Source organism: Paraburkholderia sp. Cpub6 (assembly GCF_014201065.1).
Classification (GTDB): domain Bacteria; phylum Pseudomonadota; class Gammaproteobacteria; order Burkholderiales; family Burkholderiaceae; genus Paraburkholderia; species Paraburkholderia tuberum.
The window spans coordinates 1-57,671 of sequence record NZ_JACHDM010000018.1 but is presented as its reverse complement, the minus strand read 5'-3'; the positions used below and the strand labels follow the sequence as shown (position 1 = coordinate 57,671).

Annotated in this window: 50 protein-coding genes and 4 pseudogenes (1 of these 54 running past the window's edge); 26 read left to right on the top strand and 28 right to left on the bottom strand. The window is 64.0% G+C overall.

What is annotated here, in order from left to right; translation table 11 throughout:
• Positions 1-404 carry the 3' portion of a bacterioferritin gene (locus HDG33_RS25485; RefSeq protein ID WP_018425186.1) on the top strand. The gene continues 55 nt to the left of window position 1, outside the view, so only the last 404 of its 459 coding nucleotides appear in the window; its start codon lies beyond the left edge, outside the window; its stop codon occupies positions 402-404.
• On the opposite strand, the gene HDG33_RS25480 is transcribed toward HDG33_RS25485, so the two are convergent.
• Entirely contained in the window at positions 401-1,465 is a 1,065-nt protein-coding gene (locus HDG33_RS25480) for a DMT family transporter (RefSeq protein WP_409259067.1), read from the bottom strand. The genes HDG33_RS25485 and HDG33_RS25480 overlap by 4 nt on opposite strands.
• Between HDG33_RS25480 and HDG33_RS37590 the strand changes: the two genes are divergently transcribed.
• Positions 1,386-1,883 (top strand): hypothetical protein, encoded by a 498-nt coding sequence (locus HDG33_RS37590; RefSeq protein WP_260330593.1) that lies wholly within the window; start codon positions 1,386-1,388, stop codon positions 1,881-1,883. The genes HDG33_RS25480 and HDG33_RS37590 overlap by 80 nt on opposite strands.
• 293 nt (positions 1,884-2,176) lie before the next feature.
• On the opposite strand, the gene HDG33_RS25470 is transcribed toward HDG33_RS37590, so the two are convergent.
• Positions 2,177-3,010, bottom strand: a complete 834-nt coding sequence (locus HDG33_RS25470; protein WP_184035288.1) for an oxidoreductase — start codon at positions 3,008-3,010, stop codon at positions 2,177-2,179.
• Between the two features lie 154 nt (positions 3,011-3,164).
• Here HDG33_RS25470 and HDG33_RS25465 point away from each other — a divergent pair, with 154 nt between their 5' ends.
• Both HDG33_RS25465 and HDG33_RS25460 read left to right on the top strand, forming a co-directional pair.
• Entirely contained in the window at positions 3,165-4,076 is a 912-nt protein-coding gene (locus HDG33_RS25465; RefSeq protein ID WP_260330585.1) for an AraC family transcriptional regulator, read from the top strand.
• A 649-nt stretch (positions 4,077-4,725) separates the two neighbouring features.
• Positions 4,726-5,421 (top strand): phosphatase PAP2 family protein, encoded by a 696-nt coding sequence (locus tag HDG33_RS25460; RefSeq protein ID WP_184035282.1) that lies wholly within the window; start codon positions 4,726-4,728, stop codon positions 5,419-5,421.
• A gap of 123 nt (positions 5,422-5,544) precedes the next feature.
• Here the strand turns inward: HDG33_RS25460 and HDG33_RS25455 are convergent.
• Positions 5,545-5,691, bottom strand: a pseudogene (locus HDG33_RS25455) (DUF3079 domain-containing protein); the annotation flags it as partial.
• A gap of 503 nt (positions 5,692-6,194) precedes the next feature.
• Between HDG33_RS25455 and HDG33_RS25450 the strand changes: the two are divergent.
• Positions 6,195-6,611, top strand: coding sequence for a TadE/TadG family type IV pilus assembly protein (locus HDG33_RS25450; RefSeq protein WP_184035275.1), 417 nt, complete (start codon positions 6,195-6,197; stop codon positions 6,609-6,611).
• A gap of 10 nt (positions 6,612-6,621) precedes the next feature.
• Positions 6,622-7,809, top strand: a complete 1,188-nt coding sequence (locus tag HDG33_RS25445) for a pilus assembly protein TadG-related protein (protein ID WP_184035272.1) — start codon at positions 6,622-6,624, stop codon at positions 7,807-7,809.
• Between the two features lie 213 nt (positions 7,810-8,022).
• Here HDG33_RS25445 and HDG33_RS25440 read toward each other — a convergent pair whose 3' ends face one another.
• The 5 genes from HDG33_RS25440 to HDG33_RS25420 form a co-directional block, all read right to left on the bottom strand.
• Positions 8,023-8,310 (bottom strand): hypothetical protein, encoded by a 288-nt coding sequence (locus HDG33_RS25440; RefSeq protein WP_184035269.1) that lies wholly within the window; start codon positions 8,308-8,310, stop codon positions 8,023-8,025.
• A 228-nt stretch (positions 8,311-8,538) separates the two neighbouring features.
• Positions 8,539-8,967, bottom strand: a complete 429-nt coding sequence (locus HDG33_RS25435; RefSeq protein ID WP_184035240.1) for a VOC family protein — start codon at positions 8,965-8,967, stop codon at positions 8,539-8,541.
• Positions 8,968-9,217: 250 nt separating this feature from the next.
• Complete coding sequence (zapE, locus tag HDG33_RS25430; RefSeq protein WP_184035236.1) at positions 9,218-10,318, bottom strand: cell division protein ZapE; 1,101 nt, start codon at positions 10,316-10,318, stop codon at positions 9,218-9,220.
• Between the two features lie 238 nt (positions 10,319-10,556).
• On the bottom strand, positions 10,557-12,392 hold the full coding sequence (locus HDG33_RS25425) for a thiamine pyrophosphate-requiring protein (RefSeq protein ID WP_184035217.1): 1,836 nt from the start codon (positions 12,390-12,392) through the stop codon (positions 10,557-10,559).
• Positions 12,393-12,488: 96 nt separating this feature from the next.
• Positions 12,489-13,391 carry a YihY/virulence factor BrkB family protein gene (locus HDG33_RS25420; protein ID WP_184035215.1) on the bottom strand — a complete coding sequence of 301 codons (903 nt, stop codon included), beginning with the start codon at positions 13,389-13,391 and terminating at the stop codon, positions 12,489-12,491.
• A 159-nt stretch (positions 13,392-13,550) separates the two neighbouring features.
• On the opposite strand from HDG33_RS25420, the gene HDG33_RS25415 reads away from it, so the two are divergent.
• The 6 genes from HDG33_RS25415 to HDG33_RS25390 all read left to right on the top strand — a co-directional run bounded on the left by HDG33_RS25415 (position 13,551) and on the right by HDG33_RS25390 (position 21,250).
• Positions 13,551-14,633 (top strand): ligase-associated DNA damage response exonuclease, encoded by a 1,083-nt coding sequence (locus HDG33_RS25415; RefSeq protein WP_184035212.1) that lies wholly within the window; start codon positions 13,551-13,553, stop codon positions 14,631-14,633.
• Between the two features lie 10 nt (positions 14,634-14,643).
• Positions 14,644-16,317 carry an ATP-dependent DNA ligase gene (locus HDG33_RS25410; protein ID WP_184035209.1) on the top strand — a complete coding sequence of 558 codons (1,674 nt, stop codon included), beginning with the start codon at positions 14,644-14,646 and terminating at the stop codon, positions 16,315-16,317.
• Positions 16,318-16,760: 443 nt separating this feature from the next.
• On the top strand, positions 16,761-17,237 hold the full coding sequence (locus HDG33_RS25405; RefSeq protein ID WP_184035206.1) for a response regulator: 477 nt from the start codon (positions 16,761-16,763) through the stop codon (positions 17,235-17,237).
• Positions 17,238-17,427: 190 nt separating this feature from the next.
• Positions 17,428-17,988, top strand: coding sequence for a (2Fe-2S)-binding protein (locus HDG33_RS25400; protein WP_184035203.1), 561 nt, complete (start codon positions 17,428-17,430; stop codon positions 17,986-17,988).
• Positions 17,985-18,992: a xanthine dehydrogenase family protein subunit M gene (locus HDG33_RS25395; protein ID WP_184035200.1), complete on the top strand. Its 1,008-nt coding sequence runs from the start codon at positions 17,985-17,987 to the stop codon at positions 18,990-18,992. The genes HDG33_RS25400 and HDG33_RS25395 overlap by 4 nt, the downstream gene beginning before the upstream one ends.
• A complete protein-coding gene (locus HDG33_RS25390; RefSeq protein ID WP_184035197.1) occupies positions 18,989-21,250 on the top strand; it encodes a xanthine dehydrogenase family protein molybdopterin-binding subunit in 2,262 nt (753 codons plus the stop codon). Before HDG33_RS25395 ends, HDG33_RS25390 begins: the two co-directional genes overlap by 4 nt.
• Before the next feature lie 71 nt (positions 21,251-21,321).
• Here HDG33_RS25390 and HDG33_RS25385 read toward each other — a convergent pair whose 3' ends face one another.
• On the bottom strand, positions 21,322-21,744 hold the full coding sequence (locus tag HDG33_RS25385) for a PRC-barrel domain-containing protein (protein WP_184035189.1): 423 nt from the start codon (positions 21,742-21,744) through the stop codon (positions 21,322-21,324).
• Between the two features lie 293 nt (positions 21,745-22,037).
• On the opposite strand from HDG33_RS25385, the gene glgX reads away from it, so the two are divergent.
• From glgX to HDG33_RS25370, 3 genes are all read left to right on the top strand, one after another.
• Complete coding sequence (gene glgX / locus HDG33_RS25380; protein WP_184035186.1) at positions 22,038-24,251, top strand: glycogen debranching protein GlgX; 2,214 nt, start codon at positions 22,038-22,040, stop codon at positions 24,249-24,251.
• Positions 24,252-24,402: 151 nt separating this feature from the next.
• Entirely contained in the window at positions 24,403-24,579 is a 177-nt protein-coding gene (locus tag HDG33_RS25375) for a DUF2934 domain-containing protein (RefSeq protein WP_184035182.1), read from the top strand.
• Between the two features lie 202 nt (positions 24,580-24,781).
• A complete protein-coding gene (locus HDG33_RS25370) occupies positions 24,782-24,946 on the top strand; it encodes a hypothetical protein (RefSeq protein ID WP_184035548.1) in 165 nt (54 codons plus the stop codon).
• Here HDG33_RS25370 and HDG33_RS25365 read toward each other — a convergent pair.
• Both HDG33_RS25365 and HDG33_RS25360 read right to left on the bottom strand, forming a co-directional pair.
• The gene (locus tag HDG33_RS25365) at positions 24,940-25,113 is read right to left on the bottom strand and encodes a hypothetical protein (protein ID WP_184035179.1); all 174 of its coding nucleotides are present in this window, start codon (positions 25,111-25,113) and stop codon (positions 24,940-24,942) included. The two genes, HDG33_RS25370 and HDG33_RS25365, sit on opposite strands and share 7 nt — an antisense overlap.
• 63 nt (positions 25,114-25,176) lie before the next feature.
• On the bottom strand, positions 25,177-26,787 hold the full coding sequence (locus HDG33_RS25360) for an FAD-dependent oxidoreductase (protein WP_184035176.1): 1,611 nt from the start codon (positions 26,785-26,787) through the stop codon (positions 25,177-25,179).
• A 266-nt stretch (positions 26,788-27,053) separates the two neighbouring features.
• Between HDG33_RS25360 and HDG33_RS25355 the strand changes: the two genes are divergently transcribed.
• Both HDG33_RS25355 and HDG33_RS25350 read left to right on the top strand, forming a co-directional pair.
• Complete coding sequence (locus HDG33_RS25355) at positions 27,054-29,198, top strand: response regulator (protein ID WP_311548382.1); 2,145 nt, start codon at positions 27,054-27,056, stop codon at positions 29,196-29,198.
• 151 nt (positions 29,199-29,349) lie between these two features.
• Positions 29,350-29,634: a hypothetical protein gene (locus HDG33_RS25350; protein ID WP_184035170.1), complete on the top strand. Its 285-nt coding sequence runs from the start codon at positions 29,350-29,352 to the stop codon at positions 29,632-29,634.
• 121 nt (positions 29,635-29,755) lie between these two features.
• Here the strand turns inward: HDG33_RS25350 and HDG33_RS25345 are convergent, their stop codons facing one another.
• The 3 genes from HDG33_RS25345 to HDG33_RS25335 form a co-directional block, all read right to left on the bottom strand.
• Complete coding sequence (locus HDG33_RS25345; RefSeq protein ID WP_184035168.1) at positions 29,756-30,775, bottom strand: class I fructose-bisphosphate aldolase; 1,020 nt, start codon at positions 30,773-30,775, stop codon at positions 29,756-29,758.
• Between the two features lie 97 nt (positions 30,776-30,872).
• Positions 30,873-31,298, bottom strand: a complete 426-nt coding sequence (locus HDG33_RS25340; RefSeq protein WP_184035165.1) for a secondary thiamine-phosphate synthase enzyme YjbQ — start codon at positions 31,296-31,298, stop codon at positions 30,873-30,875.
• 15 nt (positions 31,299-31,313) lie between these two features.
• The gene (locus tag HDG33_RS25335) at positions 31,314-31,634 is read right to left on the bottom strand and encodes a thioredoxin family protein (RefSeq protein WP_090809954.1); all 321 of its coding nucleotides are present in this window, start codon (positions 31,632-31,634) and stop codon (positions 31,314-31,316) included.
• 172 nt (positions 31,635-31,806) lie between these two features.
• Here HDG33_RS25335 and HDG33_RS25330 point away from each other — a divergent pair, with 172 nt between their 5' ends.
• The 5 genes from HDG33_RS25330 to HDG33_RS25310 all read left to right on the top strand — a co-directional run bounded on the left by HDG33_RS25330 (position 31,807) and on the right by HDG33_RS25310 (position 36,264).
• A complete protein-coding gene (locus HDG33_RS25330; protein WP_184035162.1) occupies positions 31,807-32,103 on the top strand; it encodes a DUF2628 domain-containing protein in 297 nt (98 codons plus the stop codon).
• A gap of 77 nt (positions 32,104-32,180) precedes the next feature.
• Complete coding sequence (locus HDG33_RS25325; RefSeq protein WP_184035160.1) at positions 32,181-32,669, top strand: hypothetical protein; 489 nt, start codon at positions 32,181-32,183, stop codon at positions 32,667-32,669.
• A 235-nt stretch (positions 32,670-32,904) separates the two neighbouring features.
• Complete coding sequence (locus tag HDG33_RS25320) at positions 32,905-34,248, top strand: sugar efflux transporter (protein ID WP_184035158.1); 1,344 nt, start codon at positions 32,905-32,907, stop codon at positions 34,246-34,248.
• 216 nt (positions 34,249-34,464) lie between these two features.
• Entirely contained in the window at positions 34,465-35,499 is a 1,035-nt protein-coding gene (gene gnd / locus HDG33_RS25315; RefSeq protein ID WP_184035155.1) for a phosphogluconate dehydrogenase (NAD(+)-dependent, decarboxylating), read from the top strand.
• Positions 35,500-35,565: 66 nt separating this feature from the next.
• Positions 35,566-36,264, top strand: coding sequence for an HAD family hydrolase (locus HDG33_RS25310; RefSeq protein WP_184035152.1), 699 nt, complete (start codon positions 35,566-35,568; stop codon positions 36,262-36,264).
• Between the two features lie 51 nt (positions 36,265-36,315).
• Here the strand turns inward: HDG33_RS25310 and HDG33_RS25305 are convergent, their stop codons facing one another.
• Positions 36,316-36,846, bottom strand: a complete 531-nt coding sequence (locus HDG33_RS25305; protein ID WP_184035149.1) for an ankyrin repeat domain-containing protein — start codon at positions 36,844-36,846, stop codon at positions 36,316-36,318.
• Positions 36,847-37,309: 463 nt separating this feature from the next.
• Between HDG33_RS25305 and HDG33_RS25300 the strand changes: the two genes are divergently transcribed.
• Positions 37,310-39,703, top strand: coding sequence for a phosphoketolase (locus HDG33_RS25300; RefSeq protein WP_184035146.1), 2,394 nt, complete (start codon positions 37,310-37,312; stop codon positions 39,701-39,703).
• A gap of 13 nt (positions 39,704-39,716) precedes the next feature.
• Positions 39,717-39,911: a hypothetical protein gene (locus HDG33_RS38395; protein WP_409259066.1), complete on the top strand. Its 195-nt coding sequence runs from the start codon at positions 39,717-39,719 to the stop codon at positions 39,909-39,911.
• On the opposite strand, the gene HDG33_RS25290 is transcribed toward HDG33_RS38395, so the two are convergent.
• Positions 39,871-40,125, bottom strand: a complete 255-nt coding sequence (locus HDG33_RS25290) for a BON domain-containing protein (RefSeq protein ID WP_184035143.1) — start codon at positions 40,123-40,125, stop codon at positions 39,871-39,873. The genes HDG33_RS38395 and HDG33_RS25290 overlap by 41 nt on opposite strands.
• A 195-nt stretch (positions 40,126-40,320) precedes the next feature.
• Between HDG33_RS25290 and HDG33_RS25285 the strand changes: the two genes are divergently transcribed.
• Positions 40,321-41,016: a YceH family protein gene (locus tag HDG33_RS25285; protein WP_184035140.1), complete on the top strand. Its 696-nt coding sequence runs from the start codon at positions 40,321-40,323 to the stop codon at positions 41,014-41,016.
• A 49-nt stretch (positions 41,017-41,065) separates the two neighbouring features.
• On the opposite strand, the gene HDG33_RS25280 is transcribed toward HDG33_RS25285, so the two are convergent.
• The 6 genes and pseudogenes from HDG33_RS25280 to HDG33_RS25255 all read right to left on the bottom strand — a co-directional run bounded on the left by HDG33_RS25280 (position 41,066) and on the right by HDG33_RS25255 (position 46,275).
• Positions 41,066-41,584 (bottom strand): SLATT domain-containing protein, encoded by a 519-nt coding sequence (locus tag HDG33_RS25280; protein WP_184035137.1) that lies wholly within the window; start codon positions 41,582-41,584, stop codon positions 41,066-41,068.
• 22 nt (positions 41,585-41,606) lie between these two features.
• On the bottom strand, positions 41,607-42,650 hold the full coding sequence (locus HDG33_RS25275; RefSeq protein ID WP_013091688.1) for a rod shape-determining protein: 1,044 nt from the start codon (positions 42,648-42,650) through the stop codon (positions 41,607-41,609).
• Between the two features lie 146 nt (positions 42,651-42,796).
• Positions 42,797-43,654, bottom strand: coding sequence for an IclR family transcriptional regulator (locus HDG33_RS25270; protein ID WP_184035134.1), 858 nt, complete (start codon positions 43,652-43,654; stop codon positions 42,797-42,799).
• A gap of 85 nt (positions 43,655-43,739) precedes the next feature.
• A pseudogene (locus tag HDG33_RS25265) lies at positions 43,740-44,470 on the bottom strand (SDR family NAD(P)-dependent oxidoreductase).
• Positions 44,471-44,505: 35 nt separating this feature from the next.
• Positions 44,506-45,647, bottom strand: a pseudogene (locus HDG33_RS25260) (MFS transporter); the annotation flags it as partial.
• A gap of 106 nt (positions 45,648-45,753) precedes the next feature.
• The gene (locus HDG33_RS25255) at positions 45,754-46,275 is read right to left on the bottom strand and encodes a 2,4'-dihydroxyacetophenone dioxygenase family protein (protein WP_184035131.1); all 522 of its coding nucleotides are present in this window, start codon (positions 46,273-46,275) and stop codon (positions 45,754-45,756) included.
• 327 nt (positions 46,276-46,602) lie between these two features.
• Between HDG33_RS25255 and HDG33_RS25250 the strand changes: the two genes are divergently transcribed.
• Positions 46,603-48,021 carry a trypsin-like peptidase domain-containing protein gene (locus HDG33_RS25250; RefSeq protein WP_184035128.1) on the top strand — a complete coding sequence of 473 codons (1,419 nt, stop codon included), beginning with the start codon at positions 46,603-46,605 and terminating at the stop codon, positions 48,019-48,021.
• A 63-nt stretch (positions 48,022-48,084) separates the two neighbouring features.
• Here HDG33_RS25250 and HDG33_RS25245 read toward each other — a convergent pair whose 3' ends face one another.
• The 6 genes and pseudogenes from HDG33_RS25245 to HDG33_RS37585 form a co-directional block, all read right to left on the bottom strand.
• Positions 48,085-49,566 carry an efflux transporter outer membrane subunit gene (locus tag HDG33_RS25245; RefSeq protein WP_184035125.1) on the bottom strand — a complete coding sequence of 494 codons (1,482 nt, stop codon included), beginning with the start codon at positions 49,564-49,566 and terminating at the stop codon, positions 48,085-48,087.
• Positions 49,559-52,756, bottom strand: coding sequence for a multidrug efflux RND transporter permease subunit (locus tag HDG33_RS25240; RefSeq protein ID WP_184035122.1), 3,198 nt, complete (start codon positions 52,754-52,756; stop codon positions 49,559-49,561). Before HDG33_RS25240 ends, HDG33_RS25245 begins: the two co-directional genes overlap by 8 nt.
• 11 nt (positions 52,757-52,767) lie before the next feature.
• The gene (locus HDG33_RS25235; RefSeq protein ID WP_184035119.1) at positions 52,768-53,976 is read right to left on the bottom strand and encodes an efflux RND transporter periplasmic adaptor subunit; all 1,209 of its coding nucleotides are present in this window, start codon (positions 53,974-53,976) and stop codon (positions 52,768-52,770) included.
• A gap of 367 nt (positions 53,977-54,343) precedes the next feature.
• Positions 54,344-55,810 carry an amino acid permease gene (locus tag HDG33_RS25230; RefSeq protein ID WP_184035116.1) on the bottom strand — a complete coding sequence of 489 codons (1,467 nt, stop codon included), beginning with the start codon at positions 55,808-55,810 and terminating at the stop codon, positions 54,344-54,346.
• Positions 55,811-56,171: 361 nt separating this feature from the next.
• A complete protein-coding gene (locus HDG33_RS25225) occupies positions 56,172-56,900 on the bottom strand; it encodes a hypothetical protein (RefSeq protein WP_184035113.1) in 729 nt (242 codons plus the stop codon).
• Between the two features lie 690 nt (positions 56,901-57,590).
• Positions 57,591-57,671, bottom strand: a pseudogene (locus HDG33_RS37585) (IS5/IS1182 family transposase); the annotation flags it as partial.

Below are 57,671 nucleotides of genomic sequence, written 5' to 3'. Positions count from 1 at the left end.
CCGAGTTGGCCGGCGTCGTCCGATATACGCACTATTCGTTCCTTGTGTTCGGATTCGGACGCATTCCGATCAGGTCGTGGTTGCGCGCGCAGGCCGATGAATCGTTGTTGCACGCACAGCAGGCCGGCGAATGGATCACGACTCTGGGTGCCTATCCGTCGCTTGCGATCGGTCCTCTGCTCGACTCGCACACCTTCGATATCTCTTCGATCCTCCGCGAGTCGTTGCAAGCCGAGAATCTTGCGTTGCAGTTGTATCGCGACCTGCTGGCGCTCGTCGAGGACCGCTCGGTTGCACTCGAGGAGTTCGCCCGTCAGATGATCCACGTCGAGGAGATGCACGCGGGCGAAGTCGACAAGATGCTGCGCCGCCCTGGGGAAATGACGACGTCGGAGGACAGCTAGTGCTGATGCCGATGATGGATATCGGGGAAATGCGCGTGCGAATGTGTAATGGGCAGATGCACGTGGGGGTGCGTGTGCGGCTCCTCACCGGCATAAGGAAACTCATGCGCGTGCTGATGGTGCTCGTCATGGCGGTGCTGGTGCGTGTGTTCAAGAAACTCATGGCTGTGCTCATGCTCATGCCGCTCGCGCACATGTAGCCAGATACCCAGCGCCATCAGGGCGGCGGCAATCCAGAAAGACAGATTGGGTAGCGCGGGCCATATGATCAGCGAAAGCATGACACCGAAAAGCGGCGCAACGGAAAAGTACGCGCCTGTACGCGCCGTACCGAGATGGCGAAGTGCAACGACGAACAGCACGAGGCTGATGCCGTAACCGCCAAGCCCGGTCAGCATCGCTGCCGCCATGGTTCCTGCTGACGGAAGCGAAGCGCCCGCCGCGATCGCAATGCCGAGATTCACGGGACCGGCCACCATCCCTTTGAGACACGCGATCACCATCGCGTCGTTCGCCGAGACCTTGCGCGTCAGGTTGTTGTCGATTGCCCAGCACAGACACGCGCCGACGATCAGTAACGCACCCACCGGCACGCCTGACTGTCCCGGATGCCACGACAGAAGCACGCCGCCCGCAACGATCGCCACCATCCCGAGAAAAACCTGAATGTCGACATTTTCCTGGAAGACCACCCAGGCAATCACTGCGGTCAACACACCCTCAAGGTTGAGCAATAACGAACTCGTTGCCGCTGGTGTGGTGGACAGGCCCAGCATCAGCAATGCGGGGCCGGCGACGCCACCCATCGCTATCGCCCCGATCAGCCAAGGCAACTCGCCTTTGGTGATGCGGTGGTCCGCGGCGGACTGAAGCCCGCGCGATCGGAAGGCACGCCACGCGATGCCGACCCCAAGCCCCAGGCCGCTACCGAGATAAAACAGTCCTGCGAGCATGAAGGGGCTGACTGAGCCGAGCAGCGCCTTGGCCAACGGTGTCGCGGCGCCGAACAGCGCCGCGGCGATTAAGGCGGTGAATATCGCGCCGTATCCTGATCTCACCACTCCAACCTCTTGTCCGCAGCAGAAGGGACAGTTTACAGACCATCGCTGGGGTGACGGACGAAATTCGCCGTTCGGCGCGGCAGCGGTGAACCTGGTCGTCACCGACACGCGGCTCGACTATCGCGGCGGCCACAGCCTGCGCGTCGACAACTACGAGATCAACCAACGGGCGCTACAACTTCACGCCGGCGCTGATCGCGGGAGTCGGCTACATCTTCAGTCCTGTTTTGACGTCTGCGTCGCTTCCCGTCCCAGCTTTGCCTGTCGGTCCAGGCCTTTCATTGAGGATTCGATGGCGCCGATGGTCGGTCGTTTACCGACGCCGTGCTCGGCAGGGACATCCGCCTGTCCATGGATGGCAAAGGCGCCTGGCGCGACAACGTATTCGTCGAACGCTCCACTTATAAATTCGATCTGACTGTCCGAACCAACGGCGCCACTTCTTGACCTCGTTGACACTGTACGTCGCCAATGTATTGCTGCGCACTAACAACAGCGTTGCAGGCGCGATGTTGCTGATCCTCGGGACGTTGGTCATACATCTCCTTCGCCCCTTAATCCATTCGAGCATCGAGCCGCCTTCGATGAGCTTTCGCGTCTGGCTCAACAAATCCTCGCTGCCAACGGACTTTCAGATCGGGCAAGCATCGCTTCGTTCGCACCCGACGCCGCGGGATACGGTTCTCGCCAGCTTCTCAGCCTCGGCGCTCATCAGCCGTCCGTCGAAACGGTGGTAGCCTCCCACGCATCGATTTCCACGTTCAATGCCGACAACTTGTCTCGAACGAGCCCGAGTGCGTCGCTACCGAGCAAAAGACGCGTGGGCGGATGATCCGCTGCCATGGCGGCCAGCATTGCGCGCGCCGCTTTCCTGGGATCTCCCAATTGCTTGCCGCTTTTTTCCTCGCGGGCCTGGCGGATGGGATTGAAAATATCGTCGTAATCGGAAATCGAGCGGGGGGTCCGCGTCATCGAGCGACCCGCCCAGTCCGTGCGAAATGAGCCCGGCGCCACGGCCGTCACGGCAATACTGAAGGGCTTGACCTCTTTGCCAAGCGCCTCGGAGATGCCCTCCAACGCAAACTTGCTCCCGCAGTAATAAGCGATTCCCGGCATCGTGATGTAGCCGCCCATCGATGTGATATTCAGAATGTGGCCGCGGCGGCGCTCACGCATGAACGGCAGGACGGCCTTCATCATGGCGACCGCACCAAATACATTCACATCGAACTGTCGGCGCATATCCGAGAGCGGCGATTCCTCCATGATGCCCTCGTGGCCATAGCCGGCATTGTTGACCAGCACATCGATTGGGCCGACGCCAGCCTCGATTTCCGCCACGACGCCGTCGATCGCGTCGAAGTCGGTCACGTCGAGCACGCGTCCCCAAGCGGCATTCGCGGATACGGACTCGAATTCACGCTTTGCCTGGACACTTCTCACCGTACCGACGACCTTGTGACCCACCGCCAGCGCTTCCTGTGCGAGCGCGCGGCCAAAGCCGCTGCTGACGCCGGTGATGAGTAGAGTTTTGCTGGTTGCCATTGAAGCTTCTCCCGAATGTCGATTGGAGAGTGCATACTAATCTGACCGGCGAGGCAAATTAAGCCAAATTCCGCTGATTTTCTTGCATAAAACTATGAACACGATACGCGCTTCGACCCTGCATCCAGCTCAATCCTCTCGAAGCCAGAAACGCATGATTGTCCTGCTACGCGCGTTGGCGCCCGACGAGGGCTACAACCTGACGGCACTGCCGAGCGTCCGCATCTTGCGGTCGAACCGGGCGCTATCGCGCACGCCCGTTCTGTACGATCCCGGTATCGTGATCGTCTGCCAGGGCCGCAAGCGAGGTTATTTCGGCGACCGGCTCTACCTGTACGACGAGCGTCACTACCTGGCCGTGTCCGTGCCCGTGCCGTTCAGCATGGAGACCGACGCAACCGAGGAGCGCCCACTGCTCGCGCTGTATCTGCACCTCGATTTCGCATTGGCCGCCGAACTTGCGGAGCGGATCGACCGCGAAGGCGTGGGGGAGTGCGCACCAGCACCTCAAAGCATGATGTCGACGCCGATGGATGATGCAATGCAAGCGTCCGTGCTGCGCTTCCTCGAGGCGATGCATCGGCCACTCGAATCTGCTGTGTTGGGCGCCGGGCTGCTGCGTGAACTGTATTTCCGGGTGCTCACCGGAGCCCAGGGAGGCTCGTTGCGCGAGGCTTTGGCGATGCGAGGACAGTTCGGCCAGATAGGCCGCTCACTCCGCCTGATTCATGCAAGCTATGCGCAGCCCCTCGACGTGAGGCAGCTGGCCGACGAAGCGGGTATGAGCATTCCGAGTTTCCACAGCCACTTCAAGGCAATTACGCAGGTGTCGCCGATGCAATATGTGAAGTCGACGCGCCTTCATCAGGCTCGCCTGTTAATGGTGCGCCAGGAGCTAACCGCGGAGGCGGCGGGACACGCTGTGGGTTATGCGAGCCCGTCCCAGTTCAGCAGGGAATTCAGGCGTCTGTTTGGCTTGACGCCTGCCGCAGAGGCTAAGCGTATGCGCGAGAGCTTCGCGATCCCGGCAGTATTCGCTGATACGGCTTATGTCTCGTCGCACTGAATTTGCCGCGGTTCGGTTCGATCGTAGATCAGTGATCGGACATCCACGAGTGTCTGCTAGACGGTGAGTCACAACCGGCACCGGTGAGCGCGAACGTTCGATATCGCACCGATTGTCCGAAAGTTAGGGGGGATATTGGGACGGCGGCCGTTTCCAAGCGGCGATGCAAACCACCGAGCCAATGGATCAACTGACTGCATGAAGGACTCAATCAACAACACACCGCTGGTCGCTCGGCTGCGCGACGTAGAAACCAGATGGAAACGATCCCATGCCCAAGATCTTTTTCGAGCGGCCTGGTAAAGGCTCCGTGTTGACCGCTTCTCTTGACGACGAATACACAATCGCGGTCACGAGCCCAGATTGCTGTGCGTGTGTGGATGACGAAGCACGAACTCGTCGGGCCATGTGCCTGCGTGAGGGTTCGCGATAACGTCGCAAGGCTAAAGTTCTTGCGCAGCAACGACTCGAAACCCGCGGGCAGATGCGATTGGTGGAATGACTATCGCTCCCATTCGCCGGAGTCTTCTTGAATCGAAGCCTGCGCGATAAACGCAACTCAGCTCAGGTTTCAGATCGCGACACAACCCCGTGCCCGCTCCGGCTGCTCAGAAACTTTGTAACTAAAAAAATTTGGAGAAATTGCAGAATGGACCGTTTCGATACAGCAATCCAAACTTTCCTGACGCACATTGCTTTGAGTTGCGCCATGTTGAACCACGCGATAAGAATCATCGCGGACCTATACACATTCAAAGGTTTGGTGCTCATGCCCGTATTGTGGTGGATATGGTTCAAACCCAGCCAGCGTGGCGAATGGGAGCGTGAAATGGTCGTCGCGACGATCGCGAGCGGCCTTCTTGCGCTCACAATATTCAGGCTCATTGCGCATTATTTGCCATTCCGTATGCGGCCTCTCTTTAATCCTGAGCTGCACTTGAATTTTCCATCGGGTGGTCTGGAAGCGGCCGTGCTGCCAGCCTGGAGCTCCTTTCCGAGTGACCACGCAATGCTGTGGATTTCGGTCGCAACTGGGATCTTTCTGGTTTGGCGCGGCGTCGGCATGCTCGCACTGTTATACACCGCGATCTTCATTTGTCTGCCGCGCGTTTATCTCGGCTGGCACTATCCGACCGACATACTTGCGGGGGCGGCGATTGGAGCGACCATCACCTGGATAATGACTCGGGACGCCGTTAGAACGCGTTTTTCAGTGCCGATTCTGGGGTGGATGCACAAATTTCCCGGGCCCTTTTATACCCTCTTGTTTGCCTTGTGTTTTGAACTGGTAACCCAGTTCAACGAGTTACTGGTTCTGGGGCGATCGGTATTACAAGGCCAATGATCACGCGGGGAAAACGCGCGCGCCAGGCTGAGATCGACCAAGCGTATCTGATCGATACCGCCAGTCCATTGTCATTTGATGGGGCGCAGCGAGCGCTTGATTGTCGGCAATCGCACAGGCTCGTCATGGCGTGACGGTTTTACCCGACGTGTCGACCTCGATCCTCCAGTCGCCTTGCTCGAGCCAGTCATCACCGGGCAGTTCCGCCGGATGCTGGGTGCGGCTCCGCCCGTTCGCAGCCGTCGTGTCGGACACTGCGACGGCCTGGCAGGAGCTTCACGGGCTTCAGCATCCCGGCGATCAGGCGAGATTGATGACACCCAATCCCATAGAACCGGTCCAGGGACTGCGAGCCGAGCACGTTTTGCCTTTATTGCTGAAGAATTGTCTGGAAGCGCACAGATTCCCCCGATACGCCTCGTATGCTTTAGCGCTATAAGCGAAGCCAAAATGACAACCAGATGGCTTCTCGAGGCCGCTCGCATTCAACAATCACATGCGGAGTGTGGCACTCAACGTCGGGGGACACCATGAGAAATCAAGCGAACAGCACCGTCGCGATTCCGTCATATTTCAAGCGTGCCACGTCATCGGTGTTACCTCGATGGGCGCTGGCTCGTTACTGTTCACGCCCACTTCGATTCCCCGGCGCTAGCCGCGCCTTTGCGAAATTCAGGATCGCGTCCACCTAATCAGCGTCCAGAGCAGAGCGCAAGCTTTAGCTAACAAGGTGCTGTCGGTGACTGTTGCGTGAGCGCATACGGAGTCAAATAATGAGCCTGAAAAAAATGCAAGAGGGCGTGGTGGCCATTGAAACCGCGCTCGTACTTCCGATCCTGCTGCTGATTGTGTTTGGGATCGTCGAGTTCGGCCTGGCGCTGTACGACCAGGCTGTCATCACCAACGCCGCCAGGGAGGGCGCGCGGGCGGGCATCGTGCTAACAAGTCCCAGGCCCACGACGACAAACATCACCAACGTGGTGACCAGCTATACGTCCTCGTACCTGATTTCGTTTGCGACGAAAAACCCCACACCGTCGGTCTCGGTGACCAACGCAGGCGGGTCGTTCGGCACCGCGTTGGCAGTCAAGGTTTCGTACACGTTCACGGGGTTGCTGCTCGGCCCCCTGATGAACCCGTTGACTGGGCCGATCACCTTGAGCTCAACGGCCACGATGAACAACGAATAAGAAGAACATCATGCGTAACATCCATACCATGCGTACTCAGCGCCGCGCAAAATCGATGAAGAAGCAAAAGGGTGCGGTGGCGATCATGGTCGCTCTGCTGCTGCTTATGCTCCTGAGCTTCGCGGCGCTCGCGATCGACATTGGCAACCTGATGCTCGCCCGCACTCAGGCACAGACTGCCGCCGACGCTGCGGCGCTTGCAGGGGCACAGTGCCTATATGCCCAAGCCAACAACCCTGGCTGCAACAACGCGAACGCCGCGAATCCTGATTGGAACGACTCGCAGACCGAGGCTGTTTCGTTCGGACCGAATAACAACGTCCAAGGGAGAGCCGTGCAACTGCATCCGTCGGATGTCACTACCGGCTATGTGAATGTCACCGATGTCGCGGCTGGTGTATCCCAGGCAACCGTGCCGATAGCAAGCGGAAACATCGTGCCGGCGGTCCAGGTGACGGTCCACAAGGACGGGACCGACTCTAACGGGGTCGTCCCGGTGTATCTGGCACAAGTGCTGAACATCGCGTCGCTGAAGACGAGTGCGATAGCGACTGCGGTCGTGGCTAGTCCTGGAACCGCTGAAGTTGGGGCACTGTTCCCGATTGTCATGTCGAAATGCCTCTACGACACCTACTGGAATTCGGCGACCAATTCACCCGATCTTGCTACCAGTACAACCGACCCCCAAGCGGCGAACAACGGCACGCCAATCCCGCAAACGATCGGCCAACCGTACATCTTCGGGATCAGAGCGTCGTATCAGGCCGCCAATTGCAACGCAGGGCAATGGACTTCCCTCTCATCGGCGAACAGCCAGCTTGGTTCCAGCGAGATAGTCGGGTTGATGACGAGCGGAAACGCGAGTCCGATGTCTATCGGCGAACCGATCTATCTTGAAACGGGCCTAAATAGCAATGCGTTCCACAGTGTTGCAACGTGTAGTCAGATCCCGGCGGGTTCGGCGGGTAGTTGTGCCTGGGTGACGGTAGCTGTAGTGAGTAACGTCACGGGGGGACAAGGGAGTACTCCGCCGATAGTCGCATTCGGGTGCCTGCACATCCTGAACGAGACGGGCAGCGGCTCCAACGCAGTCATCACCGTTCAGATGGGCAACGATCCCAACTACTGCAAAAACAACCAAATGGACGGCATCGGGCCCAACTATGGGACGATCATGATGCCCCGGTTGGTTCAGTAGCTTTGCAATCGAGACGTCGTGGCAATCAGGGCCGACCCGTTGGGGCGAACTCGGCCTTCTGGCGCGTTTATGACCGGCCAGTCACACCAACTTTTTTCTACCGTCGCGATCTGTGTTGGCAGTCGCGGCTATTCGGTCACGCTACGCCCGATGAAATTGAACCGCCTGGTCGCTTTGCGCTCATTTGCGCCCGGTTGCCAGCCTTGATTGCTCTCATTGGCCGGCTGGCGACTTTGTGGTTGGGGTCGCAAGCGAGTTGTTAACCCCGTGAGCGGGGGGGCGGGACGTCGAGCTACTGTTCGCGCTATTCGGCTGGCCCGAGGTCGGCGACCCGGCGCCGCTGTCCGTGTTGGTGGCACCAGGCGTGCCGTAGCCACTCGTTGCAGCGGCCGGCGACTGTGTGGTCGGAGTCGCCAGCGAGTTGTTGCTTTGGGCATATACGCCGCCCGACAGCGTGAGTGCGGCGACGGCCGCGATCAATGTGGTGGTTGACTTGTTCATGACACGCTTCTCCTTGGTTGGACTGCGATTTCGACGGAAACGATGCTTCCGCACCGTTTCCGTCGTGCTCGCCTAATGCCAAGTTTAGGAAAGCGGTGGCTGATAGTTACGCGCATTATTCACAATGGTGAATATCGATTTTCGGCGCTAACCGGGTAACCTGACGCGCGCTGGTCCCCAATCTGAGGCTATCAGTCACCGCGCGCAAGACGGCCACTGCGGCCGCCATTATTTCTCTTCCCGCATCGACGGCGTAAACGTGATTCCGACCAGCAATCCTTCCGGCCCGATGAAGCGACTGACCGTCTGGCCCCACGGCTCATTCCGGTTCCTGACCAGCATCCGATACCCTTGCGATTCAAGTTCCGCCGTTGCCGCCTGGACGTCGTCGACATCAAACTCGATCCAGGCTTGCGGGATGGGTACGTCGCGAGGCCACGAATCCGTGCCGAAGCACGACTGGGAAGCGTGGGAGAGCGGCCACAAGGCGAAAGAGTTTGCGCCGTTCAGACCCTCCGTATGGAGATAGCCGCCGTTCTCTTCCTTGAAGGGGATACCGAAGGCCCGACCGTAGAGATCACGGCTTGCCTGGGCTTCAATCACAATCGGGCCAAAACCTGCGATGAACAAGGCCGTGGCTTTTGGGATCTTTTCCATGGCTTCTCCTTTGCCGCGAAAGAGCGGCGCGATGAAGAACGAACAGGTTCGCCCACGCCCATCGAACTGATCTGGCGGCGAGTTTTCCAGTACCGCGGGGCATGGCATGGTTGAGTGTAGGCTTGTTTCGGGTGGCCGGCGATGCATCGCGCGGCGCCGTGGCGCGTGCGTCGACGCGAAACGGCGTTGGCACGCTTTACCGTCGCTTTGCAAGAATTGCAGAAATGCGCGCGGGTCCGATGCCCGGCCATCAAGCCTTGGCGTCGATGCCGTCTTGCGCGTTGTCCTCGCCGCCTCGTTCAAGCGTGCTGCGATATGCACGCGACTGCATCTCGGCAAGCCGGCTCAGCGTACGCGACAGATCATGCGCGCCTTCGAGACCGATCAACGCGGTCTCGATCGGCTGATCGGAGGCGATGAAGAGCGCACGCTTGCGGTCGTAGAAAATGTCGATCAGCCAGACGAGGCGCTGCAGCGTATGCGACTGCCTCAGCGCTTCAGTATGCAGGCGATCGACGATCAAGCCTTGCCATTGCTCGGCGAGATCGAGGTAGTCGAGGTGCGAGCGGCTTGCGACGCACAACTGCTCGAAGTCCGCCCACAGCAGCGCGCGGCCGGCTGCCCGCGCTTCGAGCGGCCGGCCCGCCGCGCTCAGCCTGACCGGCTCGATCGCAGCGTCGCGTTCATGGCTCGTGAAGATATCGCGCAACGCGGTCTCGTTCGACGCATCGAGCGGCGCGAAAAAGCGCGGCACCTCGGCCGCTTCGCCGCCGAAGCGGTAATCGCGCACGCCGTCGAAATGGATCACCGTGAAGCCGCGTTTGATCTGCGCGATGGTCGGCAGAAAGCGCTCGTGAAACTCGGGGTCGGGCAACAGATCGTCCGGTGCGTAGTTCGACGTCAGCACGATACGCGTACCCAGGTTGATCGCGGTGTCGAGAAAGCGGCCCATCAGAAACGCGTCGGCGATATCGTGCACATGGAATTCGTCGAAGCACAGCAGTTCGATACCGTCGAGCCATTGCCGCGACACGTCGCCGAGCCGGTCGTCGCCACGCGGCGCGTGCACGAGCCGGCGGTTCATCTCGCGCAGGAACTCGTGGAAATGCAGGCGCCGTTTGCGGCATGGCGCAAGCTCGAACAGCGTATCGACGACGAGGCTCTTGCCGCGGCCCGGCAGTCCGTGACAGTAGACGCCTTGCGGCCCGAACGCGGCGGTGGACCATGCCTGCCGCGCGCGCTGCTGCGCGCCGACCAACCCGGCGAGCGCGCCGATGGCCTCGCGCTGCCGCGCATCGGCAGAGATGCCGCGCGCGGTCAGTGCGCGCGCGATGCGGGTTTCGTCAAGCATGGGCAAGAGCGTCCATGCCTGATGACGCGCACGACGCGAATGATGCGACTTGCGCGAATGACGCAGTGTGGGCCGCCGCGAAAACGGCGAGGACGTGTGTGAGCATGAGATAACGGCCGACGTGATGGCCTGCGGCGAAGCAGACCCAATGAGCGCGTGCACGGAGCGCGCGCCATTTTACCAGCCACGTTCTGCGTCGAACGTTGGCGCGCACACGCGTCGTCGAGCCGCTACCGCGTCATTTGTCGTGATGCCCCGGCAGCACGGCACCGAGCACCTGCTTCGCCGTTTCGACCACCACGTTGCCCTGATCGGGGTCGCCCTTCATCAACGTCTCGGCGAACGCTTTGGCCTGCGCGAGCGTGACATGCGGCGGCAGCGGCGGCACGTTCGGATCGGCCTTCACCTCGATCACGACCGGACGATTCGACGCAAGCGCGTCGTCCCAGGCGGTGGCCATCTGATCGGGATTGTCGACATAGATGCCCTTCAGACCGATCAGCTCCGCGAAGCGGTGATACGGCACGGACGGAATGCTCTGCGAGGCCTCGAACTTCGGATCGCCTTCCATCACGCGCTGCTCCCATGTGACCTGATTCAGGTCGCCGTTGTTGAGCACCATGCAGATCCAGCGCGGATCGCTCCAGCCTTGCCAGTACTTCGCGACCGTGATCAGCTCCGCCATGTTGTTCATCTGCATCGCGCCGTCACCGACGAGTGCAATCACGGGCCGCTCGGGGTACGCGAACTTCGCCGCGATCGCATAGGGCACGGCCGCGCCCATCGACGCGAGCCCGCCCGACAGCGAGCACATCATGCCGCGCTGCACTTGCAGATCGCGTGCGTACCAGTTCGCGACCGAGCCCGAATCGCTGGTGACGATCGCGTTCGAGGGAATGCGCTTCGACAGCTCCCATACCGAGAGCTGCGGATTCAGGCCATCTTTCGCGGGTTCGTGCGCGCGTTTTTCCAGCGTCTTCCACCAGTCGGACACCCAGCCTTCGATGCGCTCGCGCCACAGCCGATCCTTCTTTTCCTCGAGTAGCGGCAGCAGCGCGCGCAGCGTCTCGGCGCTATCGCCGACGAGGTTCACTTCCATCGGATAACGCAGGCTCAGCATGTCGGCCTTGATGTCGATCTGCACGCCGCGCGCGTCGCCTTCCTTCGGCAGAAATTCCGAGTAGGGGAAGCCCGAGCCGATCATCAGCAACGTATCGCAATGGGTCATCATGTCGTAGCTCGGCTTCGTGCCGAGCAGGCCGATCGAACCGGTTACCCACGGCAGATCGTCGGGCAGCGCGGCCTTGCCGAGCAGCGCCTTGGCGACGCCGGCGCCGAGCTTCTCGGCGATCGCGATCACTTCGTCGGTCGCGTGCAGCGCGCCCGCGCCGACCAGGATAGCGACCTTGCGGCCCGCGTTCAGCACGTCGGCGGCCTGGCGCAATTGCTCGTCGCTCGGCACGACGCGCGGGCGCGCGTAACCGATGCCCGAATGCAGCGTGCCGTGCTTGCGCCCCGGCGGCTCGTAGGAAATGTCCTGCAGATCGTTCGGCAGTATCAGCGCCGTGACCGCGCGCTCGGCGAGCGCGATGCGCACCGCGCGATCGACCAGATGACGGACCTGCGCGGGCAGCGTCGCAAAGCCGACGAACGAGCCGGCCACGTCCTTGAACATCGCGGGCAGATCGAGCTCCTGCTGATAGTGTCCGCCGATCGCCGCGCGCGCCTGCTGACCGGTAATCGCCAGCACCGGCATGTGATCCATGCGCGCGTCGTACAGCCCCGTCAGCAGATGCGATGCGCCCGGCCCCGAGGTGGCGATGCACACGCCCAACTCGCCGGTGAATTTCGCATGCGCGGAGGCCATGAACGCGGCCATTTCTTCGTGACGGACCTGGATGAATTCGATCGGGCCCGGCTGATCCGTGCTTTTGTGGCGTTTCTTCGCTTCGCTCTGCGCGCGGTTCAACGCGCCGAACACGCCGTTGATGCCGTCGCCCGGATAGCCGTAGATTCGCCGCACACCCCATGCATGCAGCCGCCCGATGATGAAATCGCCGACGGTTTCAGCCATGATCCTTGCTCCTCGATAGCCAGTCGATGCCGCCCTGCGAAATGGGCGGCCGTCGTCGGTATCGGCGAGCAAGGGTTGTTCCTTGCGAATGGCTTGCTACCCGGTCTTGATCCTCGGCTGCGGCGCGTCGAGCGGTTCGTGGCCGAAGCGCTCGTATTGCGATATCACCTGCGCGCCGAACAGCAGCAAGGTGGCGAGCCATTCGAAGCTGAGCAGGATCACGATCGCCATCGTCAGCGAACCATAGACGACGCTGACCTGCGACAGCGTGGCGAAATACCAGACCAGCACGTGCCGCGTGATCTCCCACAACGCGCCGGCCACCACGCCGCCGATCAGCGCGTGTTTGAGCGACGGCCGTCCCACCGGCATCACCAGATAAACCGAGGTCAGCACGAAGATTTCGCCGGCGAGCCCGAACAGATACAGCATCACTCGCGAGAAGCCCTGCAACGACACGTGCAGGCCGAACAGTCTGAGTCCTTCGGCGCCGATCGTGTCGAGCGTGCTCGACACGAACGTGACGATCAGCAGCCCCACGCCGAGAAACAGAATGTAGCAGTACGGCAGCAGCGCCGAGATCAGGAAGTGGCGCCGCTTCACGACGACCCGATGCACGAAGATCAGCGACATCGCGTTTTCGAGCACGGTGAACGCGAGCGAGCTGAAGAAGATCATCGTCAGCAGCAGCACCCAGCCGATTACCGCGCGATGCAGCAGGAAGTTCGACAGCTCACGCACGAGCGCGGCCGATTGTCCGGGCACGAGCCAGCGCAGCAGATGCGCAAGCGCGTCGAGCACCAGTTGCTGCGGCACCACGCGCGACAACACGATGACGATCAGGATCAGCAGCGGCACGATGGACAGCAACGCGTAGTACGCGACCGCGCCCGCGAGCAGCAGCCCCTGGTTCGCGCGAAACGCTTTCAGCGTTTGCAGCAGGAAGCGCCAGGGATGTCTGGCGATATACAGCGCTTGCTGGTCGAGCAGGATCGGCATGAGGCCTCGCGGTGCGCGCCGGGCACTGCCGGATGGCAGCCGCTCTCGACACGCCTGTGTGCTTTATATACCGTAAGCAGAAACGGGGCCATCAATGGCGCGGCATATAGTTTGCTTGGCCGCGTTCGCAAGCTCGCGTTCCCTTGCCGAGGACAGCCGATGGATCAGCCGCCGCGTCAGACCGACACCGCACCGCAAGCCAACGATCTGGTGATCGCGCGGCCGGAGGGACTGTATTGCCCGCCCGGCGATTTTTACATCGATCCGTGGCGGCCGGTCGAACGCGCGGTGATCACACATGCGCATTCCGACCACGCGCGTTTCGGTCATCAGCGCTACCTGGCCACGCGCGCGGGCGCGAGCGTGCTGCTGTCGCGGCTGCCCGGCATCGCGCTGCACACGCTCGACTATGGCGAGCCGTTGACAATCGGCGCGGCGCGCGTGTCGCTGCATCCGGCCGGGCACGTGCTCGGCTCGGCGCAGGTGCGCATCGAACACGCGGGCCGCGTGTGGGTGGCGTCGGGCGACTACAAGCTCGAAGCCGATCCGACCTGCGCCGCGTTCGAACCGGTGCGCTGCGATACGTTCATCACCGAATCGACGTTCGGTCTGCCGATCTACCGCTGGGATACGCCGCAAAGCGTGTTCGATTCGATCGATTCATGGTGGCGTCACAACGCCGCCGAAGGGCGCGCGTCGGTGCTGTTCTGCTATTCATTCGGCAAGGCGCAACGCGTGCTCGCGAGTGTCGATGAGGCGATCGGGCCGATCTTCTGCCACGGCGCGCTCGAGCCGCTCAATCGCGCGTATCGCGACGCGGGCGTGCGTCTGCCGGCGGTCGGTCTGGTCGGCGAGATTGCCGCGAAAGACAAGGGCGTATTCAAACAGGCGCTGATCGTCGCGCCGCCGTCCGCGCAGAACAGCGCGTGGCTCAAGCGCTTCGGCGACTACAGCGATGCGTTCGCGTCGGGCTGGATGCGCCTGCGCGGCGCGCGTCGCCGGCGCGGCGTCGATCGTGGCTTCGTGCTGTCGGATCACGCGGACTGGCCGGGTTTGCAAACGGCGATACGCGAGAGCGGCGCCTCCCGCGTGATCGTCACGCATGGCTCGATCGAACCGATGGTGCGCTGGCTCAACGAACAGGGCCTGCACGCCAGCGCGTTCGAAACGCAATACGGCGACGATACCGTCGAAGCCGACGCGGCCGGCGCCGACGAAGCGCCGGCGGCGAGCGAATCATGACGGGCACCGTATGAAACGCTTCGCGGCTCTCTACACCGCGCTCGATGCGACCACGTCGACGCACGACAAGCTCGCGGCGCTGACCAGTTATTTCTCGGTGGCCGACCCCGAAGACGCGGCATGGGCGTCATATTTCCTCGCGGGCGGCAAGCCGCGTCAACTCGTGCCGACGCGTTTGCTGACCGAAATCGCGCGTGAGCGCGCCGGCTTGCCCGAGTGGCTGTTCGAGGAGTCGTATCACGCGGTGGGCGATCTGGCCGAGACCATCGCGCATATCCTGCCGCCCGCGTCGCGCAACTCCGAGCTGGGTCTCACGCAATGGATCGAGCAACGCATGCTGCCGTTGCGCGGCCTGCCGCCCGACGAGTTGCGCAGGCGTCTGCTCGGCTACTGGGACGAACTCGACTGGGGCGGTCGTTTCCTGCTGACCAAGCTGATCGGCGGCGGCTTTCGTGTCGGCGTCGCGCGGCAACTGGTGGTGCGTGCGCTCGCCGAAGTGGCCGGCGTCGATCACAAACGGATCGCGCAACGAATGGTCGGCTGGACCGATTCGCGACAGAAGCCCGATGCGGCGCGCTATCTGCGTCTGATCGCGCCGCAGACCGACGACGATACGCAAGCGCACGCGCCTGAACACGATAGCGACCTCGGCCTGCCGTATCCGTTCTTTCTCGCGCATCCCTTGCAGACCGATCCGGCGACGCTCGGCGATCCCGCGCAATGGCTGATCGAGTGGAAGTGGGACGGCATACGCGCGCAACTGGTCAAACGCGGCGGCCGCGTGTGGTTGTGGTCGCGCGGCGAGGATCTGATTACCGATCGTTTTCCCGAAGTCGCGGCATTGGGCGAGTCATTACCCGATGGCTACGTGATCGATGGCGAGATTCTCGCGTGGGAGCCAGGCGCGGCAGCGCCATTGCCGTTCGCGCGGCTGCAACCGCGCATCGCGCGCAAGACGCTGACGCGCAAGATACTCGCGGATTCGCCCGCCGCGCTGCTCGCATACGATCTGCTCGAAGCAAACGGACAGGACCAGCGCATGAACCCGCTCGTTGACCGGCGCGCACGCCTCGATGCGCTGGCCAGCTCCGTCGATGGCACGCTCGCGCGTGGTCTGCTGCGCATATCGCCGCTGGTCCTTGCAGCGGACTGGACCGCGCTCGCGGCGTTGCGCGACGAGAGCCGCGCGCGCGGCGTCGAAGGTTTGATGCTCAAGGAGCGCGAGTCGATGTACGGCGTCGGTCGTACCAAGGCGCCGGGCACGTGGTGGAAATGGAAGATCGAGCCTTATGCGGTGGACGCTGTACTTGTTTACGCGCAGCGCGGTCATGGCCGTCGCGCGAGTCTTTACACGGACTACACGTTCGCGGTGTGGGACGAGGCCGACGGCGTGCGCACGTTGGTGCCGTTCGCGAAGGCCTATTCAGGGCTCACAGATGAAGAGATGCGTCGGATCGATGCGATCGTGCGCAAGACCACCGTCGATAAATTCGGCCTCGTGCGCAGCGTGACGCCAACGCTCGTGTTCGAGATCGGCTTCGAAGGGATACAGGCGAGTTCGCGTCACAAGTCCGGCGTGGCCGTGCGTTTTCCACGCATGCTGCGCTGGCGCACGGACAAACACATCGACGACGCAGACACGCTCGCGATGCTGAAAGGGTTCATCGATAATCGTGCGGGATAACCCGCAGAGCACAAACCCCTAACATGTCGAGCATTTTTTTATCGGCATCGTCGCTTATTCTTTGTTAAGACCGCGTCATCGATTCGCGCCATCAGTGCGCAAGCGGCATGCCTTGCGTGGCCCCCCAATCCGTTGAAATTACCGATAACCTGCGACGCCCCGGAACGAGGCGGATAGCACAAAGACAGAGCGTCAATCGATGTTGCGCAGCGCGCACATCGTAGGCGCCGTCATTCAAACGCCGTGATGAATGGGCACGCTGAATCCCGCATTCCAGCTGATTGAAACGATGGAATGCGCGACGAGGCGTGCTGGCCGCGGCATCGTCCGCTGCGAAGCGGGAATAACAAAAAGCTGATCGTAGTCCGGCAAAAGCAATGGGATCGAATCTTGCACGTGTGGCGCGGATGCCCTTCAGGGCCAATGTAAAAGGGCGAGAAATAATGACAGTGTTCAACGACAACGTGGACAGCAGCGACGACGTGCTCGTATGGCGACCGATCCGCTATGCGATGGCCGCGCATCGTCGTGTGCTGGTAGTCGACGATTACCGGGAAGCGGCCGATGCGCTGCAAATGCTATTGATGGCCGACGGCTTCGAATGCCGCGCGCTCGACGATCCGTTTGCCGTGTGCGAGACCGCGCGCGAATGGCAGCCGTTCGCGGTGGTGCTCGACATCAAGATGCCGGGACTCGACGGGCTCGAACTCGCGCGGCGGCTGCGCGCGCATCCGCAGACTTCGCACATGCTGCTGGTCGCATGTACCGCGTCTGCGTCGCGCGACGATCGCGCGCTCGCGAAGGCCGCCGGCTTCGACGCGCACTGCGCTAAACCATTGACACCCGAGCGTCTGCTGCGCGTGCTCGAATCGGCGGCGGCGTTGCATGCGGCGGAGCCATCATCTGAATCACGCTGTTAGCGAAAACTTGCTGACAGGTCTGTTATTTCTGCACGGTCGCCGCCAGAAAATCGCACTCGTCGCTCTGCGAATCTGTTTGTCATCAATCTGCCATCTATCTGCCATCTGTCCGGCGCGCAGCAGTTTCCTCTCGCTATTGCACGCAGGCCCACTCGTTGCTGAAAGTCCGATGACGTGAGGAGGAAATCCGATGACTACCCCCGATGCTGAAACCGCCCGGGCCGACGCGCCCGCGTCGCATGCATTGACGTTCGAGATCAACGGCGAGACGCGGCGCTTCGACGTCGAAGCGTGGACCTCGCTGCTCGATCTGCTGCGCGAGCATGCGCACCTGAGCGGCACCAAGAAGGGCTGCGATCACGGTCAATGCGGCGCTTGTACGGCGATCGTCAATGGCCAGCGGATCAATACCTGCCTCGCGCTCGCGGTCGTGTACGACGGCGCAGCGATCACGACGATCGAAGGTCTCGCGAACGGCGACACGTTGCATCCGCTGCAGCAGGCGTTCATCGATCACGACGCGTTCCAGTGCGGCTACTGTACGCCCGGACAAATCTGCTCGGCGCACGCGATGCTCGAAGAAGGACATGCGCGCTGCGCGGACGATGTGCGCGAGCAGATGAGCGGCAATCTGTGCCGCTGCGGCGCGTATCCGAACATCGTCGCGGCGATTCTCGACGCTGCGCATTTCGGTGACGATGACGCAAGGCAAGACAGTGCGGTCGCGAATAAATCTGGAGCGCGGCCATGAACCGCTTCTCGTACACGCGCGCCGATGCGGTGCAGGATGCGCTCGAACGGCATCGTTCGGACAGGGGCGTCGCGTTCATCGCGGGCGGCACGAATCTGGTCGACCTGCTGCGCGAAGACGTGGCGCGGCCGGCTTTGCTCGTCGACATCAACCGTTTGCCGCTCAGGCAGATCGAAGCGTCGGCGCAAGGCGGCCTGAAGATCGGCGCGCTCGTAACCAATAGCGCGCTCGCGTATGACGATACCGTCGCGACACGCTACCCGCTGCTCGCGAAGGCGATCCTGGCGGGCGCGTCGCCGCAGATTCGCAACGTCGCGACGGTCGGCGGCAATCTGCTGCAACGTACGCGCTGCTACTACTTCTACGACATTGGCACGCCGTGCAACAAGCGCGAACCCGGCAGCGGCTGTCCGGCGCTGCACGGCGTGAACCGCATTCACGCGATCCTCGGTGCGAGCGAGCACTGCATCGCCGTGCATCCGTCCGATATGTGCGTCGCGTTGGCGGCGCTCGGCGCCACCGTGCATCTGATCGGCAACGACGGCGCACGCACGCTGCCGTTCGCGGATTTTCACCGGCTGCCCGGCGATACGCCGCAGATCGACACCAACCTGCGCGACGACGAACTCGTGACCGCGATCGAACTGCCGCCGCAAGGGTTTGCCGCGCATCACGCGTACGTGAAGGTGCGCGACCGCGCATCGTATGCGTTCGCGCTGGTGTCGGCCGCGGTCGGTGTCGAACTCGATGACGAGTCGCGCATCGTCGACGCGCGTTGCGCGCTCGGCGGGGTCGCGCACATGCCGTGGCGCGATCCCGCCGCCGAAGCCGCACTGCGCGGCGCAACGCTGAACGCGCGAACGTTGCGCGACTTTGCGGCGACGTTGCTGCGCGGTGCGCGCCCTCAGCGCGACAACGCGTTCAAGATCGAACTCGCGGCGCGCGTGATCGTGCGCGCCTTCGGCGAGGCCATACAACGTTCGTTCGAGGAGGCCGCGCGATGAACCGTGCCGAACCCTTGCCGTCGACAGGCAGCCCGAAGCCTGCCACCGGCGTGCCGCATTCGCGTGTGGACGGGCCCGTCAAAGTGACCGGCGCCGCGCAATATGCCGCCGAGTTCTGCGTCGAAGGGCTCGTGTATGGCGTCGTCGTGTCGGGCACGATCGCGACAGGCAAGATCGTGTCGATCGATACCTCGGCCGCTGAGGCGCTGTCCGGCGTGCTGCTCGTGCTCACGCATCGCAAGCGCCCGGCGCTGCCGTCGGACGTCGACGCGTTCAAGGACATGGTCGCGCCCGACGGCACGCCGTTGAGGCCGCTGTGGGACGAGCGCGTGTGGTACAGCGGGCAGCCGGTCGCGCTGGTGGTCGCGCAATCGCTGGAACTGGCGCGCTACGCGGCGTCGCTGGTGCAGGTGCGTTGCGAGGCCGGCTCGCACCAGACCGATATCGAAGCAGCGTTGATGAGCGCCGTGCCGCCGTCGGCCGAGAAGGGCGGCTTCGATCCGCCTCCGCCCGAGCGTGGCGACCCACGCAAGGCCTTGGCCGATGCAAAGGCGCGCGTGGACGCGTTCTACACGACACCACCGGAGTATCACAATCCGATGGAAATGCACGGATGCACCGTGGTGCCCGATGCGCAAGGACGCTTGACCGTCTACGAAAAGACTCAGGGCGTCGTCAATACGAAGGGCTATCTGACGCGTGTGTTCGGTTTGAAAGACGACGAAGTGCAGGTGGTGTCGCCGTTCGTCGGCGGCGCGTTCGGCTCTGGGTTGAGGCCGCAATATCATCTGGCGCTCGCGGTAATGGCCGCGCGCGAACTGAAGAAACCCGTGCGCGTCACGCTGACCCGGCAGCAGATGTTCACCTTCGCGCATCGTCCGCAAACGGTGCAGCGCGTCGCGCTCGGCGCGTCGGCGGATGGCCGCCTGCAGGCGGTGATCCACGAGGCGGTGTCGGAAACCTCGCGCTACGAGGACTACTGCGACGTGGTGGTCAACTGGGCGGGGCAACTGTATCGATGCGACAACGTGTCGATGGGCTACAGGGTCGCGAAGCTCGACGTGCCGACACCGGCCGACATGCGCGCGCCCGGCGCGACACAAGGGCTCTTTGCGCTCGCAGTCGCGATGGACGAACTGGCCGAGGCATTGCGGATGGACCCGCTCGAATTGAGGCTTGTCAACTATGCGGAGCGCGACGCGAACAGGAATCTGCCGTTTTCGAGCAAAGCGCTGCGCGACTGCTATCGCGATGGCGCGGCCCGCTTCGGCTGGGCGGGGCGGCCGCTCGAGGCGCGTGCACGCCGCGACGGCAACGAGTTGATCGGCTGGGGCATGGCGACCGGAGCGTGGGACGCGATGCAGAACGAAGCGGCCGCACGCGCGGTGTTGACGCCCGATGGCCGCGTCAGCGTGTCGAGCTCGACCGCCGATATCGGCACCGGAACCTACACCGCGATGACGCAGATCGCCGCCGATGCGCTCGGCGTGCCGCTTGGCGACGTCAGCTTCGAACTCGGCGATACCCGGCTGCCGAAGGCGCCGATCGAGGGCGGATCGTGGACGGTGTCGTCGGTGGGCAGCGCAGTCGATGCCGCGTGTACGCGCCTGCACAACCGTCTGGTTGAACTGGCGCGCGAACATGGTGGGCCACGGTTCGCGTCGGCGACTCGCGAACACGTACGGCGCGAGCGCAACCGGCTCGTGTGCGGCCCACACGAGGACGACTCGATCGCGATCGCGACGCTGTTGCAGCGCGCCGGGCTGGACGAACTCGAAGAGCAGGCCAGCGTGAAGCCGCACGAAAAGCAGCAGGCGTATTCGATGGGCACGCATTCGGCGGTGTTCGCCGAAGTGCGCGTCGACGAAGCGCTCGGCATTGTGCGGGTGACGCGCGTGGTCAGCGCGGTCGCGGCGGGACGCATCGTCAATTTGAAGACGGCGGGCAATCAGGTCGCGGGCGGCGTCGTGTGGGGCATCAGCATGGCGCTGCACGAGCACGGCCAGTTCGATCACGCGCTAGGACGCCAGATGAATCACAACCTCGCCGAATATCACATGCCGGTGAATGCCGACATTCACGAGATCGACGTGCTGTTCGTCGACGAGCGCGATGACATCGTCAATCCGCTCGGCGTCAAAGGTGTCGGCGAAATCGGCGTGGTGGGCGTGGCCGCGGCAGTGTGCAACGCGATCTGGCATGCGACCGGCAAACGCATCCGCGATTTGCCCATTACGCCCGACAAGCTGCTCGGCTGACTACGCACCTGAACGCATGTGCATGGATGGCCCGTTGCCGCGTCGATCGATTCGACGCGGCAACGCCGCGCTCAATTCGCGTACTTGAACTCCGGCAACGCCTCGAGCGATTTCTTCGTCGCCTCGGGCAGCACGACGCGCCGGTTGTCGATCTGCAGATCGTTGAACGGCACGGCGACCAGATGCTTGCCCATGCCGAGAAAGCCGCCGACAGACAGGATCGCATACGTGGTGCGCTCGGTGTCCGGCGACACGATCAGATCATCGAGCGTGCCGATGTTGTCCTTGTTGCGGTTGTACACGTCCGCGCCCGACAGCTTCGACGCGCGATAGCCGCTCGCGAGCTGCACGACGTCCGTGCGTTTTTCGGTGATCGCCTGCGGCGCGCCTTGCGCGAACGCGCTGCCGCACGTGCCCAACGCGGAAATCAGCGTAATGGCGGCGAGAAGCGATGCGGAAGCGGCCAGCGGTGTGATCTGCGTGTTGCGCATCATCTGTGTTCTCCCGGTTTGGTGTCGTGGCGTTTCGACGGCGCGCAATGCGTGCGCCTTGCCGGTATGCTGCAAATCTCATGCCGCGACTTTAGCTGAGGGAAAGCGGGGCGGATCAGGCCCATAAGTTGCTGCACGCACCGGCGCGCTGCTTGCGCGCGGTGCAATGTCCGGCGCGCGGGCCTCGAATGCCTACACTGGAACCATGAGCAGCAAAGAACGCGTGGAAAGGCAGTTGAAAAAAACACATGCATGACCCTGAGATACCAACCTCCTTGCAGCCACTGAGAACACCTATGTCATCCCCAGCCAGCTACTCGACGCGCATTGCCGAAGGCACGCCTTTTCCGCTCGGCGCGACATGGAATGGCAGTGGCGTCAACTTCGCGTTGTTCTCCGCGCACGCAACCAGAGTCGAACTGTGTCTGTTCGATGAAACTGGCCAACACGAACTCGAACGGATCGAGCTGCCCGAATACACCGACGAGGTATGGCATGTGTTCGTACCGAATCTGAAACCGGGTGCCGTCTATGGATATCGCGTGCATGGTCCCTACGAGCCCGAAAACGGGCATCGCTTCAATCCGAACAAGCTGCTGCTCGATCCATATGCGAAGGCGCACATCGGCGAGCTGAAATGGGCGCCGGAAATTTTCGGCTATACGCTCGGCTCGGAAGAGCTCGACCTGTCATTCGATGAACGCGATAGCGCGCCTTTCGTGCCGAAGTGCAAGGTGGTCGACGCGAATTTTTCGTGGAGCCATCCGGAGCGCAACGCGCTGCCGTGGGAGCGCGTGATTCTCTACGAGACGCACGTGCGCGGCTACACGAAACGTCATCCGCGGGTGCCCGAGCGTCTGCGCGGCACGTTCGCGGGTCTGGCGCAGCAGCCGGTGCTCGACCATATCCGCAGCCTTGGCGTGACCTCGGTCGAGCTGATGCCGATCCAGACTTTCGTCAACGACAGCCATCTGCTCGACAAGGGTCTCACGAACTACTGGGGTTACAACACGATCGGCTTCTTCGCGGCCGATCCGCGCTTTTTCGCGTCATCGACCGAGTCGGTCGGCGAATTCAAGGAGATGGTCGACCGGTTTCACCAGGCCGATCTCGAAGTGATACTCGACGTCGTGTACAACCACACGGCCGAAGGCAACGAGCGCGGCCCGACGGTCTCGTTCAAGGGCATCGACAACGCGTCGTACTACCGGCTGATGCCCGACGAGCCGCGCTACTACATCAACGACACCGGCACCGGCAATACGCTGAACCTGTCGCATCCGCGTGTGCTGCAGATGGTGACCGACAGCCTGCGCTACTGGGTCACCGAAATGAAAGTGGACGGCTTCCGCTTCGATCTCGCGACGATCCTCGGCCGCGAAGATCACGGCTTCGACGAGGGCGGCGGCTTTCTCGACAGCTGCCGCCAGGACCCGGTCCTCTCCAGCATCCGGCTGATCGCCGAGCCGTGGGATTGCGGCCCCGGCGGCTATCAGGTGGGCGGTTTTCCGCCGGGCTGGGCCGAATGGAACGATCGCTTCCGCGACACCGCGCGGGCGTACTGGAAGGGTGACGAGGGCACCGCCGCCGATCTCGCGACGCGCGTCACCGCGTCGGGCGACAAGTTCAATCATCGCGGCCGGCGGCCGTGGGCGAGCGTGAACTTCATCGCCGCGCACGACGGCTTCACGCTGAACGATCTGGTCTCGTACAACGACAAGCACAACGAGGCAAACGGCGAGGACAACCGCGACGGCCATTCGGACAACAAGTCGTGGAACATGGGCGTCGAAGGACCGACCGACGACGCCGACATCCGCCAGCAACGCGAGCGCCAGAAGCGCAATCTGCTCGCGACGCTGCTGCTGTCGCAGGGCACGCCGATGATCCTCGCCGGCGACGAATTCGGCCGCACACAGCAGGGCAACAACAACGCGTATTGCCAGGACAACGAGATCAGCTGGGTAGATTGGGATGCGATCGACGACGACGGCCGCGCGCTGACCGAGTTCGTGCGCAATCTGACCACGTTGCGCCACCGCTTGCCGGTGCTGAGGCGCGGCCGTTTTCTGACTGGCGAATACAACGAGACGCTCGACGTGACCGACACGCGCTGGCTATCGCCGGACGGCACCGACATCACGGGCGAGCAGTGGGCCGATCCGGCGATGCGCTGCTTCGGCCTCGTGATCGACGGCCGTGCGCAGGCGAGCGGCATTCGCCGTCTCGCGTCCGACGCGACCTTGCTGCTGGTGCTGAACGCGTATCACGACGTCGTCAACTTCACGCTGCCCGACATTCCCGAGGGCGATTTTTGGACCTGCCTTGTCGACACCAACATGCCGGTGCGTGCCGAGCTGCCGCAATTCAGCGCGGGCGATGCCTACCAGGTGACCGGCCGCTCGCTGCTGCTGTTCGCGCTCGAAGCGCCGAGTCGCGCGACGCAGCGCGTGTTCGACCGCCTCGAAGAGCAGTTGACTTCCGACGAAGGCGACTCCGCGCCAGGCTAGTCCCGGCTGGCGAGCGACGCCAGCCCCGTTGCAAAAGCGGGCCGCAGCACAGGTACAAGGTTTGCTCCTTCTGTCGTTGACGATACGCACGCGTCTGCGATCTTCGCCACGGCAGGCGCGCGCACGCAAACGGCCAAGCTGGAGTGAACAAATGGAACAGGAACCGAGCGTCGAGGAGCAGATCCGCACGCGCGCCTACTATCTGTGGGAGCAGGCGGCCGAGCCGAAGGGCACGCCCGAGCAATACTGGGAGCAGGCCCGCAGTGAGATCGAAAAGGAGGCACCACCGGTCGAGAGCGGGCCGGTGTCGGGCGATTCGATGAAATAGGCATTGCTCAACGGTATTGAGTAATCAGACTCCGAGCCGGCGAACCGCGTGCGGCTCAGGGACCGTTTTTCCATGCCCGATCTTCGCTCCGCAACATGAACGACACACCCGAGCCGCGCGGCACGAGTGCCACCTCGCGCATTCAGGCGGCCTCCACCGCATTCGGTATCGAGGGCCTCGTCACGTCAGTCCCGGCTGGGCGATGGCGATCTGGTCGCTGGTGCTGTTCGTGGTCGCGGAGCTGGCGGTGGGGCAGGTGGTCGAGCCGCTGCTGTATGGGCGCAGTTCGAGGATGGCCGATAGGAGGTTTTACCGAGCAATCGTTGCTGATGCGTCCCGGCATCGCGGCTTGTTATCCGCCTATTGACCGGCGGGCTTGTCGTGCCCGCCCTTCGACTTGTCCTGCTCCGGCTCGATCTTCGTGGTGCCGCCCGTCGAAGGCGGGTCGCTAGCCGGGAAGCTGTCTTCGACCTGCTTGTCGATCTGCTGCTCGCTCTTTTCCGAGTGCGGATGCTTTTCCTTGTTTGTCGTCATGGTGGCTCCTTGCTCCAGGTTGAACGTCAAGACATTGGATCGCGCGGGTCCACGTGCGCATCGTTACGACGCCGCCGCTTCCGGCGCGCCGATGATCGCGAGCGCGTCGGCCCGCGACAGCCCGCCGCGCATCGCGTCGGAAAGCCGCGCGGTCAGCGCTTCGCGCTCGCAGGCGAACACCGCGTCGACGTGGCCGTCGCGCACGTACAGCGCGATGAACTGGTGACGATCGAAGTCGCCATCGACGACGATCTCATCCCACTCGCTCGCGTGGCCGAGGTATTCGAAGTTCTTGCCGTAGTGATAGGTCCAGAAGAACGGCACGTCGGCATAGCGATTGCGCAAACCGCACATGTTCTGCGCGGCGATGCGCGCATGCTGCTGCGCGACGCGCCAATGCTCGATACGTACCGGCTCCTGGTTCTCATGCAGCGTGAACACGGCGATATCGCCGGCCGCATACAGACCGCACGCGGCGTTCATGCCGGCATTGACGACCACGCCGCCGTCCTTCTGCAATGGCAGTCCTTCGACAAACCCCGTAGCCGGCGCAACCCCCGTGCCCAGCAGCACGACATCGGCCGCGATGGCCTCGCCGCCGGCGAGCATCACCGTATGCACATTGCCTTCCTCGCCCTCGAGCGAGGCGACCTTGGCGTCGAGATGAAACTTCACGCCATTGCTTTCGTGCAGCGCGCGAAGCATCTGGCCCGCGCGCTCGCCAAACTGCTTCGCGAACGGCACCTTGTCGCGCGAAATCACGGTGACGGGCACGCCGTGCTTGCGCAACGCGGACGCGACTTCGAGGCCGATGAAGCTGCTGCCGAGAATCGCGACGCGGGTTTGCGATGCATCGTCGCCGAGCGCGTCGATCAACGCGGCAGCATCGTCGAGGTGTCGAAGCACATGCACGCCGCCGAGTTCGCAGCCGGGCATGTCGGGCACTTTCGGCACGCTGCCGGTCGCGAGCAGCGCGGTGTCGTATTTCAGCGGCTCGATGCTCTGCTCGCTACCACCCGCGCCGGCTTCGAAATGGATCGTGTGCGCAGGCACGTCGAGCCGCGCGACCTTCGCGACGATGCGCTCGATGCCGTGCGTGTGCAGCCAGTCGGGCGGCAGCAGCGGCGGCACGTCGGCGGGCGTCATTTCAAACGAGGGGACGAATTTGCTCAGCGAGGTGCGGTCATAGGGCGCGTGCGCTTCGTCGCCGATCAGCGTGATGCGGCCCTCGAAGCCGAACTCGCGTAACGCGGCACAGGCAGCGGCGCCGGCCGCGCCCGCGCCGATTACCACGTAGTGCTTGTCTTGCGCGGTGGCATCGGGCGGGGATGTGTGCGCCGCCGGTGCCGGCGCTGCGATTTTTTCCGCCGACACGAGCACGTCGTCGCCATCGAGCGTGACCGGGTAGCGATCGAGCGGCAGCAGCGCGGGCGGCTCGAGCACGTTGCCGGTCGCGACGTCGAACGTACCCTTGTGCCATGGGCAGATGATGCGGCCGTGGCACAGTGCGCCCTCTTCGAGCGGGCCCCCGGCATGCGGGCAATCAGGCGAGTAAGCCCGCACGGTGTCGCCATCGCGCACCAGCAGAATCGGCGTGCCGTCCACGATCACGCGCACCGCGCGGTCCGCTGGCAATTCCGGGAGCCGCGCGACGCGGCGGGCAGTCGTGGACATGGTGAGGCCTCGCGCAAGAAAGAGCTCGCGCAGCGCACGCAAACGCGTCGCGAGCGGTGACGGAAGTACGCTTGCCTTCAAGCAGCGATAAGGCAGCAATCGTCGTGCCCGGACGCGTCGGCGGAGTGATGCCGTGAAGCTGCTTGGGAAGATAGGCCGAGTTGCGGTAAATTTCGAGACAGGGGAATTAGCGCGCGAACAGCGGCGTGCGAATTCACAGGCAATGCCTTCCCTGACCGTATGCAACTTTGATGGAGCAGGTGACCGTGCAGCGTGCAGAACGTGTCGCAGTCGATGTGCCGATGCCGTCACGCAACTTCGCGGCGACGCGGCGCATGCTGCTGATCTTGCTGGCCGTGTCGATCGTGTTTCCATTGGCCTGCCTCGTGGGCTATGGCTACTTCGACTACCAGCGCCGCATCTCCGATGCGAACGATATGATCGACCGCATCGCGCGCGTGGCGCAGGAGCAGGCCGTCAAGGTGCTGGATTTGAACCGGCAGATGGCCTCGCGCGTGATCGAGCTGCTCGGCAATTCCGACGACGCGCAGATCCGCGCGCGCGAGCGCGAATTGCACGAGCGTCTGCAGAGCATCGGCGGCGACTTTCCGCAGGTGGCGTCGATCTCGCTGCTCGGCGTGAACGGCCAGTTACTTGCGTCGAGCCTCGCGTATCCGGCGCCGGCGATGACGATCGGCTTGCGCGACGACTTTCTCGCCGCGAAGGCGATGCGTCCGCAGCCGTATTTCTCGCTGCCGATGTTCGGCGCGCTGTCGAAGATCGACGTGTTCACGACCGCGATCGCCCGCACGGGTACGGACGGTCAGTTTCTCGGCGCGGTCACGGTGGCGCTGCGCAACGAATATTTTTCGCGCTTCTATCGCGAGCTGACCAACGGCGATCCGTCGCTCGCGCTCGCGCTGTACCGGCAGGACGGCAATCTGCTGGTGCGCTATCCGCCGTGGCCGGCCGGCGCGCGGCCGTCGATGCACAGCGCGTTCATGTCCGCGTTGCGCGACAAAGAGCTGTTCGGGCACGTGCGTCTGAATTCGACCGTCGACGGTGTCGAGCGGCTGCTCGCGTTTCGCCGTGTCGGCGACTATCCGTTGTATGTGATGAGCGCGTACGCGACGTCGTCGATCATGGCGGCGTGGCGCACGCACTTTATGTTGATCGCGGCGCTGACGGCGGTGCCCTGCATCGCGATCTGGGGGCTCGTACTGTATTCGCTGCGTCAGCTCGAGGCGGAGCGGCGCGCGTGGGAGCGGTGGCAGGGCGAGGTCGCGATGCGTCTGTCGGCCGAGGCGTCGAGCCGGCAACTGCAGCGCATGGGCGCGCTCGGCAATCTGGTCGCGAATGTCGCGCACGATTTCAACAACCTGCTGATGGTGGTGTCGGCGAACACCGAGCTCGCGCGCCTCAAGCATTACAACGATCTCGAGAAGGAAGTGCATGCGGTCGAGCGTGCCACCGCTACGGCCGAAGCGCTGACGCGGCGTCTCTTGAGCGTCGCGCGCAAGCAGCCGCTGAAGCAGGAGCCCGTCGAGCTTGCGCGCTGGCTGCCGGCGGCCGTGCCGCTGATCAACGCGGCGCTCGGCGACACGGTCGAACTGGCGTTGCGCATGCCGGAGAACCTGTGGCAGGTGCTCGTCGATCCGACCGATCTCGAGTTCGCGATCGTGAACATCGCGATGAACGCGCGCGATGCGATGCCGCGCGGCGGACGCTTCGTGATCCGCTGCCAGAACAATCGGCTGGTCAGCAGCGATACGCTGCTGGCGGACGGCGAGTACGTGCTGATCGCCTGTTCCGACGACGGCGAAGGGATGCCCGAATCGGTCGCGCGACGCGCGTTCGAGCCGCTGTTCACGACCAAGCTACGCGGCTCGGGCACCGGCCTCGGGCTCGCCCAGGTACTGTCGATGTCCGAGCAGGCCGGTGGCACCGCGAAGATCGACAGCGTGCTGGGCAGTGGCACGACGGTGCGGATGTTTTTGCCGCGCTATCGTGAGGGCGCCGCGCTGGCCGGCGCCGATGCGCGCCAGCCGCTGCCGACCGCGGCCGGGGCCGTGCTGCTCGTCGAGGACAACGAGGACGTCGCTGCCGGCGTGACCGCGGTGCTCGAAACCTTCGGCTGCGAGGTGCATCACGAGCCGACCGCCGACCAGGCGTTCGACGTGCTGAACGCCGGCGAGCGCTTCGAACTCGTGCTGTCGGACATCCAGATGCCGGGCAAGCTCAACGGTATCGACCTGGCGGAGAAGATCCGCAGCGCGTGGCCGTCGCAGAAGATCGCGCTCATGACCGGTTACGCCGACGAGCTCGACCGCGCGCGTCGGCTCGGCATTGCGATACTCGCGAAGCCGTTCAATATCGACGAACTGCATGCGCTGCTGGCTTGCGGCACCTGAAGCCGCGGCACCGTTCGTCTATCGCGTCCATGGGCTTTTCCTGGCGTGCTGTGCTGCGGCACAGCCCTTGCTGAAAAGAGCGCGAGGTTTGCGCGTGCGGTCACCGCGCGCCCACTTCCTTTCGACACTCTCGACACCGAGGAGAATCGCCATGAAGATCAGACACGCAGTGCTCGTTTCCATCTTGCTCGCGGCTTCGTCGCTCGCAATGGCGCAAGGGGCCGGCGGTGGCGCAGGCGGCGGGGGGCCGGCCGGCAACGACCCGAACACCAACGCCGCGACCTCGACACGCGAGGGCGGCGATGCGGGCGCGACCGGGACGGCCACGCCTTCGACTCACCATCACATGAAGAAGCATTCGAAGTCGAAGAAGCCGATGACCGACTCGACGAATACGCCGGGCGCCGACGCGAGCAGCGATACGAAGGGGCAGTAAGCGCAGCGTATCAAGGCAGAAGGGCGGCTGGAGTCGCGCGTCGGGTGTGACCCGGCGTGTCGGCTCCCGCCGTTTTGTACATAAACGTGATTACTGGCGATTCGCAATCGCTCGCCAGCGGTCAATCCTTTTCCATCGCCGCGTCGTACTTGCCGAGCGCGGCCGCGCCGTTCAGACGCGCGCGCTTGAGCAACGCCTGCTGCGCTTCCTTCACGTTGGCCGGCTGTCCGCGCCACGCATTCAACGGCGGCTCCTGCAACGCGCGCCCGTACGAAAAGCTCAGATTCCACGGCAGCGCGCCGAGCCGGTTCATCGCACTGAGATTGGCGGTAGCCTCCTCGGGCGACTGTCCGCCCGACAGGAACACGAGACCGGGAACCGAAGAGGGCACCGTACGCATCAGCACGCGCACGGTTGCCGCCGCGATATGCGCCGTACTCGACTGCTGCTGATGCTCGGAGCCGGCCAGCACCATGCTCGGCTTCAGCACGATATGTTCGAGCACCACGCGATGCCGATGCAGCGCATGAAACACCTCGTGCAATACGGCCTCGGTGACTTCTGCGCAACGCTCGATCGTGTGCTCGCCGTCCATCAGCACCTCGGGTTCGACGATCGGCACGATGCCGGCTTCCTGGCTGATCGCCGCGTAGCGCGCGAGCGAATCGGCGTTCGCCTCGATCGCGAGCCGGCTCGGCAGGCTCGCCGTGATGTTGTAGACCGCGCGCCACTTCGCGAAGCGCGCGCCTTGCCGCTTGTAATCGGCGAACCGTTTGGCGAGACCGTCGAGGCCTTCGGTGATCTCGTCGCCGGGAGCGAGCGCGAGCGGCACCTTGCCGAGGTCGACCTTGATGCCGGGCACGATGCCGTTTGCCGCGGCCACCTGCGGGAACGGCGTGCCGTCGTCGGCTTTCTGGCCGAGCGTTTCTTCGTAGAGGATCACGCCGCTCACGAACTCGCCGAGGCCGGGCGTCGTCAGGAGCAGGTTGCGATACGCGCGACGATTTTCCTCGGTCGATTCGAGGCCGATCGTCTTGAAGCGTTTGGCGATGGTCGGGCCGCTTTCGTCGGCGGCGAGAAGACCCTTGCCCGGTTGAACCATCGCCTTGACGGTGGCTTGCAGCTCGCTACGGGTGTCCATGAGGTGTGCTCCCTTGGGTAGGCTCCGTTCGATGCGGTGTGCGGAGAAGTGCCGGTGACAGTTTCCTTTGCGTGACGAGTGGGTGCGAAAGCGGGCTTCATTCGCCGAGCAGATGCAACACGATATCGCGCGGCTGCGGGTGACGCCGATGTTCGAACAGATACAGCCCCTGCCATGTGCCGAGCACCATCCTTCCATGCTCGACGGGCACGGACAACTGCACCTGGGTGAGCGCCGTGCGCAGATGCGCGGGCATGTCGTCGGGACCTTCGGTGTCGTGCTCGTAGCGTGTGTCGTCCTCGGGCGCGAGGGTCTCGAAGTAGCGCTGCAGATCTCGCCGCACGGACGGATCGGCATTCTCCTGAATCAGCAGCGACGCCGACGTGTGCCGGCAAAACAGCGTCAGCAGACCGGTACGGATGTCCGTCTCGTCGACGAAGCGGCGCGCGTCGTCGGTAAATTCGATGAGGCCGCGGCCGCGGCCGCGGGCCTGGACACTCAGATGATGGATGACCTGGCGCATGACGGAGCTCGAATCTCAGAGCGACGCGAACGCGTCGTCGATATCCTCGGCGCTGCGTGGCCGCACCACGCGCGCGACCTCGGCGCCGTCGCGCATCAGCACGAGCGTCGGCCACAGCTTGACCTTGAACGAGCGGCCGAGCGGGCGGCCGGGGCCGTCCTCGATCTTCAGATGCCGCAGGCCCGCGTGCGGCGCGAGCGCCTGCCGGATCGATGCCTGCGCGCCCTGGCAATAGCCGCACCAGTCGGTGCCGAATTCGACGACGGTGACGCCGGGCAGCGAGTCCAGCTCAGCGCGGGTCGGTCCTTTCGGGGAATAAGCTGTCGGCGAGGTCATGCGTGCTCCGCTGCTGATCGTGATCTGCCAAGGGTAGCAGCTATGCCGCGGATCGTCAGCGCAGCGGCCGTATGCTGCCGATGCGCGCGGTGTCGCCGCGGCATGTTAAAAAGCGGTGCGCGCGTGCTCGACCGATCGACGCGCCGCGTCATCGCACGGAACCTCGCAAAACATGAACACACGAATCTATCTGCAACATCCGCAACACAAAGACGCTATCGCGGTCACGACCGGCTTCAGCTGGGGCGCGTGCCTGCTCGGCTTCATCTGGGCGCTGTCGAAGAGAATGTGGTTCGCCGCGTTCGTGATGCTAGGCATCAACGTGATCCTGCTCGGCATCGGGCTGTGGGGCGAGACGGCCGATCTGATCGGCTTCGTGCTGTCGATCGTGTTCGCGTTCGCATGCGGCGCGTATGGCAACCGGTGGCACCGCTGGACGCTCGAACAGCGCGGCTACGTCGTGGTGTGATGCGTTCGCGCTGGAGCGGGGATTGCTGCGCGCAGGCATGTGATCGAAGCTGGTTCAATCCGTCATGGAGGTGTTTCATGCTCATTGCATCGGCAGTCGCTGGTCTTTCCGCTGATCGGCTTTGGACGCGCGGCGCGCGGGCGGCCGCGCTGGCTGCATCGTTGGTCATGTTGGCCATCGCGCCGCTCGCGCACGGCGCCGACGCGGCGCCCCCCGCCACGATTGCGGCCACCCCAGCCACGGCAGCCTCCGCCCCCGCCGACGACACCTTCCTGCTGACGATCTTCCTGCGCCACGACGAATCGAAGCCGCTGCCGAAAATCAACGATCAACTGCGCGAGCAGGGCTTCTTCAAGACCTTCCCGCCGCCAGGCATCGAAGTCGTGTCGTGGTACGTGATGATGGGCATCGGGCAGGTCGTGACGCTGCGCGTACCCGCGAGCCGGTTGCGCGAAGTGAACCGCGCGATCGAATCGACCGCGTGGGGCGGCTATCACACCGAGTTCTATCCGACCTACGACTACAAGACGCAGGCGCAGCAAATGCGCGCAACTGAGGGCAAGTAGCGTTGAGCGTGCCAGCAGCTTGCCGCTAACGGCACGCATCGGCACGGCGCGGCGCGAGTCGCCGGATGCATCCGCGCGCGCCTCACGGATTTGGGACAGCTCTTAGCGGGTTTACGCAAGCCGCGCTCCGGGTCGATAATGCCCCGGTCGTTCCGGCCCCCTGCCTGCGACGCCTAACGTGCCTTCGAGCGCTTCGCTGCGTATCGAGGCCCGCTCCACCTGACCCACCGCCCCCGTGTTGAAAACTGCGCGTTTTTTCGACCTGCTTCGCATTCCTGGCTTCAAGCCGCTCGCCGCCGCCACCCTGATGCTCGGTGTGGCGATGTCCTTCACCGCACCGTATCTGTCTCTGTTCGGCATCGAACGCGCCGGCATGACGCCGTTCCGGCTCGGCGTATTCATGACGCTGATCGCCGCGAGCGGCGTGCTCGCGAGCACGGTGGCGGGGCGCTGGAGCGACCGGAGCGGGCGGCATCGACCGTTATTGCTGGCGGCGCTCATCGCAGCCGCGCTCGGCTACCTGTGTCTGTGCGTGGTGCGCGATTACCGGCTGCTGCTCGTGGTCGGCATCGTGTTCATCGGCGCGGGCGGTTCGGCGATTTCGATGGTGTTCTCGTTCAGCCGCGCGGCGCTGCCGGTGCCCGACCCTGCCGAGCGCGTGTTCGCGAGCGCGACGCTGCGTACGATCCTCTCCGCCGCATGGGTGTTCGGGCCGGCGGTCGGCGCGCTGGTGCTCGCCGCGACGAGCTTCACCGGACTCTTCCTGTTCGCGGCCGCCAGCTTCGCGACCTGCGGCTTCATCGTCTGGCGCATGCAGGAGCCGCAGAGCCATCTCGGCGATCACACGGTCGAGGACACCGCGTCGGAGCCGTCCGCGTCGATCACGGTGCCGCCGCTGAGGCAGCCCGGCGAGGACGCGCACGAAACGCTGCCGGTCGCGTCGGCGAACGACATCCTGCGCTCGGTGACCGCGCTGACCTTGCTCGGCCTCGCCGCGAACGCGACGATGATCGTACTGCCGCTGTACATCGTGCATGGGCTCAACGGCACGCATCTCGACGTGTCGGTGATGCTCGGTCTCGGCGCGCTGACCGAGATCCCGATGATGCTCGCGCTCGGCGCGAAGTCGTCGTCGCTGCACAAGCCGAACTGGCTTGCCGCGTGCGCGGCCGTGCATGCGGTGTACTTCGTCGCGATGTCGCTGGCCGGCAACGTCAGCGTGCTGATCCCGATGCAGATGCTGAACGCGTTCGTGGTCGCCGTGACCTCGTGCCTCGGCATGACCTACGTGCAGGATCTGATGCCGCATTCGCCCGGGCGCGCGACCGCGCTGTTCTTCAATGCGGCGCGGGTCGGCTCGATCCTGTCGGGCGTGCTGTCGGGGCTGCTCGTGCAGGCGTTCAGCTATCGCGGCACGTTCCTGTTCTGCGGACTGCTGGGGCTGTGCGCGCTGGTGCTGTTCGCGGTGCCCGGCTATCGCTATCCGCTGATGTGGCGCGCGGTCAAGCGCTTCGCGGCCGAGCAATACGCGAAGCTGGCCGCCCGCCGCGGCACGCGCGTGCCCGAGCGTAGCGAATGACACGTGAGCCCGCCGGGTTCGGTTTCGTGCGGATGCGGCGCGCCTCCAGTTGCGTGGAACTTTGAGCCGCGCTGCGCCTCTGCAAAAAAGTGCGGCTTGCTTCGATACATGCGGCGTAGCTCGCGACACAGCGCCTATGCTTAAGGGCAGCCACGCCGCCGCAACACGACGACCGGAAAATCGGGCAGCGCAACGCAGCATCTTTCGGAGCGAGCCATGCAGCTAGGCATGATTGGATTGGGACGAATGGGCGCCGACATGGTGCGGCGCCTGACCAGGGGAGCTCAGCAGTGCATCGTCTACGACGTGCAGCCGGCGGCGGTCGACAGGCTGAAGCAGGAAGGCGTGGCCGGCGCGAGCTCGCTCGAAGAGCTCGTCGCGAAGCTCGACAAGCCGCGCGCCGTGTGGCTGATGGTGCCCGCCGCCGTGGTCGACGCGACGCTCGAGAAGCTCGTGCCGCTGCTCGAGCCGGGCGACGTCGTGATCGACGGCGGCAACTCCTACTACCACGACGACATCCGCCGCGGCCAGCAACTCGGCGCGCGCCAGCTTCACTACGTGGACGTCGGCACGAGCGGCGGCGTCGCGGGGCGCGAGCGCGGCTACTGCCTGATGATCGGCGGCGAGGCTGAGGTCGTCAAACGGCTCGAACCGATCTTCTCGACGTTGGCGCCCGGCGCGGGCACGCAGAGCGCGACACCGGGCCGCGCGGCGGGCGCGAGCACCGCTGAGCAGGGCTTTCTGCATTGCGGCCCGCAAGGCGCGGGGCATTTCGTCAAGATGGTTCATAACGGCATCGAGTATGGGCTGATGGCCGCCTACGCCGAGGGTCTGAACGTGCTGCGCCACGCCGACGCCGGCCGGCACGCGCGCGAGGCCGATGCGGAGACCTCGCCGCTGCGCCGTCCCGAGCTGTATCAATACGATCTGAATCTCGCGGATATCGCCGAGGTCTGGCGGCGCGGCAGTGTGATCGGCTCGTGGCTGCTCGACCTGATCGCCGGCTCGCTCGCCAGCGACACCGAACTGAAAGGCTACGCGGGCCGCGTATCGGATTCGGGCGAGGGGCGCTGGACCGTCACGGCGGCCATCGACGAAGGTGTGCCGACACCGGTGCTCAGCGCGGCGCTGTTCGCGCGCTTCAGTTCACGCGGAGAAGCCGATTTCGCGAATCGCGTGCTGTCGGCGATGCGGCACGATTTCGGCGGCCACGCGGAAAAACCCGTCGCGCCGGACGGCGGGCTGAAGTAGCCGAGGCCATCCACGCGTCCGCTATCACGCCGATCCGTCCCGCCGAACTTGCCACAAGGAACCCCGATGCCAGTCAGCTCCGCCACGCCGCACGACGTCGTGTTTCTGTTCGATTGCGACAACACGCTGCTCGACAACGATCACGTGCTGCAGGATCTGCGCGCGCACATGATGGGCCAGTTCGGCGAAGAGAACAGTGCGCGCTATTGGGAAATCTTCGAGAACCTGCGCACCGAACTCGGTTACGCCGACTACCTCGGCGCGCTGCAGCGCTACCGGACCGAGCATCCACGCGACACGCGCCTGCTGTTGATGTCGTCGTTCCTGATCGAGTATCCGTTTGCGAACCGGCTCTATCCGGGTGCGCTCGACGCGCTGCGGCATCTCGGCAAGCACGGGCCGACGGTGATCCTGTCGGATGGCGACGTCGTGTTCCAGCCGCGCAAGATTTCGCGCTCGGGCTTGTGGGACGAAGTCGACGGGCGCGTGCTGATCTACATCCACAAGGAGTTGATGCTCGACCAGGTGATGGAATGCTATCCGGCGCGCCATTACGTGATGGTCGACGACAAGCTGCGAATTCTGAGCGCGATGAAGAAGGCATGGGGCGCGGAGCTGACCACCGTGTTCCCGCGCCAGGGACACTATGCGTTCGATGCGAAGGAGATCGCGAGCAATCCGCCCGCGGACGTGACGGTCGGGCGGATCGGCGAGTTGGCGGAGATCGACGTGGAAACGCTGTTGCGTAGCGCGAAGGGCAACTAGGCGGCGCCGCGCGCGTGGTGCGGGCGCCGTTTCATGGGTGACATCGCGGGCTCACGCGCCCAGCGCTTTCAGGCGCGCCTGGGTATCGGCCGCGCCCATCCGTGCGGCGGCATCGGCCGCGCTGACGCCGTTCGCGTCGCGCGCATGCGGGTCCGCGCCGTGCGCAAGCAGCAGATCGACGATCGCGGTGCGGTTGAACATCGCCGCGATCATCAGCGCGGTACGGCCATCGGGCGATGCGCCTTCGACGTCGGCGCCATGCGCGAGCAAGGTTTCGATCACCTTGTCGAAGCCCTTGAACGCGGCGCCCGCGATCGGCGTCTGGCCCGCGTCGTTGCGCAGGTTCGCATCGGCGCCCCGGTCGAGCAGCGTGCGCACCGCGTCGACGTGGCCGTGGTAGCTCGCGAGCATCAGCAGGCTGTCGCCACGCTCGTTGCGCAAATTCGGCGGCACGCCTTTCTCGATGACGGCCGCAAGCATCGTCGCATCGCCGCGCCGCGCGAGGTCGAAGACTTCGCGCGCGAGCGCCTGCAATTCGGGATCGGGTTGCGATGCGGGCGGGTTGTCGGTGTGGTCGGTCAAGGCACTCTCCTTGCGATGAATGAGCGGCGTGTTGCCAATGCCGCGCCCGGTCTTTCAGCGAGCATACACATTCCGTGGCGCTCGCGTTCGCACGCTGGCAGCCGCGCCGCTGTGCTAGACGTGGCTGAACAGCTTGACCAGCAGCCCGAATATGCCGATCGGTATGGCGACAGCCAGGCATGTGAACACGAGCGTAAGGACCAGGACCACGAGCACTTTGAGCGCACTGGGAGATGTCGACATGGCGGCCATTGACCTGAGACAGGAAATCACGAAAAGAAAGCAGACAGCGCAAGGAGTTGCAGCACGAATGCCACATTCAGCGCGACATACTGCGAGTGGTAGAAAGCATTCGCCCCCGTTTGAGCAGCTTAGGACATTCGACTCGCACCGCCCCGCTTCGTTTCGAGTGCGCCGCATCATCCGCCAACCAGCCTGACAGTTCTTTTCGAGGAGTGACGCCATGGCCGAAGCAACCTCGCATCCCACCCCACCGCAAGTTCTGGACCCCAATACGCTGCGCAACCTCGATCGCTACTGGCGCGCATGCAATTACCTGTCGGTCGGCATGATCTATCTGCGCGACAACCCGTTGCTGCGCAAACCGCTGAAGGCCGAGCACATCAAGAACCGGCTGCTCGGCCACTGGGGCTCCGACGCCGGCCAGAGCTTCGTGCTCGTGCATCTGAACCGGCTGATCCGCAAACACGATCTCGACGTGATCTTTCTGTCCGGCCCCGGTCACGGCGCCCCCGCGAGCCTCGCGCACTGCTACCTGGAAGGCCACTACTCGGAAATTTATCCGGACCGCAGCGAGGACGAAGCCGGTATGCGGCGCTTTTTCCGGCAATTCTCGTTCCCGGGCGGCATCGGTTCGCATTGCACGCCCGAAACGCCGGGCTCGATTCACGAAGGGGGCGAACTCGGCTACAGCTTGTCGCACGGCTACGGCGCCGCGTTCGACAACCCCGAGCTGATCGTCACCGTGATGATCGGCGACGGCGAAGCGGAAACCGGCCCGCTCGCCACGTCGTGGCATTCGAACAAATTCCTGAACCCGATCCGCGACGGCGCGGTGTTGCCGGTGCTGCATCTGAACGGCTACAAGATCGCCAACCCGACGCTGCTCGCGCGCATTCCGCGTGAGGAACTCGAAGCATTGATGGTCGGCTACGGGCACAAGCCGTATTTCGTCGAAGGCGACGATCCCGACACGATGCATCAGCAGATGGCCGCGACGCTCGAACAATGCATCGGCGAAATTCGCGCGATCCAGCAGCATGCGCGGCAGAACAACGACACCACGCGGCCGCGCTGGCCGATGATCGTGCTGCGCTCGCCGAAGGGCTGGACCGGGCCGAAGGAAGTCGACGGTCACAAGGTGGAAGGCTCGTGGCGCTCGCATCAGGTGCCGGTGGCCGATGCGGTGAGCAATCGCAAGAGTCTGCAGATCGTCGAAGATTGGCTGCGCAGCTACGGCCCCGAAACGCTGTTCGATGCGAACGGCCGGCTCGTCGAAGAACTGCGCGCGCTCGCGCCCGAGGGCGCGCGCCGCATCAGCGCGAATCCGCACGCGAACGGCGGACTGTTATGCAAGATGCTCGACATGCCGCCGTTCCGCGACTACGCGGTGGCCGTGAAGAAACCGGCGGCGGCGTATACGTCGCCGACCGCGGTGCTCGGCACGTTCCTGCGCGACGTGATGCGCAACAACATGTCGAACTTCCGGCTGTTCGGTCCCGACGAAACTTCGAGCAACAAGCTGCACGCGGTCTATGAAGCGTCGGGCAAGACCTGGCTCGCCGCGCTCGAACCGGGCGACGCCGACGGCGGCGAACTGTCGCCCGATGGCCGCGTGATGGAAATGCTCAGCGAGCACACGCTCGAAGGCTGGTTGGAAGGCTATGCGCTGACAGGCCGTCACGGACTCTTCGCGACCTACGAAGCGTTCGTGCACGTGATCGACTCGATGTTCAACCAGCACGCGAAGTGGCTCGAAAAAGCCAAGCGCGAGCTCGGCTGGCGGCAGCCGGTGCCGTCGCTCAATCTGCTGATCACGTCGATCGTGTGGCGCCAGGATCACAACGGTTTCACGCATCAGGACCCCGGTTTTCTCGACGTGGTCACGAACAAGAGCCCGGACGTCGTGCGCATCTATCTGCCGCCCGACGCGAACTGTCTGCTGAGCGTCGCCGATCACTGCCTGCGCTCGCGCGACTACGTGAACGTGATCGTGTCCGACAAGCAGCCGCATCTGGACTATCTCGACATGGACGCGGCCGTCACGCATTGCACCAAGGGCATCGGCATCTGGGACTGGGCGTCGACCGATCAGGGCGTCGAGCCCGACGTCGTGATCGCGTGCGCGGGCGACATCGCGACGATGGAAGCGCTCGCCGCCGTGCAGATCCTGAAGGAGCGCTGCCCGACGCTGAAGATCCGCTTCGTCAACGTGGTCGATCTGTTCCGCCTGATGCCCGAGCATGCGCATCCGCATGGACTGTCCGACCGCGATTTCGATTCGCTGTTTACGACCAGCAAGCCGGTGATCTTCAACTTCCACTCGTATGCGGCGCTCGTGCACAAGCTCACGTACAACCGTCAGAATCACGGAAACATGCACGTGCATGGCTATAACGAGAAGGGCAACATCAATACCCCGCTCGAACTCGCGATCGTCAACGGCGTCGACCGCTTCACGCTGGCGATCGATGCGATCGATCGCGTGCCGTCGCTGCGCGGCGTCGGCGATCATACGAAGGAGTGGCTGCGCGGGCAGATCATCGAGCATCTCGCGTATGCGCACGAGGAAGGGATAGACAAGGAGGAAATCCGCAACTGGACGTGGAAAGGCTGAGCGAGGAGGCGCCATGCACGACCACGATCAGGAACGGACGATCCTCGTGCTGAACAGCGGGTCGTCATCGCTGAAGTTCGGGCTGTTCGCCCATTCGGCCAACGACGAAACACTGTTGCTCGAAGGCGCGGCTGCAAGCGGGCGGGAGCTGACCCGCCTGACTGAGGTCAGCCCTTGCGGACGACGGTCCGGTCCGCGACTGAAGTGACGCCGAACAGACGCGTCACGTCTTCGAGCATCGCGGCGCGTTGTGCTTCGCGCTGAAGCTCGCCCGACAGCGTGATGCGCCCCCGCGCGACCTTCACGCGCACGGCGCGCGGCGGCACGGCCGAATCCCACGCGAGACGGCGCGCCGCTTCGGCGGCGATCTGTGCGTCGGTCAGGCGGGCGGATTCGCTCGATCTCGAGCTTGTGGACCGCATGGCGTCTCCGCGAAACAGAATGTCGATCAACTCACACTAGCAGATGTGGCGGGTTTTGCCGGCGTGCGCGCTTCGCCGGCAGCGCAGATTCGCTCGCCGCGCCGGGCTCGCCACGTTTATCATAGTGCCCACCTGACAGAACGCGCCGTCCAGCCGCGAACGGCGCGCGCATCTTCCACGAGACCTCGCAATCCCATGAATTCGACTCCCGACGCTCCTTCCCGACCCTCGCTGCGCGCGCTGACCGCGCTCGAAGGCCGTGTTCTCGGCGTGCTCGTCGAAAAACAGCACACGGTACCCGACAGTTATCCGTTGTCGCTGAACGCGCTGACGCTCGGCTGCAATCAGAAGACCGGCCGCGCGCCAGTGATGAGCGCGACCGAGGCCGAGGTGCTGACCGCCGTCGACGGCCTGAAACGCCTGAGCCTCGTGTTCGAGGGCAGCAGCAGCCGCGTGCCGCGCTTCGAGCACAACATGAACCGCGTGCTCGGGCTGCCGGGGCAGTCGATCGCGCTGCTGACCACGCTGCTGCTGCGCGGCGCGCAAACGGCCGCCGAATTGCGCCTGAACAGCGCGCGCCTGCATGGCTTCGCCGATATTTCGTCGGTCGAGGCGTTTCTCGACGAGCTGGCCGCGAACGATCCGCCTCGCGTCGTCCGGCTGCCGCGCATGGCGGGCGAGCGTGAGAATCGCTGGATGCATCTGTTGTGCGGCGAGGTCAGCATCACCGAAGCCGCGCAGTCCGCGCTCGCCGAGGACGACAGCGTGCCGCTGTCGGCATTCGATGCGCTGAAGGCCGAGCAGAAGCGTCTCGCCGATGAAGTCAGCCGTCTGCAGGCCGTCGTGCGGCGCATGGCGACCGAGCTGGGTATCAGCGCGGACGATCTGTGATCTGAAACGGAAACGAAAGCGAAGGCGAAGGCGCGCCCGGCCGCCTGTTTCACGCATCACGCCGACGCGGCCTGTCCGCCAGCAACGTACGCTGCGTGCGATAGAAGATCCGCGGCGGCACGTTCGGCGAGTCTTCGGCGAGACGGTCGAGTTCGGTACGGATCCCGGTGAGGTAGTGCGCTTCGCGCGCATCGGGGTCGCCGGCAAACACCGCTTCGAGCCGCCGACGCACCGCGCCATAGCGCGCACCGGCCGCGCGATGCTTCTCGGCACGCTCCGCATAGCGCAGGAACGTCTGCAACGCGGCCGACAGCGCCGCCGCCACGCTGACGAGCCCAACGACTATCCGCATCTCGATCGACACCGGCGGCGCGCTCAACGACGCGAACACCGCCGTGCCGACGAACGCGGTCAGCGCGGTCACGAGCCAGCCCATGCGGCGCTCGCGCGCCGACAGCAGATCCGCCATGTCGTAATGGCTCATCTGCGATTCGCGCGCGCGGCGAATCCATTTCAACAGCAGCTCGGTTTCGTCGACGGGCGGCTCGTAGGCGGGCAGGGTCGTCATCGTTCAGCGTTCGGCACGCGCATCAATCGTAGGAAAACGAGCTGCCGAACTTCTCGATCCGCTCCAGCGCCATGCCCGAGCCGCGTACCACGCAGGTCAGCGGTGCCTCTGCAACGAACACCGGCAGGCCGGTTTCCTCGGCGAGCAGACGGTCGAGGTCGCGCAGCAGCGCGCCGCCACCCGCGAGCGTGATGCCGCGCTCGGCGATGTCCGCGCCGAGTTCCGGTGGCGTCTGTTCCAGCGCGATCTTCACCGACGACACGATCTGATTCAGCGGATCGGTCAGCGCTTCGAGGATTTCGTTGCTCGACACCGTGAAGCTGCGCGGAATGCCCTCGGACATGTTGCGGCCTTTGACTTCCATCTCCATGACCTCGGAGCCCGGAAACGCGGAGCCGATTTCCTTCTTGATCGCCTCGGCGGTCTGCTCGCCGATCAGCATGCCGTAGTTGCGGCGGATGTAGTTGACGATGGCGTCGTCGAACTTGTCGCCGCCGACGCGCACCGAGCCTTTGTACACAATGCCGCCGAGCGAGATCACGCCGACCTCGGTGGTGCCGCCGCCGATATCGACGACCATCGAACCGGTTGCATCCGACACCGGCAGGCCGGCGCCCGTCGCCGCGGCCATCGGTTCCTCGATCAGATAGACCTGCGAGGCGCCCGCGCTATGCGCGGCCTCCTTGATCGCGCGGCGCTCGACCTGGGTCGAACCGCACGGCACGCAGATGATGATGCGCGGCGATGGCGCAAACAGCCGCGACTCGTGCGCCATCTGGATGAAGCGCTTGATCATTTGCTGGGTGATGTTGAAATCGGCGATCACGCCGTCTTTCATTGGGCGGATCGCCTCGATGTTGCCCGGTACCTTGCCGAGCATCTGCTTCGCTTCGCGGCCCACGGCGAGGATGATCTTCTTGCCGTTCGGCCCGCCTTCCTGGCGGATCGACACGACCGACGGCTCGTCGAGAACGATGCCCTTGCCGCGCATGTAGATCAGCGTGTTCGACGTACCGAGGTCGATTGCCAGGTCGTTGGAAAAGTAGCCGCGCAGAAAACCGAACATGCGTATTCCTGTCTTTGCGAAGGCGGGCGCGTGAGCGCCGCCGGGAGCTTGTCGGGGTCTGCCGCTTGCACGCGGCGGGCGGCCAGAGCGGCCGCGCGACAGCAAGAATAGCAGTTTATCGACGGGCGCGGCCGCACTATCGTCCGCTATCTGCTGCTCGCCGGCCCCAGCCGCGCCGCGATCGTGCGGCATGCCGCAAGCAACGGCTCGATGTAAGTGGCTTGCACATCGTCGCGTCGGCGGAAGGTCGGCATGCTGATGCTCACGCAGCCGGCCACGCGGCCGTCAGGCCCGCGAATCGCGGCGCCGTAGCAGCAGATCGATACTTCGTTCTCCTCGCGGTCTTCCGCGTAGCCGCGCTGCGCGGTCGCGTCGAGCTCGCGGCGCACGGCGTCGAGGTCGGTCAGCGTGTGCTCGGTGAAACGCTCGAGCGGCGCGTTCTTCAGCAGCGCCTCGCGCTCGGCCACGCTGAGTGTCGCCAGATACGCCTTGCCGACCGAACTCGACGTCAGCGACACGCGCGTGCCGATGCGCGATGCCATGCGCACCGCGTGCGGGCTTTCGAGCTTTTCGATGTAGACCATCTCGCCCTGGCTGGGCACCGCGAGGTGGATCGTCTCCGATGTGAAGTCGCGCAACGCCATCAGCGCATCGACGGCCGCGAGCCGCAGGTCCGAGCGCTCCCAGCTATGGCTCGCAAGGTTGATCAGGCGCGGTCCGAGGCCGAAGGTGTTGCCGCTGCCGCTCGCGACGATCAGCCCTTCAGCCTGCAAAGCCGCGACGATGCGATGGACGGTCGGGCGTGGATAGCCGCTCGCCGCGCTCAGCTTCGCGACGTTGGGCGGCGTTGGCGCATCGGCGATCAGTTGCAGCACCGCGATGAACTTCGAGAACGCGGCCGCGCCGGCGATGGCCTTGGAGTCGGCTTTGTCGTCGGCGTGCCCGACAGCGTCATGGCCGGCGGCGCCAGCGTGGGAACGGGGTTTGGAAGCGGAACTCGACATCGCACAGAGGCAGGGCAGGGGTACGCAATTATGCCTTTATCGATGGCGACGAACGACGGCGGCGCCGCTTCACGCGCCGACTCGATCACGCGACGAGATATCCGCCGTCGACCGGCACGATTGCGCCCGTCATGAACGACGCCGCCGGCGAGCACAGGAACACCGCGACCTGCGCGACTTCCTCCGGCGTGCCCCAGCGACGCAGCGGCGTACGTTCCAGAATCGCCAGCGAGCGGCCATCGTCGTCCTGCAACGCCTGGGTGAGCGGCGTCGCGATCCAGCCCGGCGCAACCGCATTGACGCGAATGCCGTCGGCGGCATAGGCGATCGCGAGCGACTTCGTTAGCTGCGCCACCGCGCCCTTGCTCGCGCTATAAGCGGGCACGAGACCGCCGCCGAAAAAACTCAGCATCGACGCCGTATTGACGATGCAGCCCGCCGACGCCTTCAACGAGTCGCGCGCGGCGGCGCACACGCGCATCGTGCCGTTGAGATTGATATCCATCACGCGTTCGAACACGTCGAGCCGATGTTCTTCGACGCGGCTGATCACGCCGGCGCAGTTGACCACGATGTCGAGACGCTCGAACGCGTTCACCGCGGCCGTGACGGCGTTGCCCGAGCGGACATCCAGCGTGACGCGCGCAATCTCGCGATTGAGCGTATCGGGCGTGCCTTCGGGCAACGGCAAACCAGCCGCCACCGTGTGCGCGCCAAGCTGCGCGAGCGTGTTGGCGATCGCCGCGCGCCGATACCGGACAAGCCGCCGGTCACGAGCGCGGTCTTGCCTTCGAGGAGCTGGTTCTGGAACGTCATGGGAGAAGCCGACTCAGGTGGGTTGGGTCTCGATCGAACGAGCCGCCCAGATAGCCGCCGAAGTTCTGCATGCTGCCGAGCGACGCCACCAGATGTCGCGGCGCGGCGCGGCGACGCTGACGAGCGCCCATGCGCTGCCGCTCGACAGGTTCACGAACAGCATCGCGAGCGACACGTAGACGATCGCGAGCGTCGTGCTCGGTGTGTAGGCGGCCGGCACGGTGAATGCGGCCGCGCCGACGAGACCGACGCACAGCGGCCACTTGCGGCTGCGGATCGGCGCCATGCCGCGCTTCAACAGATAGTCGGCGATCACGCCGCTGCTCGCCATGCCGATCGTGCCGAACACATACGGAATCGCGACGAGCCAGCCGGTGTGCGCGATGCTCAGATGACGCTCACGCTCCAGATAGCCGGGCAGCCACGTCAGATAGAGCCACACCATGTAGATCACGCCCATGAAGCCGAAGATCATGCCCCACGTGTTGCGCAGCTTGAACAGCGCGCCCCATTCGGACCAGCTGAGGCCCTGCGGATTCTCCTGGCCGGTCGCGCCTTCGTTCAGATGCGCGGTTTCTTCTTCGGTCAGCGCGATTTCGCTGCGATTGCGATAGACGAGGTACCACGCGAGCGCGACGACAACGCCGACCACGCCCATCATGACGAACATCGTTCGCCATCCGAAGGAAAGCATCAGCACCGTGAGCAGCGGCGGTGCGATCATCGGCGCAATGGTGGATGACGAGATGAAGGTGCCGATCGGCGTGCCGCGCTCGCCTACCGCGAACCATTCGCTGATGACTTTCGCGCCGGCCGGAAACAGCGGCGCCTCGGCGATGCCGAGCACGACGCGCGCCGTGAGGAAGTGATTGAGCGTCTGGATGAAGCCGCCCGCGACCTGGGCGATCGACCACACGAGCATGCCGAGGCCGAGCATCACGCGCGATCCGAAACGGTCCAGCAGCGCGCCGACCGGCAACTGCGCGAACGCATACGACAACGAGAACGCGGACAGCAGCAGCCCCATCTGCGAAGCGGACAGATGCAATTCCTCGCTGACCAGATGATTCGCGATCGACAGCGTGCTGCGGTCGAGATAATTGACGATGCCCGCCACCGTCAGGAAGACGACGGCGACCACCTGGATACGTTTCAGCCGCTGCGACTTCTGAAGCATGTTTGTCTCCTGCGCAATGGGTCCTGCTGTGTGGGAATGGTGTTGCCGTGCCTGTCGGTATTGCGGCGTCCTGGCCGTTGGTTCCGTTGGGGGCTTGCGCGGCGTTTTACCGGACGAACCGCTCGACGTAGTCTTCGCCGAGGCCCACCGCCGCGTAGTGCTTGCGGCACATGTCGATCTTCGTGAATACGTCTTCGTAACCGGTGTAGTTCCCGTACGGATCGCAATAGAACATCACGCCGTTGACCTGGAAGTACGTGATCATTTCCTCGACGTCCTCGGGCACATACAACGTATGCGTTTCGCCCGGCGGCTCGTACACGTAGCTGCCTTCGGTCGCGACCCAGTCATGCTCGAGATAACGCCAGCGGCCCTTGAGCACCATGCCGTGCACGGCCTGCGGATGACGATGCCGGCTCAACACGCCCGAGCGGCGTACGCGCAGCAGATTCATCCAGTATCCCTGCGACGCATTCAGGCACAGTGGGCGGAACGACACGTTTTCTGCCTGCGGGACCCATACGCGTTCGTCGGTCGGAATCGCGAAGGGCACGACGATTTCCTTTTGCGCTTCCTTCGGGAACGGTAGCTGGTACGGCGTCAGGTCGGATTGATTGGCCCCTTCCATAGGAAATTCCTCGCGCAGTGTGCAGAAAAAAGCAATGTCCACATTGTGGATAAAAAGTCCACGATATGGTTATTATCGGAACCGCTTTGGGCGGGGTCAATCCTGGGGAAATTACTGGTCAGGCACGATAAAGCGATGCCGCACTCGTTCTCGAATCGCGCGAAAGATGCACGTGTTGCTATCTCATAAAAGCCGCACGACACGCAAAAAACGCCTGAAACAAGGCCTGCGCGCGCATTCTGATCGAACACCATCTTTAAGTCTGCTTTAAGTGGAGGCCACTACATTACGCATCCACCACGTAACCCTCCGCAAGACTCCCTGACTATGACCACCAAAAACTATTGGCGCGGTAGCGCTGCGATCTGCGTCGTCCTCGCAATCGGCGGCGCGTATGCGCTGAGCCATCGCAATGCCGATGCGTCGGTGAACGACGCGCAGGGCCCGACGTCGTCGCTGCACGCGGCGGCGGATATCGTCGGCTCGCGCTCGTCGGCACCGGACTTCTCCAGTATCGTGACGCGCTATGGCCCGGCGGTCGTGCATATCGGCGTGAAAGAAGCCGCGTCGGTCGACGAGAACGGTCAACGCAAGAGCGGCGGCGAAGCGCTCGGCTCGGGCTTCATCATCAGCCAGGACGGGTACATCCTGACCAACAATCACGTCGTCGACGGCGCGACCAGCGTGACCGTGAAGCTCACCGACGGCCGCGAATTCCACGCGCGCGTGATCGGCAAGGACAAGGCCACCGACGTCGCCGTCGTCAAGATCGACGCGACCAATCTGCCGACCGTGAAGATCGGCAACCCGGACAGCAGCAAGGTCGGCGAATGGGTCGTGGCGATCGGCTCGCCCTACGGCTTCGACAGCACGGTGACCTCGGGCATCATCAGCGCGAAATCGCGCTCGTTCTCCGACGATAGCCCGATCCCGTTCATCCAGACCGACGTGCCGGTCAACCCGGGCAACTCGGGCGGTCCGCTGTTCAACCTGAACGGCGAAGTGATCGGCATCAACTCGATGATCTACTCGCGCACCGGCGGCTTCCAGGGACTGTCGTTCGCCATCCCGATCGACGCGGCGATGCACGTGAAGGACCAGCTCGTGAGTACCGGTCACGTGAGCCGCGGCCGCATCGGCGTGGGCGTGCAGCCGCTCAGCGCCGATAAGGCCAAGGCGCTCGGCCTCGACTCGACGGGCGGCGCACTGGTCGGCTCGGTCGATCCGAATGGTCCCGCGCACGCAGCCGGTCTGCGCCAGGGCGACGTGATCGTCGGCGTGAACGGCAAGCATATTGGTAATACGACCGAATTGATCGGTCAGGTCGCGCAACTCTCGCCGGGCAGCAAAGCGACGATCAGCGTGTGGCGCAACGGCGGCGAAAGCAAGCTGGCGGTGACGGTGGGCGCGCAGCAAGCGTCGGACATGGCGTCGGCCGCGCCACGCGAAGAGCAGCAGGAACAACCGCAGCAGCAAAACCGTCCGCGTCTCGGCGTCGCCGTGCGTGCGCTGACTCAGGACGAACAGCAGCAAGCGCAACTGCCGGGCGGCGTGGTGGTGCAGCAGTCCATCGGTCCGGCCGCCGAAGCCGGCATTCAGGCGGGCGACATCATCGTTGCCGTCGACGGCAAGGTGATTCACGGCGTCGAGCAGCTGCGCCGCATGATCGCTCAGGCGGACGACAGCGTGTCTGTCACCGTGGTGCGCGATGGTGAACAAGCATCGGTCGACGTAACGCTTGGCTGATGAGTAGAACCCGCCGGTGCAATGCCGGCGGCGGGCACGACGCGCTGCTGTGGCGCGCGTGCCTCAGTTGGACGGGTGGACCCCCTCACTGTGAGACGTGCTTTGCGTGACGTTCCGCGGCTCGTCGGGCCCGCCCCCCAATGCGACGTAAAGCGACACCCCGTTCTGCAAGGCCGTCGCCCGAAGCTGGATCAGCTGCTGCTCGGCGGCAAACTGATTGCGTCGCGCATCCACCACCTCGAGATAGATCGAGATCCCGTTTTCGTAGCGCAGCTCCGCCGTTTCGGCGAGTTGCCGCTGCGCCTGCACCGCCTGTTCCTGCGCCGCGATCTGTTCCTTGTAGCGTTGTCGCGCGACCAATGCGTCGGACACTTCACGAAACGCGTTCTGCACCGTGCGCTGATAATCGGCGACCAGTTCGTCGCGGCGCGCGCGCGCCTGCGATAGTTGCGCCTGGCGCTGTCCCGCATCGAAGATCGGCATGCCGACCAGCGCGCCGAACGACCATGCCTGCTTGGCCGGCACGAACAGATCGCCGAGTTCGGGCGACACATATCCGAAGCTACCCGTCAGCGCGATGCGTGGAAAAAAGTCCGCACGAGCGGCGCCGATGTCGGCATTGGCTGCGCGCAGTTGCTGCTCGGCCTGCTGGATGTCCGGCCGGTCGATCAGCAGTGCGGAGGGCAGGCCCGCATCGAGCTCGCGGAACTGCGCGGCGTCGGCGATCGGCGGCGCCGGCGGTAGCGACCCGCTGAGCGGCCCACCGATCAGCACCTCGAGCAGATGGCGCTGCTGCGCGGTGGTCCGTTGCAGCTCGGCCAGCTGCGTCTGCGCCTGCGTGACCAGAATGGCCGCCTGGTCGTAATCGACCATCGACGTGACGCCCGCGTCGAGCCGCATCTTCGCGACTTCCAGCGCGTAGCGCCGACTGTCGAGCGTGTGTTGTGCAAGCTCGATGCCTTCCTCGCCCGAGCGGATCGCGTAGTAGTTCGACGCGACATTGCCGATCAGCGACAAACGGAACGCGTGCTGCGCGTCGACGGTGGCCAGATATCGACGCCGCGCGGCTTCGCTGGTGTTGCGCACGCGCCCCCAGAAGTCGAGTTCGAACGACGTCACTGCGGCCTGCACGTTGTACTGGTTGAACTGGACCGAGATGTCCGTGTTGTCGAACTCGGGATCGATCGAACCGAGTGGCGCCCTGGTGCGGGTCGCACCCGCGTTCGCATTGACCTGCGGCAAACGCGCGGCGTTCTGGATGCGATAAAACGCGCGCGCCTGCTCGATGCGCGCGATCGACGCGGCGAGATCGCGGTTGTGCTCGAGCGCCGCCTCGATCAGCAGCTTGAGTTGCGGATCGGCGAAGAAGGTCTGCCAGTCGACTTCGCTTGCCAGATGCGCGGTGGCCGGATTGGCGGTCTCCGTCGTGTCGAAACGATCCGCGATCGGCAATTGGGGCTGCTGATAGTTCGGCGCAAAGTTGCAGGCGGCGAGCGAGCAGCAGAAGAGGGGCAGCACCAGGCGCACATGAAGGCATTTACGCATCGCGCTGCCCTCCACCCGAATCGCGCGGCATGCCTGTCGGCAGATCGTCATCGTCGAGATCGATGCTGCGTTTCTTGCGGCTCAGCCAGCGTCGCGCGGCGACATAGAACAGCGGCGTAAAGAAGACGCCGAACATCGTCGCGGTCAGCATGCTGCCCATCACGCCGGTGCCGACCGCGCGGCGGCTCGCCGCGCCCGCGCCGGTCGCGAGCACGAGCGGCAGCATGCCCAACACGAACGTGACGCTCGTCATCAGAATCGGGCGCAGACGCTGCTGTGCGCCGCTTTTGGCGGCGGCTAGCGCGTCCCTTCCTTCGGATTCCTCCTTGATCGCAAATTCGACGATCAGAATGGCGTTCTTCGCGGCAAGGCCGATGATCGTCACGAGGCCGATGTTGAAATACACGTCCGCGGACAGTCCACGCAGCATCGTCAACAGTACCGCGCCGATCACACCGAACGGGATGATCAGCAACACCGCGACCGGAATCGCCCAGCTCTCGTACAGCGCCGCGAGCAACAGGAACACGACCACGAGCGACAGCCCGAGCAGCATGCCGATCTGGCCGCTCGCCTGTTTTTCCTCGAGCGCGGTGCCGGTCCATTCGTAACTCAGGTTGCCGGTCAACACGTGCGACGCGATGCGCTCCATCTCGGCGATCGCCGCGCCGCTCGAGCGGCCGGGCGCGGCCTGACCCGACAGCGTCGCGGACGGAAAGCCGTTATAGCGTTCGAGCTGCTGCGGTCCGGAAATCCAGCGCACGCGCGTGAACGCCGAGAACGGCACCATCTCGCCGCGATTATTGCGCAAGCGCAGCGAAGTCACGTCCTCGGCACGCATGCGTTGCTCGGCGTCCGCCTGCAACAGCACGCGCAGCACGTTGCCCTCGAACACGAAGTCGTTCACGTAGTTCGAGCCGAACGTCAGCGCAAGCGCCTGATTGACCTGACCGATTTGCAGGCCTAATGCGCGCGCCTTCACGCGGTCGATCTCGACATACAGTTGCGGCGCTTCCGGCATGCCCTCGGCGCGCACGCCCGTGAGAACGGGGCTTTGCGACGCCTCGATCATCATCCGCCGCGCGGCCTGTTGCAGCGCTTCGCCGCCGATGCCGCTGCGATCCTGGATCTTCATCGTGAAGCCGGTCGCGTTGCCGAGCGACGGAATCGGCGGCGGGTCGAGCGCAAAAATGATCGCCTCGGGAATCTGCCGAAACGCCGCATTCGCGCGACGCACCAGCGCGCTCGCCGAATTGGCCTCGCCCGAGCGCTCGTCCCACGGCTTCAGATCGACGAACGACAGAGCCGCCGATTGCCCCTGGCCAAAGAAGCTGAAGCCCGTCACGGACGCGACGTTGCGCACTTGCGGCTGGGTTCGCAGAAACGCCTCGACCTGGTCGATCGCGTGCTGCGTGCGCTGGTCGGTCGAACCCGGCGGGCCGGTATACGTAATGAAGATATGCCCCTGGTCCTCGGTCGGCAGAAAGCCGGTCGGCAGCCGCGTGAAGAAAAACACGGTGATCGCGCAGGCCGCGACGAACACCAGCAGCCAGCGCAGCGGCGAGCGCAGCATCGCATCGACGCCCACGATATAGCGTGTGGTGCCCGCGTCGAGCCCACGATTGAAGCCGTCGAACACGCGATGCAGCAGACGCGAAGCCGCGTTCTTCGGCCGCTCTTCGGCGGCCGCCTCGCTGCGCAACAGCGCCGCGCACAACGCCGCGCCGAGTGTCAGCGCCAACATCGTCGACAGCAGGATCGACACCGCGAGCGTGACCGAAAACTGCCGGTAGATGCCGCCCGTCGAGCCCGGAAAAAACGCCATCGGAATGAACACCGCGACGAGCACCAGCGTACTCGCGATCGCCGCGCCCGATATCTGCCCGATCGCCTTCACCGTTGCGCGCGGCGCGCCGAGCCCTTCCTCGCGCATGATGCGCGCGACGTTTTCGACGACGACGATCGCGTCGTCGTTGAGGATACCGATCGCGACCACCATGCCGAACAGCGACAGAATGTTGATCGACAGCCCGAACAGGTAGAGCCCCGCGCACGTGCCGATCAACGCGATCGGCACCACGATCGTCGGGATCACGGTCGCGCGCCAGTCCTGCAGGAACAGGAACACCACGACCGTCACGAGCACCAGCGCCTCGACCATCGTGCGGATCACGCCCTGCACCGAGGTCGTGATGAACGGCGTGGTGTCGAACGGCACGGTCCACGCGACGCCGCGCGGGAAGATCGGCTGCAATTCGGCCATGCGCTGGCGCACCGCGCTGGCGACTGCGAGCGCGTTCGCCCCGCTCGCGAGCTGGATCGCGATCCCGGCCGACGCCTTGCCGTTGACGGTCAGGCGGTTGCCGTAGCTGTCGTTGCCGAGCTCGACGCGCGCGACGTCGCCCACCCGCACGGTCGAGCCATCCGGATTCGCGTGCACGATGATTTCGCGGAACTGCTCGGGCGTCGTGAAGCGGCTTTGCGTGACGATCTGCGCGGTGAATTCGGAGCCCGGCGCGATCGGCTGATCGCCGAGGCTGCCGCCTGCGGTCTGGCTGTTCTGCTCCTGGATCGCCTGCAGCACCTCGCTGGCCGACAGCCCAAAGCCCGCGAGCTTGCGCGGATCGAGCCAGATCCGCATCGCGTACGACGAGCCGAACAGTTGCACGTCGCCGACGCCGTCGATACGGCGCAGCTCGTTGATGATGTTGTTCGACGCGAAGTTGCCCATCGCGACGGCGTCGGTGGTGCCGTCGGTCGCCTGCAGTGCAAGCAGCATCAGAAAGCCTGACGACGCCTTCGTCACGCTCAAGCCGATCTGACGGACTTCGAGCGGCAGGCGCGGTTCGACGCGGCTCAGACGGTCCTGCACCTGAGTGCGCGCGATGTCGAGGTTGGTGCCGGGCTTTAGCACCACGGTGATCTGCATCGTGCCGTTCGAGCGGCTCACGGACGACATGTACAGGAAATTCTCGATGCCGTTCATCTCGTCTTCGACGATCGACGTGACGGTACGCTCGAGCGTGCTCGCGTCCGCGCCGCTGTAGACCGCGCTGATGGTGAGCGACGGCGGAGCGACGTCGGGGTACTGCTCGACCGGTAGCAGCGCGAGCGCGATCGAGCCGAACAGCACGATGAAAAGGGCGATGACCCACGCGAAGACCGGCCGGGCGACGAAGAATCGATTCATCGGCGAGCCCGTCAGTGCGCGGTCGAAGCGGGAGCAGGGGACGCGGCCGAATGCGCCGCTGGCGACGCATCGGGGGCGGGCCGCGCGTCGACCCGTTGACCGGGCTGCACCTTCTGCCAGCCATCGACGATCAGGCGCTCGCCGGGCTTCAGACCGTCGCGCACGGTCCAGCGTCCTTCGCCCTGTTCGCCGAGATAGATATTGCGGCGGACCACGGTGCCGTCGTCGGCGACCAACGCAACGCTTGCAATGCCGTTGTCGAGCTGCACCGCGCGCTCGGGAATACGGATGCCCCGCACATTGCCCGCCGCGATGATGCGCCCGCGCACGAACTGCCCCGGCAACAGCGTGCGGTCCGGATTCGCGAACCGCGCGCGCACCGTCTGCGTACCGGTCGACGGATCGACGACGAGATCGGCGAAGTCCAGAAAACCGCGCTCGTTGTAGACCTGGCCGTTGGCAAGGATCAGTTGCACCTCGACGTGCTTCATGCTGGTCGGCTTGCGCGCGCCCGACTGGATCTGCTGCTCGAGGTCGAGCATCGCGGTATTCGACTGCGTGAACACTGCGTTGATCGGCGTCAGTTGATTGACCTGCGTGAGCAGCGTGGCGGCGCCCGCGCTGACGAGCGCGCCTTCGGTGACGAGCGCGCGGCCCGCGCGTCCGGCGATCGGCGTGCGCACGATGCAGCGATCGAGCCGCAATTGCGCAAGCGAAACCGCAGCTTGCGCATCGGAGACATTGGCCTGCGCCTGCTGCATCGTCGCGAGCGCGGCGTCGTATTCCTGCGCGCTGACCGCATGACGGCCGACGAGCGGCTTGAACCGGTCCACCACCGACGCCGCGTTGTCGCGAACGGCGCTCGCGCGCGTGAGCGCGGCCTGCGCCTGCTGCAACTGCGCGCGATAGTCGCTCGCGTCGATCTGGAAGAGTGGGGCGTTGGCCGGCAGGTCCGTGCCTTCCTGATAGAGCGTGCGCTGGACGATGCCGTCGACGCGCGCGCGGATCTCGGCGGTGCGCACGGCCTCGATGCGGCCAGGCAACTCGACGACATCGGCGACAGGGGTGGTGGAAACCGTTTCGACCAGCACGGGAACCGGCGGCATCGACGCGGCGGTGGGAGTCTGCGACCGGTCGTTGCAGGCGGCAAGCAGGAGCGGCAAACCGGTGATCAGAAGCGATACGGCACGACTACGCAGGCGGAGTGCGGAGCAAAGCAAGAGAAACTCCTTTGATCAAGGCAGTCTTTTTTGCGCGTGAGATCGGTGACGGTTTTAACGGTTTGCGGTCGAATTAACTATTCAGAACGTGTGTGGGTGCGTTAATGCGGGGAAAAGATTTCTGTTGATCCTACCGTGTCTGGGTGGCTTGTCAATTTATTCTTGGTGGTCGCGAGTGGAATGGACTCGCAACGACCAGGCGGCGGACGCAGTGGTCACGACCGGGGGATTCCCGCTCGCAGACGAGATCTTGAATGGTAATTGTCAATTACATGTCAATTGTCATCCGGCAATTGCCGCAATTCAAAGGCATGCAATTGTCATCGAAATCGAGGCGCCCCAAAAAATATTCCGAGTCGCCACACACTCACGTACGTTTGCGCTCCGGATGCCGCAACACCGAATGGTTGCGGCCGTATGACAGATAAATCGTCATGCCGATCACGAGCCACACGACGAGCCGCAGCCACGTGACGAGCGGCAAGCCGACCATCAGCAGCAGGCAGAACAGGATGCCGAGCACTGGCACGACCGGCACGGCGGGCGCCCGGAATGGACGCGTCGCCTCCGCGTCGCTGCGCCGCAGATAGATCACCGCGCCGCACACGAGGACGAACGCGAACAGGGTGCCGATGCTGACCATCTCGCCGAGCACGCCGATCGGTGTCAGCGCCGCGACGATCGCGACGACGGTGCCGATCAGGATCTGACTCAGATAGGGTGTATGCAGACGCAGATGGACCCTCGAGAAAAAGTGCGGCAACAAACCGTCTTGCGACATCGTGAAGAAGATGCGGCTCTGTCCATAGAGCAGCACGAGTATCACGGTGGTCAGCCCCGTCAACGCGCCGATTTTGATCAGGATCGAGAACCACGTGAGCCCGATCGCGTCGACGCCCTTGGCGATCGGATCAGGAACGTTCAGCTCGGGGTACGGAACGAGGCCGGTCAGCACACCGGCGACGAGGATGTACAGCACCGTACAGATGATCAGCGAGCCGAGAATGCCGATCGGCATGTCGCGCTGCGGCTGTCGCGCTTCCTGCGCGGCGGTCGACACCGCATCGAAGCCGATGAACGCGAAGAACACCACGGCCGAGCCGCGCAGAATACCGCTCATGCCGAAACTGCCGAACTGGCCGGTATTGGCAGGAATGAACGGATGCCAGTGTTCCGGCTTGATGAAAAACACGCCGATGGCGATAAACGCGACCACCACCGTCAGCTTGATCGCGACCATCACGTTGTTGAGCCGCGCCGACTCCTTCGTCCCCAACACGAGCAACGTGGTCAGGATCGCGATGATCAACACCGCCGGCAGGTTGATGACGCCGGTGACCGTCGAGCCGTCGGCCAGTTTGACGATGGTGCCGGGGGCGGCGGCGAGGGTAGGTGGAATGTCGATGCCGACGTTGCGCAACAGGCTCACGATATAGCCGGACCAACCGACCGCGACGGTCGCGGCGCCCATCGCGTACTCGAGGATCAGGTCCCAGCCGATGATCCACGCGAAGATCTCGCCGAGCGTCGCATACGTGTACGTGTAGCTGCTCCCGCACACGGGCAGCATCGCCGCAAGCTCCGAATAGCACAGGCCGACGAACGCGCACGCGATGCCGCCCAGCACGAACGACAGCGTGATGGCCGGCCCCGCGAACTGCGCGGCGGCGGTCCCCGTCAGCACGAAGATGCCTGCGCCGATGATCGCGCCGATGCCCATCGCGGTGATACTCGTCGCGCCCAGCGTTTTCGACAGGTGACGGCCTTCTTCGACGTCGGCGCTGGCGACGATATCAGCAACGGTTTTGCGTGCCATGTAACCGGTATCGGCCATGATAAGTCGTCCCTTTTCAGTGTTGATCAGGCACGAACCGGTTAGGCTGCCATCGGCTCGTGGAGCACGACAAAAACATCCGTCGCCGTGCACGGCAATGGCCACGGCAAGTGCGGAGAAAGCATCTAACGGAAAATTCAGTCTATGCCGGATTAAAGGCAAAGTGAAATCCGCTTGCTTTGTCGGCGCGCTAGGGCAGTGCGATGGCAGGCGCGCGCAGCGCCGGGCGTGCCGCGGGCCGTGGTGCATTTGTGCATTGCGATCGCAAGCAAGGCCTCTGGTTCGATTCAGGAGGACTTACGATGTGCGATTGCGGAATCGGCAAGCCAACGTGGACGATTTCAGGCTTGCGGGGCGGACCTCAGCCGATCCGTCCGCGCCGCAGCACGCCGCTCAGACCGAGCGAGTGGCCTGGGTCGTAGTAGTGAATGAGGAGCGTGCGCCGCTGTCCGTTCTGTACGTCGAAGTTCGCATGCTGAAGTGCGAAGCCGTTGAATTCATAGACGCTGCCCGGCTTGACCGGAATGCGCTTGCAGTTGCCGACACGCAGATCATGCAAGGTATGCCAGCTGCGCCAGCTGAGCGGCAGGCCGTGCAGGAAGCCATGGCGCATCTTGCAGATCATATTGGTCAGCGTCGTTACGGACAGGCGCGGCTTGCGGTACATCACGAGGTCGCCGTTGTGAACTCCGTCGGGTGCGAGCTGAAGCGGAATCAGCAGCGTCAGCAGGTGCGAGTCGTAGTGGCGGCAGTGGCTCTCGGCCAACGAAGTCTTGCTCGCACAGCGCAGTACGTGGAACGGCTCAGTCGGTAAGTTTGTCTGACCGAACTTCGCGGCCATCGCGCGCGCATTCGCGCAGATCGACTGCTCGAGTTCGCGAAAGGCCTGACCGCGACGCAGCATCTCCGCAATCTTTGCGCCGGACTGCGAGCGCGGTGCCGTCGTGCCAAACAGCTGGTCGATGAACTCGTTGATTTCGACGATCGACTCCTGCGGAATCACGTCATCAAAAGACCTCAAAGCGACGCTTTTGTCGATTCGAATCTGCTGAGTCTCTGTATGCCCACGCACGTCTGTCAGGGTGTCCATAGCCCAAATTTCCATTCGCTTTTTGTTCTACGACCGTATTGAAAAATATTCCCTACGGGGCGCGCATAATGTGCGCCAGCGTACATAAAATCCTCAGGCGGTTGAGCTCGATCATTAAATCTAAAGTCGGATTCATCTGACAGCTTTTGTAAATCTCGTTGGGCCGATTTGGAAAATGCTGCGACTGCGACGATTCAGCCTTGCCTAGGTACGACATTACAGCTTTGCCGCTACATCACAAACGTTGATAATTTATCTTATGTCAAATTGCGGATCCTTCGGAAAAGGCTTCCACTACGCGTCGCACGGGCCACCGTCGATGCGCGTGCCGCGTGTCGGCCCTCCGCCACAAGCGATGCACACCGATGCCCGGTAGACGATCGCGAATCGTCCGAACCGCGACTCTTTCGCCTGCCACAACTGACGCCGGGTGCAGCCCGATTCAGTGACCAACAAAACTGGCGCGGCAATTCAATTCCAATTTTTATGGGCGGGCCCAATCAGAGCCCTCATGAATTAAGACGCGGCCGTGCGTACAGATTAATTTATGCACGCCACATGCCGAAATTAGACAACTGTTAAATACTGCTTTGCGCACCACGAGAATAAGCTTTGCAGCGAAAGCCAATGCCGCTATCGCAGCTCGCGCGGATTTTTATCGTCGGCTATTGCCTTGTGGCTTAGAGCGTGTTAGGCACTTTTCATAATCGGTGCAGCATGAACGAGCATAAGCATGGCGAAGACGACGAAGTGCAGGCCTGCCAGGGTTTC

Coding starts and splice junctions, on each gene's coding strand:
- HDG33_RS25470 (WP_184035288.1), bottom strand. CDS start 3,010: ATGGCAACCAGCAAAACTCTACTCATCACCGGCGTCAGCAGCGGCTTT.
- HDG33_RS25465 (WP_260330585.1), top strand. CDS start 3,165: ATGATTGTCCTGCTACGCGCGTTGGCGCCCGACGAGGGCTACAACCTG.
- HDG33_RS25460 (WP_184035282.1), top strand. CDS start 4,726: ATGGACCGTTTCGATACAGCAATCCAAACTTTCCTGACGCACATTGCT.
- HDG33_RS25450 (WP_184035275.1), top strand. CDS start 6,195: ATGAGCCTGAAAAAAATGCAAGAGGGCGTGGTGGCCATTGAAACCGCG.
- HDG33_RS25445 (WP_184035272.1), top strand. CDS start 6,622: ATGCGTAACATCCATACCATGCGTACTCAGCGCCGCGCAAAATCGATG.
- HDG33_RS25440 (WP_184035269.1), bottom strand. CDS start 8,310: ATGAACAAGTCAACCACCACATTGATCGCGGCCGTCGCCGCACTCACG.
- HDG33_RS25435 (WP_184035240.1), bottom strand. CDS start 8,967: ATGGAAAAGATCCCAAAAGCCACGGCCTTGTTCATCGCAGGTTTTGGC.
- zapE (WP_184035236.1), bottom strand. CDS start 10,318: ATGCTTGACGAAACCCGCATCGCGCGCGCACTGACCGCGCGCGGCATC.
- HDG33_RS25425 (WP_184035217.1), bottom strand. CDS start 12,392: ATGGCTGAAACCGTCGGCGATTTCATCATCGGGCGGCTGCATGCATGG.
- HDG33_RS25420 (WP_184035215.1), bottom strand. CDS start 13,391: ATGCCGATCCTGCTCGACCAGCAAGCGCTGTATATCGCCAGACATCCC.
- HDG33_RS25415 (WP_184035212.1), top strand. CDS start 13,551: ATGGATCAGCCGCCGCGTCAGACCGACACCGCACCGCAAGCCAACGAT.
- HDG33_RS25410 (WP_184035209.1), top strand. CDS start 14,644: ATGAAACGCTTCGCGGCTCTCTACACCGCGCTCGATGCGACCACGTCG.
- HDG33_RS25405 (WP_184035206.1), top strand. CDS start 16,761: ATGACAGTGTTCAACGACAACGTGGACAGCAGCGACGACGTGCTCGTA.
- HDG33_RS25400 (WP_184035203.1), top strand. CDS start 17,428: ATGACTACCCCCGATGCTGAAACCGCCCGGGCCGACGCGCCCGCGTCG.
- HDG33_RS25395 (WP_184035200.1), top strand. CDS start 17,985: ATGAACCGCTTCTCGTACACGCGCGCCGATGCGGTGCAGGATGCGCTC.
- HDG33_RS25390 (WP_184035197.1), top strand. CDS start 18,989: ATGAACCGTGCCGAACCCTTGCCGTCGACAGGCAGCCCGAAGCCTGCC.
- HDG33_RS25385 (WP_184035189.1), bottom strand. CDS start 21,744: ATGATGCGCAACACGCAGATCACACCGCTGGCCGCTTCCGCATCGCTT.
- glgX (WP_184035186.1), top strand. CDS start 22,038: ATGTCATCCCCAGCCAGCTACTCGACGCGCATTGCCGAAGGCACGCCT.
- HDG33_RS25375 (WP_184035182.1), top strand. CDS start 24,403: ATGGAACAGGAACCGAGCGTCGAGGAGCAGATCCGCACGCGCGCCTAC.
- HDG33_RS25370 (WP_184035548.1), top strand. CDS start 24,782: ATGGCGATCTGGTCGCTGGTGCTGTTCGTGGTCGCGGAGCTGGCGGTG.
- HDG33_RS25365 (WP_184035179.1), bottom strand. CDS start 25,113: ATGACGACAAACAAGGAAAAGCATCCGCACTCGGAAAAGAGCGAGCAG.
- HDG33_RS25360 (WP_184035176.1), bottom strand. CDS start 26,787: ATGTCCACGACTGCCCGCCGCGTCGCGCGGCTCCCGGAATTGCCAGCG.
- HDG33_RS25350 (WP_184035170.1), top strand. CDS start 29,350: ATGAAGATCAGACACGCAGTGCTCGTTTCCATCTTGCTCGCGGCTTCG.
- HDG33_RS25345 (WP_184035168.1), bottom strand. CDS start 30,775: ATGGACACCCGTAGCGAGCTGCAAGCCACCGTCAAGGCGATGGTTCAA.
- HDG33_RS25340 (WP_184035165.1), bottom strand. CDS start 31,298: ATGCGCCAGGTCATCCATCATCTGAGTGTCCAGGCCCGCGGCCGCGGC.
- HDG33_RS25335 (WP_090809954.1), bottom strand. CDS start 31,634: ATGACCTCGCCGACAGCTTATTCCCCGAAAGGACCGACCCGCGCTGAG.
- HDG33_RS25330 (WP_184035162.1), top strand. CDS start 31,807: ATGAACACACGAATCTATCTGCAACATCCGCAACACAAAGACGCTATC.
- HDG33_RS25325 (WP_184035160.1), top strand. CDS start 32,181: ATGCTCATTGCATCGGCAGTCGCTGGTCTTTCCGCTGATCGGCTTTGG.
- gnd (WP_184035155.1), top strand. CDS start 34,465: ATGCAGCTAGGCATGATTGGATTGGGACGAATGGGCGCCGACATGGTG.
- HDG33_RS25310 (WP_184035152.1), top strand. CDS start 35,566: ATGCCAGTCAGCTCCGCCACGCCGCACGACGTCGTGTTTCTGTTCGAT.
- HDG33_RS25300 (WP_184035146.1), top strand. CDS start 37,310: ATGGCCGAAGCAACCTCGCATCCCACCCCACCGCAAGTTCTGGACCCC.
- HDG33_RS38395 (WP_409259066.1), top strand. CDS start 39,717: ATGCACGACCACGATCAGGAACGGACGATCCTCGTGCTGAACAGCGGG.
- HDG33_RS25290 (WP_184035143.1), bottom strand. CDS start 40,125: ATGCGGTCCACAAGCTCGAGATCGAGCGAATCCGCCCGCCTGACCGAC.
- HDG33_RS25285 (WP_184035140.1), top strand. CDS start 40,321: ATGAATTCGACTCCCGACGCTCCTTCCCGACCCTCGCTGCGCGCGCTG.
- HDG33_RS25280 (WP_184035137.1), bottom strand. CDS start 41,584: ATGACGACCCTGCCCGCCTACGAGCCGCCCGTCGACGAAACCGAGCTG.
- HDG33_RS25275 (WP_013091688.1), bottom strand. CDS start 42,650: ATGTTCGGTTTTCTGCGCGGCTACTTTTCCAACGACCTGGCAATCGAC.
- HDG33_RS25270 (WP_184035134.1), bottom strand. CDS start 43,654: ATGTCGAGTTCCGCTTCCAAACCCCGTTCCCACGCTGGCGCCGCCGGC.
- HDG33_RS25255 (WP_184035131.1), bottom strand. CDS start 46,275: ATGGAAGGGGCCAATCAATCCGACCTGACGCCGTACCAGCTACCGTTC.
- HDG33_RS25250 (WP_184035128.1), top strand. CDS start 46,603: ATGACCACCAAAAACTATTGGCGCGGTAGCGCTGCGATCTGCGTCGTC.
- HDG33_RS25245 (WP_184035125.1), bottom strand. CDS start 49,566: ATGCGTAAATGCCTTCATGTGCGCCTGGTGCTGCCCCTCTTCTGCTGC.
- HDG33_RS25240 (WP_184035122.1), bottom strand. CDS start 52,756: ATGAATCGATTCTTCGTCGCCCGGCCGGTCTTCGCGTGGGTCATCGCC.
- HDG33_RS25230 (WP_184035116.1), bottom strand. CDS start 55,810: ATGGCCGATACCGGTTACATGGCACGCAAAACCGTTGCTGATATCGTC.
- HDG33_RS25225 (WP_184035113.1), bottom strand. CDS start 56,900: ATGGACACCCTGACAGACGTGCGTGGGCATACAGAGACTCAGCAGATT.